We start from the raw sequence: 57671 nt of genomic DNA, 5'->3' as shown, positions 1-57671 counted from the left end.
ACAATTGACGAAATGTACAATGTACAATTAAAAAGCTTTAAATTTTCTTGCTTTTAAGGGCTTGAACTTTAATTGTAAATTGTAAATTGTAAATTGTAAATTGTACACTGATTTTATAAGGAGGAGAAGGAATGGGTAAATTAAGTATAACTAAAGAATTTACGTGGGATATGGCCCATATGTTGGCAAGCCATCAAGGGTTATGTAAGAATTTACATGGTCATACTTATAAATTACAAGTTGAAGTAACTAGAAATTCTGAACAATTAATTACTGAGTCTGAAGCGGCTGCAGGGATGGTTTTGGATTTTAAAGATTTAAAAAAGTTGGTCAAGCAGGAGATAATTGGCCCGTTTGATCATGCTTTTGTTTATTGGACAGGCTCTTCTGATGCTGTGGAGCATCAGATAGCTGAATTGTTACAAAAAGAAGGTAGAAAGGTTGTTGAAGTCGATTTTAGACCGACTGCTGAAGAGATGGCTGTTTATTTTTTGGAAGTCTTAAATGTTAAGCTTGAAGAGGAAGGAGTCAGGGTATCTAGAGTCAAGGTCTGGGAGACACCGACCAGTTTTGCCGAGATCAGAGAGGATGAATAAGATGAAGACTGAGGAATTTAGAGAGACTAAAATACCGGTAGTTGAAATCTTTAATAGTATTTCTGGAGAAGGGATTTCTGCAGGAGAGGTAGTTACGTTTGTTAGAGTAGCTGGCTGTAATTTGAGGTGTAGTTATTGTGATACTCAATATAGTTATGAGCGAAGTGGAGCAGGGGTCAGTTGGATGTTACCAGAGAAGATAGTTGAGCAGGTGACTGAATTTGGATCACAGCAGGTTATCTGTACTGGTGGTGAACCTTTAGAAGTTGATTATCCTAAGAGGTATCTACCACTTTATCTGGCTGTTAAAGGATTTGCAGTTAGAATTGAGACTAATGGAAGTTGCCCTCTCTACGATAATCAAGAGTTCAGAAGTTTTTTGACTGATAGTACGTTGGCCCAGGTCGATTATACAGTCGATGTCAAGTGCCCTAGTTCTGGAATGGTTGAACATGATCGCTTAGGGGAAAATTTACAAAAATTAGATTCTAAAGATGAATTGAAGTTTGTAGTTGGAAGTCAAGAAGATATTGAGTATGCTGAAGAGGTTATTAGTAATTATAGAGAAGTTTTAGCATCGAATGGTGTAATTATTAATTTTTCTCCAGTAACTGGAGAGATTGAGCCAGCTTATCTGGTCGATTTCTTAACTACTAAAGAAGAATATTTTAATAATAGTGGCTTAAAGGTAAGATTGAGTCTTCAAATTCATAAAATTATTTGGTCAGAAGAGACACGAGGTGTTTAAGATGGAAAATGAAGAAATTAATCAACTAAAAGATATTCAAAACCAAGAAGGAGACTACGGATTTGCGATTAATAAGGTAGGAGTAGATAATCTAACTTATCCAGTTAAGATCAAAGCTCGGAGTGGTGAAGTAATCTCAACAGTTGGGAAGTTTGCTCTGGCTGTTGATTTAGAGAGAAATTTAAAGGGGATTAATATGAGTCGCTTACCAATCTTATTATCGGAGTTAAGAGAGGAGAATTGGATCATTGAGCGATTGAAACCTGATCTAAAAGAGGTACTGAAAATTATGCAGCAGAAAATGGAAGTCAAAGATGCTTATTTAGATTTAGAGTTTGATTATTTTATGGATAAAGAAGCTCCAGTCTCTGATTTTACAGGGTTAGTACCTTATAAATGTGGGTTGGAGACTTCATTACAGGAAGATGATTATGATCTTGTTTTGCAGGTAGAGGTTGCAGTTACTACGTTATGTCCTTGTTCCAAAGAGATCAGTGCTTACTCAGCTCACAATCAACGTGGTTATGTTCAGGTTGCTGTTAGATATACAGGTTCAATTTGGATTGAGGAGTTGATTGAATTGGTAGAAGAAGTAGCCAGTTGTGAGGTTTATTCGATTTTGAAACGGGAAGATGAAAAGTATATCACAGAAAAAGCTTATCGTAATCCACGCTTTGTTGAGGATATAGTCCGTCTAGTAGCAGAAAAATTGGATCAAAAAGAAGAGGTTACTTGGTTTCGAGTCAGCAGTAAGCATCAAGAATCAATCCATCCTCATGATGCCTATGCTGTTTTAGAAAAGTGGAAGAAATAGACTGAGTTTAAGGCTGAGGTTGAGGTTAAGTTAACTATTGAGAAGATAGGGATTTAGTTCTTGCATGGTGTTTTGGATTTTGAATTGTAAATTATTCAATATTAATTATTAAATGTTTTTTTGGGGGGGATTGGAAAATGAAATTAAAGTATGGAAGGGAAAAACTTGAGTTTGATGATGAGCGTTTGCCGTCAGTTAAAATATTAGAGCCTAATGAACGACAAGGATTGGTCAAGCCATTAGATGCAGTTAGGGAGAGGTTGAAGAATCCATTAGGGGCCAAACCACTAACAGAACTAGTTAAGCAGAAAGCTCCTGAGCAGGTTGTAATAGTGGTTAATGATGTTAGTCGTCCGACACCTTATCAACACTTATTGCCACCATTGCTAGCAGAATTGGAGGAGGCAGGAGTGACAAAAGAAGAGATAATTTTTGTGATTGCTACTGGGATCCATGATCCTAATACTGCCGAGGAAAATGAAGAAATTTTTGGTGAGTGGTTAGCAGAAGGATATCAGTTTGTATCTCATAGTCCTGATCAAGATTTGGTTGATCTAGGTCAACTGAGCTCAGGTAATCAATTACAGGTTAATCGAAGAGCTGTGGAAGCTGATCTTTTAATTACAATTGGGGTGATTGCTCCGCACTATTTTGCAGGATTTTCTGGAGGGAGAAAGTCGATCCTACCAGGGATTGCAGGGCGAGAGAGTATTCAATTTAACCATTCACAAATGGTTGAGCTACTTGGGGATTTACCACCGGTAGTAGAGAATCCAGTTAATTTAGAAATGATTGAGGCAGCTAGGAAGGCTGAGGTCGATTTTATCTTGAATGTAGTGACTAATAGTAAAAAGGAGATTGTTGAGGTAGTCGCTGGGGATTTAGAAGAGGCTTGGTATGCTGGAGTTGAGACTTCAGCTCAGATGTATCATGTACCAATTGATAAGCAAGCTGACCTTGCTTTGGTCAGTGCGGGAGGTTATCCAAAAGATATAAATATCTATCAAGCTCAAAAGGCGTTAGATAATGCTAATGCTGGGGTTAAACCTGGAGGAACTATTATCTTGTTAGCAGAGTGTAGCTCCGGTTTAGGGGAGGATGTCTTTGTTGAATGGGTCAATACTTCCCAACAACCGGAGGATAATATAGAAAGGATTAAAGAAAAATTTGTACTTGGTGGACATAAAGCCTTTGCAATCAGTAAAGTGGTGATGGATAAAGAGTTTATACTGATCTCTGGACTTGATGAAGAGCTATCTGAAGCTTTATTTGCTAAGAAGGTGGATTCAATTGATGAGGCGTTAGCTTATGTTGAAGAAAAGCATGGTGCAGATTATCAGACGATTATTATGCCCCAAGGTGGTTTGACCGTTCCTGTAAATAGATAAGCTTAGAAGAAGTTTTGACTTAAATGACAAGCTTTTTCTAAGATAGCAGGTTTTTCTTTAATTGCTCCTGGTTTATCAACTGGATTATGGAGTAATTCAGTATCATATTATTTGTAATTTAAGATAAGAATAGTCTAAAAAGGAATTAACATAATTATCTATAAATAAAATTTATTAAGGAGTTAAATTTTAAACTATAAAAATAACTTTTGTCAACTTCTCGGCACTAGAAGTACCGAGCTTGTTAAATAATAAACCATGCTCAGCATAGTCTATTAACAAGATTCGCACCTTCTTAAACCTACAAGTGGGTGATTCGGGATTAAGAAAGTTACAGGGCAGTTGACTAAAAAATCCTATCCCTACTGTAAAGACAATAGGGGCTACAGATTACTCTATATGCTACATTTGAGTAGCTACACGATACCTTGAATATTTTACACTTTGAAGGTATTAGTCAAAGCAACTCCATATATTCACTTGTGTTTTTATTATATCTTAAAAAACAAACTTTTCAACAGAAAGGAGTTGAAAAAGCCGTTTTCCTCCCTGCGCTAGAAGTGATAGGGTTTCCAATGGCTAAATTCTATGATTAAATAAATTGGAGGGATTGAATTGACAAAGGTTAGAGTAGGAGTTCTTTTTGGAGGTAAGTCTGCTGAACATGAGGTTTCTCTTCAATCGGCTAAAAATGTGATTGAAGCTATGGATCAAGAAAAATATGAGATTGTCTTAATTGGAATGGATAAACAAGGACGGTGGTATCTTAAAGAAGATTTAGAATTTCTGTTAAATACTACCGAATCTACACAGATTAAGTTAAGTAAATCAAATGATGAAGTTGCCTTGATTTTAGGAGAAGGAACAGAACAGTTAGTTACTATTAATGACTTTAAAGTTTTAGAAGAGCTAGATGTAGTCTTTCCAATTCTGCATGGCCCTTATGGAGAAGATGGTACAGTACAAGGATTATTTAAACTGGTAGATCTTCCTTTTGTTGGGGCTGACGTTTTGGGGTCAGCTGTAGGGATGGATAAGGATGTAATGAAAAGATTACTGCGAGATGCAGGAATTTCAATTGCAGATTTTTTAATGTATCATCGCATTGAGCAAGAAAAGATTGATTTTACAGAAGTAAAAGATAGGTTAGGAATGCCAGTCTTTATTAAGCCTGCTAATCTTGGTTCTTCAGTAGGGATTAGTAAGGCTGCTGATCAAGCTGAGTTTGAGCAAGCAGTAAAGATAGCATTTGAATTTGACAATAAAATTATTATTGAAGAAGCGATTGAAGGAAGAGAGATTGAATGTTCTGTTCTTGGTAATCAAGAACCGATTGCTTCAGTACCTGGAGAGATACTTCCTAAAGAAGGGTTTTATTCTTATGAAGCTAAGTATATAGATGAAAGTGGAGCGGCTTTAGAGATGCCAGCAAAACTTACTGATGAAATGATAGAGCAGGTACAAGAGTGTGCAGTTGAATCATTTAAAGTACTTTGTTGTCAGGGAATGGCAAGGGTTGATGTCTTTATCCAAGAAGATAATGAAATAATTGTTAATGAAATTAATACCATTCCTGGCTTTACTAAAATCAGTATGTATCCTAAGTTGTGGGAGATAAGTGGGATCTCTTATTCAGAGTTAATCGATAAATTGATTGAGTTAGCTATTGAGCGGTATAAGAATGAAAAGAAATTAAAGACGTCTTTTGATTTTGAGGAATAAGTTAAAGATTGGTTTATAAATCATATTCGTTTGAATATAATTCAAGGTGATAATAACTGTGTTTTTGATTGTGGAGCAGGATATTATTAAAGTTTATTATAAAAACTCTAATCCATTTATAAATGGATTAGAGTTTTTGGTTTTTAGAGAAAAATGTTACTTTTATTAATAATTTAACTTGACTATTAGTATATTATTATATAGCTTACTTACCTAATGAATACTTTTAATTAATTCTCAATTGTTTTAAAAGGGGGGGGATAATCTCAAAGTTTGTTGTAGTTTTTGGCTTGGTTTTATTGTTTAGGTTCTATTTAAGAAGTTAAAGCTTTTAAAACAGATTTCCACTAAAATTTGATTGAGCAAAGGAGGAGAAAGAATGGTTCAAACAAGACTAGGAGATGGCTCTACAATAGAAATGACAGAAGAAGAAATTAGAGCTGATATAGAAAGAGGAGTTGAAGATGCTACTGATCGAGCTAATATAGACTCTCTTTCTGAGGATGAAATTGATAGGTTAGCTGATATATATACAAGACCTAATAAATTTGTAAGTGTTGAGACTGGTAACGAATTGGTATTAACCTTTGATGAAGGTTCTGTAAAGTTAAAAAGATTAGCTGTTTCAATCGGTAGAATTCCTGATTTACAGCTATATGAAAGGGCATTCTGTTCCGATACTGCAGAAATGGCTCATATTGATTACAGTTATAAGCCAATAAAGCCTATAATAGCTGAGGAACAAATAGAAATGGAACAAGCTTTATTGACTACAGTATTACCAGTTTTTTATGGAGCAATGCCTAATCTATCATTGTATAGTCAACCAGATGGGTCGTTTCCAAACCCAGCCGAATTGTTGCCAAAAGGGAAAATTAAGGAAGCACAAGAAGCTTATGAAGGAATGGTAGAGCACGCTATAAGTGATATGGTCTTTGTTGCAAGTAAGATGTATGAGGCAGGAGCAGATGGAATCAACTTTGATACGACTGGCTCTGCCGGGGAACCAGATTTCTTAGCTACATTAAGAGCTACAGAGATCTTAAAGGAAAAGTATCCTGATATCAGTATTGAGATGGGAATGTCAGGAGAGTTTGTTTTAGGAATGCATGGAGAGATAGAATATGATGGTGTTAACTTAGCAGGATTATATCCACATGAGCAGGTGAAATTAGCTGAAAAAGCTGGAGCTGACATCTTTGGTGGAGTAGTTAATATCAACAGTAGTGAGACAATTCCTTGGAATATAGGAAGAACTGTTACTATGATGAAGGCGTGTGCTGAAGTAGCTAATATTCCTGTACACGCTAATGTAGGTATGGGTGTAGGAGGTGTACCTATCGTTGAAACTCCTCCAGTTGACTCTTTAAGTAGAGCTTCTGCTGCACTAGCTGAGGTTGGTAAGTTAGATGGGTTGTAGGTAGGTGTAGGTGACCCTAACGGTATGGTCATCAGTCACGCATTGGCTTCGGGCATGGGTGGAGTACGTACTGCCGGAGATCTGGTAGCACGCATGCAAATGACCGAGAATATGCGTTTAGATGAAGCAAAAGAGTATGTTGCTGGCAAATTAGGAGTAGATGTAAAAGAACTTACTGATCCAGTAATTATGGATGAGGTAAGAAAAGAATTAAATATTGGTCGAGTTCAACCTGGTGCTGGTAATGCTAAAGGAATGGAAGCTAAGTTTAATGTTGCCAAGTTGCTTGATATTAAGATTAATTCTGTAGAGAAGTTTAAAAGTAAGACTTCTTAATTAAGAACAGATGACTGATAGAAGAAATTAGCTAATCAGAAGGATATAAAGATTATTCAGTTGGCTTAAGGTATAAATACTTAGATTTAAGAATAAATGTCAGGAGGGATTTTTGTGAGTAATGAACTTTTTAAAAAGGCGGCTGATGCAATTTGTGATGCTAATGTAGATAAAGCAGAAGAGCTTGCTCAAACTGCACTTGATGAGGGAATTGATCCTTTAGAAATGATTGAAAAAGGATTTACTGCTGGAATTAATGAGGTTGGTAGATTGTTTGATAGAGGTGAATTATTTTTACCTCAGTTGATGGGTTGTGCTGAGGCAATGAAACAAGGTACTGCTGTTTTACAGGAGGTAGCTGCTGAACAAGGTGGAGATGAAGCAGAGGCTATTAAGATTGTATTAGGAACAGTACAAGGTGATGTTCATGATATAGGAAAAGGAATCGTTGCTTCTATATTAGAAGCAAATGGAATTCAAGTCTTTGATTTAGGAACAGATGTTCCTATTGAAGATTTTATTGCTAAGGCTAAAGAAGTTGATGCTGATATTATCGGAACTAGTGCACTATTGACTACTACTATGGGAGAAAATGAAGAATTATTGAGTACTTTAGAGGAAGAAAACTTACGTGATGAATTCAAGGTAATGGTTGGTGGTGGACCAGTTACAAAACGCTTTGCAGAAAAGATTGGAGCAGATGGTTATGCAGAAAATGCTAATGAAGCAGTAACTATAATTAGAGAGATAGTAGGTTAATATTTAATATATTAAACAATAGATCATGTCTTTATTGACTGCTAGTGATACTTTATTAGGCAATGATAAGCATTGTGCTAATTATATTAAGGTAGTTCAAGGTTGAACTTTAGAAAATTAAAAAAATTAAATGGGCAGCCTTTTTAGTGTCTGCCCATTTGATTTTTTATAGAGTCTTCTCAGCTAAAAGAAAATATTGGAAGGTGAAATATTTAATCGTAGGATGCTTTGTAAATATTGATGGTCTAAGGGTTTGTGGTTTTATGAATTTCAATTATCAATTATCAATTGTCAATTGTACATTGTACACTAAGACGGGGGTGCAGAGAAATTTAGTTATCTGTGAAGTACCGTAGTGATAGGCTTAAATTTAGCAAATGATTTTTATTACGGAAAGTCTAATAAGACTTGTAGGGAGAGTACTGTTTATAAAAGCAGGAGGTTATATATTATGAAAAGAAAATCGGTTTCTACTTTAGTGGGTATATTATTAATAATATTTCTTTTTAGTTCTATAGCTGTTGCCTCTGTAGAGCAAAGCCAAGCTGAGTTATTTCAGTATCACCGAGGTCAAGATGTCTTCTTTATGTTTATGCTAGTAGCATTTTTAATGTTATTTATTAAAAGGTTTGAGTGGGGAGTTTGTTTAGTAACTTTACTTACTTTATCGGTTGCCTTTCCAATTTATATACTTATACAAAAGAATTTATTTGGTTTTAATTGGAGTATTGAGTTGATTATTGCTGGAGTTTTTAGTGCGATTACTTTAATAATTGCAGCAGGAGTAATATTTGGACATGTTAAAATATCGCATTTCATACCGCTGAGTATTTTCTTTGTCCCGGCCTATATCCTTAATGAATGGTTTCTTTTTACTTATTTAGAAGGTGTTGCAGATAGTGGCGGCTCAATTTTAGTTCATATGTTTGCTGCTTACTGGGGTTGGGGAGTAATCATGGCTTTACAGAGAAAAGAAGTTAATGAAGCTTCCATGGACGCTACTACCCATAGTATTTCCTTTGTTTGGTTAGCAAGTATGTTACTTTGGGTATTATGGCCATCCTTTACTACAGCTTTATTACCTCCAGAGTTAATCATTTCAGGTATGACAACTACTTATTTAGCTTTAATGGCATCTACTTTAGTTTCATTTTTGGTGATTAAGATACTTAAAGGTGAGGTTGATCCATTAGTTTATACATATGCTTTATTATCTGGTGGTGTAGCTATTGGTTCTACGGTTGATCTTGTTGGCCCTGGAACTGCTTGGTTAATTGGAGCAGCGGCAGGGGTTATTTCTAGTTTATGTTTCCTTTATTTTGATGGGTGGCTTAGAGAAAAGACTAATCTTACTGATACAATGGGAGTCAATAACTTACACGGTATACCAGGAGTTTTTGGAGGTTTAATGGCCATTCCTATTGTAGGAACAGTTCAAATTCATGCTATAATTGGTGGCTTTATAATTCCGTTAGTTACTGGATTAATTGCTGGAATTATTATTAAAACTTTAGGAAAACCACAGATACTGCTTGATGATGCTGAAATTTTTGATCTAGATATTGATTTAGAGCGGACACAACAAAGGTAAAGAAGGTTTAATCTAAGATAAATTTATAAATCAAAATTTAGTTTAATTTCTGAAACCCCATATATAAATTTTTTTATAATACATATAGTTAGCACAAAAAAGAGTAGAATTATGAAGTTGAATTGATTAATTTCGACAGAAAATTATTTTTAATATTATTAAACTTAACTAAACAATTTTGAATGAGAATAACAGAAGTTAATTATAGAATTTATCTGTGTAAGCTGAAGGTGAATTCAATTGGTTCTAATTACTATATATAGATTGATTTGAAATTATAGTAGTAATAATATTAAATTGGGATAAAAATAATTGATTTAAAGTTAATAAATTTTTTTATCAATTTTAGAAGGGAATTTATCAACTAAGCTAAAATATTAAATTAAAGAAGGAGGGTATTAATTAAATGGATGGAGAGATAGAAAAAAGAGATCTATATGATTTAATAGAAAATTATAGCTTAGTTACTAATGTTGGTTGTAAAGTTTTTGATAATAAAGGTAATATGATTACTGAAATTTCAATGGGAAATGAATCTTCTTTTTGTGAACTAGTTTATAGTTGTGAACAGGGAAAAAAGGACTGTAAACAGTCATATTTTGATGGAGGTTTACAAGCAGAAAAGTTAGGGGAAGCTTATATTTATTCTTGCCCTTATGGATTGGTTAATTGGGCCGTTCCAATCTTGGAGAATAAGAAGTTGAAATATTTTTTAACGGGAGGTCCAATCTTAATCTATCAAATAAATGATCTATTGTTGAAGAATATAGTTAAACAAAACCCAGTATTAGAAGGTAAGGTTGATCAAATTAAGGCTAGCTTAAATAAATTGACTAAAGTAGATACTGTAAGAGTTCGGCATTTAGCTGAAATGTTGATGCGCTTGGCTAAAGGGTTAATGGTTGATAATATTGATGAGTTAAAAAAGAGAAGAGAGCTTAATGAAATTAATGCTAGAATTGCTGAAACTGTTCATAGTTTAAAGAAAGATAATGAAGGGAATGAAATCCTATATCCTTTTGAAAAAGAAAATGAACTGATCTCTAAAGTTAAATTGGGTGATAAAGAAGGAGCTAAAGAGATTTTAAATGAAATTTTAGGGTTTATTTATTTTCAAACCGGTAGTAAATTTGAAATGGTAAAGTCAAAAACAATAGAGTTAATGGTTATTTTAGCTAGAGCATCGATTGAGATTGGAGCCGATCTAGAAGTGATTTTTGGATTAGAGTATATTTATTTAGAAGAGATAAATAAAGTTGGAGATATTAATGAACTCTCTGGATCTTTAGCTAAAGTTTTAGATAGATTTATAGAAGCAACTTTTGTGTTAAAGAATGTTAAAAATAAAGATATTATTCGTCGAGCGATGAAGTATATTAGAGAAAATTATGATGAAAACATTAATTTGGATCAAGTAGCTTCAGAAGTTGGTCTCAGTGCTGCTTATTTTAGTAAGTTATTTAAAGAAGAATTAGATATTACTTATACAGATTATTTAAATAGAGTTAGAATTGAAGAAGCAAAGAAATTATTAGAAAAAGAATATTCCTTGGCTGATATTGCTCAGATGAGCGGATTTAATGATCAGAGTTATTTTTCTAAAGTATTTAAGAAGTTTGAGGGAGTTTCACCTGGTAGATGGAGATGTGGGAGTAGTGAAGGAAGAATTAAAGCACAAGAAAGATAAAATTGACGCTCCACGGAGCAAGCTCACGTGGATTCCTCATTCCTAGAAACGAGCCTATTTCTGCTTAACATCAAGTGTTAAGTAAGAAATTAGGTCTTACAGTTTCTCCAGAGGCTTAGAATCCCGTACGCCCTACGGTACTGACGATTAAGGAATTCTGATACCTTGAATATTTTACCTACGTGTCTTAACAGACACTTCGTAATAAATTCGCAATAGAGGAGCTTGGTTATCGCTTCAATTCCTATTGCAACTTCATATATTCAGTTTTTAGATTTACCTTAACTTATTAGTAGTATATCATATTTTTAAAATAATATCGAATTATTTTAAAAATAGCACTTACATCCCGAGGGCAAGCCCATCGGGTTTTACGTGCAAATTCTATAACGTAATATTAATAAGGATTATTAAGGGAGTAAGGATGTCTTTTATCATCTTTACTCCCCTGGTTTTATAATTTAGAGAAGGTATTGTAATCAGTAAACTTTAATCTTGAGTCTCCTCAACTAAAAGGAAATATTGGAAGACTGATTATTTAGTCTCAGGATGTTTTCCAACTATTGATGGTCTAAGGGTTTGTGGTTTTATGATTTTGAATTATCAATTATCAACTGTCAATTAGACGGGGGGGCAGAGAAATTTATTTATCTGTGAAGCATGTATTGACATTCCTCGGGGCAAGCCCACGAGGATTCCTTATTCATAGAGAATTGCCTACTTAAAGCATACCAAATGGTAGATTAAGCAGGTCTTACGCTCTCTCCAAAGGCGTAAATTCCTGTCAGCCCGACAGTATATAGGCTATCTTATACCTAATTCTAATTTACCTTGTTTTAAAAGGTTTAAACTAGCATTTTCATCCCTATTCCATGTTGCTCCACAACTACAAGTCCAAGTGTGAACTGATAGGTCTTTTACTTTAGGATTTTTAGCACCACATTTAGAACAAGTTTGACTACTAGCAAAAAATCTATCTACTTTGTGCAATGTACAATCATACCACTTACTTTTATATTCAAGCATTGTGATAGAGATAGGTAAGCCTTCAATAGTAATATTACCTATTTCCAGCCTTTCCCCCTCTTCACACCTAGCGTGAGATTTTCAAACTCACTAGGCGTTCCATCATAGTCTAAGTTAGTTCGATACAATCATTTCCTGCCTTAGCTCGAAGTTTGTTGAGTTTACTCAGGGCATCTTCATCAAGAATCCCTTTCACCTTATCATAGTAGAGTTTAATTGTTTCTTCTTTAGTAGCGTGGATTAACTTGTGTATATCTTTCTTAACTAGACACAAGTTTCTATAAGTGTCCTTACCACCTAATTTTCGTGGTTTCTTGTGATGACACTCTATATCTCCAATAAACAAAGGAAATCCAGTAATAAAACAACAACCATTTTGACCAGAGTATCTGGCAATACGGTTATCATTGTATTTAGTAGTTTCACCTCTTACTGGATTCTCTACTAAGTATTTTTGTACTACTGGTGATACACTTTTAAGTTTCTTGTGTATCTTTTCCCTTCTTTCTTTGGTGTAATCACATATTCTCTGTGAAAAGTGCATAGGAATATTAAAGGTTACACCTGTAATTGGAAATATTCTGATTCCTGCTACATAATAAGGTTTATAGTTATACTTTCCATAAAACTTTTTGAAAGCTCTTGATTCAATACCTTTTTCACTTAAATCCGAGCTAAGTCGGTTCTCGATATTTTTATTAACTAAGAAGGCTATATCTCTAAAATCATGTGAAACCATTGTAGCCATAGAATAATAGTTCTGCATTCCAAGTATCATTGAATTTAGTTTTGATACTTGTTTAACAGTAGTTTCTTCATTAATTCTTTTAATTTGGTGTTTCAGCTTATCAGCTATCTTCTTTTTAACACCATTGGCTACTCTAGATTTACATACATATTCATTACTTTTCTTCCTAACTTTGAGTTTAATACCCAAGAATTCAGTATAAGTCCTTTTAAGGTTAGTAATTTTAGTTTTCTTTTTACTAACTTCAAGGTTAAGTCTTTCCTTTAGCCACTTGATTGTGGCTACTTTAATCTTACTGGCTGTTTCATAATCTCTACACATAATCTTGAAGTCATCAGCATATCTGACTATATATATTTCTTTAAGGTTTGATTTCCTTAATGCCCTGTATTTACTTTTGCTTTTACTGTATTTGTAGTCTGATTTAAAGGTTTCCCATTGATTAGATAACCACCAATCTAATTCATTTAAAACTATATTTGATAGTAAAGGTGAGATAATTCCACCTTGAGGTGTACCTTTATTTGGGATTCCTTCACCTTCAATTTCTGCTTTAAGCATCGCACCAAGTATTGATATTAATTTTTTATCTTTAATTCCCATTGACCATAATTGTTTCTTTAACTTACTGTGGTCAACATTATCAAAGAAAGATTTAATATCAATATCAACTGAGTAATGAAGTTTACTCCTATTCATTAAAGTTGATATTCTTGCTATTGCATGTTTGGTGCTACGATTAGGTCTAAAACCGTATGAGTGCTTATGAAACTTAGCTTCACAAATAGGCTCTAAGACCTGTTTCATACATTGTTGGATAAGTCTATCTTCCATTGTAGGAATACCTAAAGGTCTTTTTCTACCATCAGGTTTAGGAATGTAAACTCTTCTAACAGGTTGAGGTTTATAATATTCTAATTTGTTTCTTACATAGTCAACCAATTTTTGAGTAGTCCATTGTTCCAAGTCCTCTATAGTAGTATTGTTAGTTCCTCTAGTCTTACTACCTGTATTCCTTTTAATATTACGATAAGCAAGTAAAATATTTTTCCTTGAAGTTATGTGTTGCATTAAGTTCTTAAAATCGTAACCTTTTTGACTATACTTATACAGTTTATCCTGTATCGTTTGGGTATCATAATACTCATTATTCCTTAGTTTTTGTTTCTTAGGATACTCAACATAATTCTCTGCTAATGCAGTCATAAGTCGGCTAAAACCTCCTTTTGAAAAGAGACTTCGCCTTTCTTAGTCTCACGAAGAACCTTATGCTAAAAATGATATATCTTATAACTTAGAATATTGACTATTGGCTATCCCTAACTCTACATTACTAGAGTATTATCGGTTAATGCCAACACTATCACTAACATTAAGGTATGTTATTAAAATCTTCCATACCACCATTTCATCGGTATTAAGACCTCCATGTTGTTAGCTTCCTTTGTTCCAAAAGACCTTACCTGTACATATACCCTTAGATTTCTCCTCTGAGCCTGTATGTTCCACTTTGGTATGGATATACACCCTGTAAGTGTATAAGGATTTTCATAGTTTACAATCTTACTAACCCCACATACCTCAAACTATTGTTGATATAATCATTTCTGATTATTAATATTTTAGACCCGTACTTCCAGAGATTCGTCAGTACCTTGTGGTACATACTAATCATAGGTATTTTATAGACGACCAAGTTATCTTAACCTTACCTATCTCTAGGTACATTTCCTCTTAGCAAAGCTAAGTTAGGGGTTAATCTCACTTGACTTCACCGAGCTTATTACATTTCATTACTTAATTAACCAAATGCAATTCGGAGTATTATCGACAGCCCTTCAAGGCGTTACCCTCTCATTTGACTATTTAGGTCTCTTAGTTCTAATTATCTTCCGATAACTAGGCTAAACTTTTAATTTAGCAACAAGTCGCACGTAAACATATTCCAAGCACAATCAGAGATATGTTTTGCTAGTTTAGAATTTTTTAGCATACCCTTCACATTTAAATTCTCTATGACTAGCAGTTGATTCTCCTTAACTAATCTAGTGGATAGTTTGTGAAGGAAGTCTTTACGAACATTCTTAATTTTAGTATGAACTTTAGCAATTTTCTTTTTAAGTTTATGCCAATTATTGCTACCTTCTTCTTTACGAGCTAATCTTTTTTGAAGTTTAGCTAATTTATCTTCGTATTTAGATAGATGTCTAGGATTTGAGATATGTTCTCCATTAGAGGTAGTTAAGAAATCTTTAATTCCTAAATCTAATCCTAGTTCACCTTGATTATTGTTAACAACTGTTTTTAGAATTTGTCTAACATTAATTGAGATATAATATTTACCTGTCCTAGATTTAGAAACTGTTACATTATTAATTTTACCCTTAACTTCTTTAGATTTAGCAAACTTAACCCAAGATAGTTTAGGTAATTTGATGTAGTTTTCTTTGATTTCAATATTTGTACTACCACTAGGTCTGATAAATTTTTGAGTTCTGTATGATAGTCTGGCACTTTTTTTAGATTTGAATTTAGGATAATTATATTTACCACTAAAGAAATTCTTAAAAGCTCTATCTAGGTCTTTAAGGCTTTGCTGTAATGCTATACTATCAACTTCTTTAAGCCACTCATATTCTTTTTTTAGTTGAGGCAGTTGTCTGGAATATTTAGTATATGATTGATAATTTTCTTCTTTAGCTTTTGCTAAAAATTCGTTGTAAATGAATCTAGAACAACCTATCGTTTTATCTATTAACTCTTGCTGTTCTTGATTAGGATAAATTCTAAACTTATATGCTTTGTTAATTGGTTTGAATTTCTTAATCATTATATTCACCTCCTTTATACTATATAGTTTAATTATATATTATTTTTTTAAATTATCAAGTATATATTTAAATTAATTTGACAATCTTTAAACTTATAAGTATAATTATTTATAGGAGGTGTCTATTTTGACTATTAAACAGGAAATTAAATCTTATCTTGCTAGAACAGGTTGGAGCATGACTGATTTAGTTAAGGCTTTAAATGAAAAGCATAATCGTGATGATAGTGTTCAAAATTTAAGTAATAAACTATCAAGAGGTACTATCAAATACAAAGAAGTCAAAGAGATAGCTGATATTATAGGTGCTAAGATTAATTGGGATTTCTAATACAATATTGAATTGCATTAGAAATATTAAAATTCATCCCGAGGGCAAGCCCATCGGGTTTTCTTTTAATAAAATCTATAACAGGCTTTAATTTAGCAAATGACTTTTATTACGGAAAGTCTGATAAGACTTGTAGGGAGAATTATGAAAGGCTATGCCTTGAACTGAGAGCACTAATCTTTATTAAAAGGGGGATTGTTCAATGGATCATCAGGTTGTTGTTTGGCAAAATAATGAAAGAAAAGATTTAATAGTGGAGCAGGGCCAAAATCTCTTAGAAGTATTACATCACAATGATGTTTCTCTAGATACTCCTTGTGGAGGTCAAGGGCATTGTGGTAAGTGTAAGGTGAAAGTTTTATCTGCTCTTCCTCCAGTAAGTTCTAAAGAAGAAGAGCTGTTATCAGATAAAGAAGTAGAAAATGGTATTAGACTAGCTTGCTTAACCAAAGTAACAGTAGATATGGAAGTGGAGATAGATAAGGAAGTAGAACTAGATATTTTGACTGAAGGAATAAATCAAGAGGTTGATTTGGATTCACAAATAAAAAAGTTTGTTTTTGAAATTGAGCAACCGGATTTAGATGATCAACGTGGTTTTTTGACCAGAGTACAAGAAAAAACTAATACAGAAGAAATAACTTTAAAAGCATTGCAGCAATTAGATCAAGTTGATAAAGAGGATTTTTTAACTGCTATAATCAATACTGATAGTCAAGAACTGATTGGAATTGAAGCAGGTAAGAAAGAAGAATTATATGGCATTGCTGTTGATATAGGAACTACTACTGTAGTTTTATATTTAATTGATTTAAATACAGGAGCAGAAGTGGATACTTACTCATTCCATAATCCGCAAAAGGTATTTGGAGCAGATGTGATTTCGAGAGTTAATTATACTTTAGATGATCGGACAAAGGTTGAAGAGATGCAAAATGTATTGATTAAGAAATTTAATGAAGGTGTATTAAGTTTGACTGATCAAAATGAAATTGAAACTGATGATATTTTAACAGTGACTTTTGTAGGTAACACAATCATGTTACATACTTTAGTAGGATTAAGTGGTGAATCGATTGCCAAAGCACCATATACTCCTATCTTTACTGGAGGAGTTGAGCTAGATCCAACTCAGCTGGGAGTTAATATTAATTCGGAGGGAGTAGTTAAGCTGTTACCTTCGATTTCTGGTTATGTAGGTTCGGATATAGTAGGAGATATGTTGGCAGTTGATTTTAATTCTTTTGCTGATAGTTGGAACTTGATCATAGATATTGGAACCAATGGAGAGATGGTTTTAGGCAAGCAAGATAATATTTATGCTTGTTCAACTGCTGCTGGGCCTGCTTTTGAAGGGGCCAAGATTATGTTTGGTGTAGCTGGAATACCTGGAGCAATCTCGAAGTATAAAATTACAGCTGAAGGTGAAATTGAGTATCAGACCATTGCTGAGCAACCTGCTAAGGGTATTTGTGGCTCAGGTTTATTGGATATTGTAGCAGAATTACTTATTACAGGCTTTTTGAATAGTAAAGGAGCTTTTTGTAAAGATGAAGAGTTAGAATCTTGGCAGCAAGAGAGAATGACAGAATATAAAGGCTTTAAATCTTATATAGTCTTAACAGCAGATGAAGCAGGAATTGAAGAGGATATTTTAGTAACGCAGAAGGATATTAGAGAGATTCAATTGGCTAAAGGATCAATAGCAGCAGGGATAGAAGTATTATTAAAGGAAGCAAATATAGACTATGGAATGCTTGACAATCTATATTTAGCTGGAGGATTTGGAAATTATTTAGATCCACATAATGCCTGTGTAATTAATTTATTACCAGAAGAAGTGGAAGATAAGATTATTCAGATTGGTAATGGAGCTGGAATAGGTGCCAAGATGTATCTGATGGATCAAAAGATAACATCCTATGCTGATCAATTGCGGGAGCAGGTTAACTATATAGAATTGTCTTCTAGTCCAGAGTTTCAAACAGAGTTTATGAATTCAATGGAGTTTTAGAAAAAAGGAGGAGGGAAGAAGATGAAGAAGGCAGTTATTTCATGTAGTGTATTTTATAAAGAACTATTAGATCTAATTGGTGATGAGCAGGAGGTAAGGATTGAATTTTTACCACAAGGTTTACATGATATTCCTGACTGTTCACAGATGAAGGGTAAGATCCAAGCTAAGATTGATCAGATTGAGGCTGAAGAAGATTATGATTATATTATCTTAGCTTATGGTTTTTGTAGTGGAGGGGTTGAAGATTTACAGGCGGAGAAAGCAAATTTAGTGGTACCAATGGTCCATGACTGTATTCCATTATTATTAGGGGAGCAAGATATTAAAGGCAATTCAGAGAGTAGTAGAACCTTTTATCTGAGTCGAGGTTGGATTGATTGTAGCGGAGATACTTATAAAAGTTATTTAGCGATGACAGATCAAATGGAGCAATGGGTAGATAAGTTTGAGCAGTATCAACAAGAAGATGAAGATACAATGGTAGAATGGCCTGATTTAGCTCAATATAATACAACAAGGATTTATGATCAAGATATGGCAGAGTATATCAGTTATCAATGCTTGAAGAGCTATCAAATGATCACTTTGATTGATAATAACAATTTGGCCCCGATTCATTATCAATATGCACAAGAGATGTATAGTTTTATAGATCAAATTTTAGAAAAAAATGATGGTCAGGGATTAGGCTATAAGGAAGTTGAAGGCAGCTTAGAATTCTTGAAAAAATTAATCTATTTTGATAAATTAGATGAGACTGAAAGAGAAGAATTATTCTTAATTACTCCGCCTCAAGAACCATTACGACTAGAAAGGCATGTTATTTAAAATGATTTAAATAATAAATAATTAATTTCATATACTATGATTTAAATAAGGAATAAGGAAAATCAAGTTATTAAAAATATTTGATTTGCTGATATTTATTCATGGATTCCTATCCTATGGTTTAATTATTGACAAATTAGTTTTAATGTAGTAAGATAAAACTGGGTTAAGTTAGACGTCTGACGATTATTTTTTGTTAGTATAGAAGAAAGTTAATTTTAATTACATATTAAGGAGGAGATTTAAAGGTGCCAATTCATATTGAAGCAGAGCAAGGAGAGGTAGCTGATATTGTTTTATTACCAGGGAACCCACAACGGGCCAAGTATATGGCGGAAAAGTTTTTAGATGATCCAAAGCTATATACTGATTACAGAGAGATGTATGGTTATACAGGAACTTTTAATGGTGTGGAGGTCTCAATTCAAACAACAGGAATGGGAGTTCCTTCAGCAGGAATCATGCTTGAAGAGTTAAAGATGCTAGGTGCTAAAACATTAATTAGGGTAGGAACTTGTGGAGCTTTAACTGAAGAGTTAGAGCAAGCAGATGTGATTATTGCTCAATCTTCTGCTACAATTGGTACTACAGTTAATCAGATGCAGCAGAATATTACGTTGGCCCCGCCAGCTGATTTTGAATTGATTAAGTACCTATATGATAGTGCAGTTGAATTGGAGATGCCTGTTCATGTAGGACAAATTGCTACTTCTGATTATTTTTATGGGACTCCAGAAGAGCATGTTAAGGAATTAGCTGATTATGGTGTCTTAGCAGTAGAGATGGAGACAGCGATGTTATATCATACTGCAGCTAAGTATGGATTAAGAGCAGCTACTGTCTTAACTGTTTCTGATCATGTCTTTAGTCAGGTTAGAGCTGACAAAGAAAAGATTCAACAGGGTGTTGACCGGATGACAGAGATGGTTCTAGATACGACAACTAAGATTTATGGATAATTGGAAGCAAATGAACTGAATAAAAAAGTTTAAAAAATTAGGTCTATTAATTAGGCCTAATTTTTATATTTTTAGATTAAATTTGAAATATCACTTGCTATTGAGTTAATTTTATTATTTAATAATAAATAGGTCATTATAAAAGTGCTAATAACTAATTATAAGTTACTAGTCACTAATTACTAAAATAAGGAGTGATAAGATGAAGTTTTTTATTGATACTGCTAATTTAGAAGAGATTAAAGAAGCAGCCAGTTTAGGAGTGATTGATGGGGTTACTACTAATCCTAGCTTGGTAGCTAAAGAGGGAGATGTTGACTTTCATACGAGAATTAAAGAGATCTGTGAGCTTGTAGATGGCCCAGTCAGTGCTGAGGTAATCAGTTTAGAGGCAGAAGGGATGATTGAAGAAGCTAGAGAATTAGCAGAGTTGGCTCAGAATGTAGTAATTAAGATTCCAATGACAGTTGAGGGATTAAAAGCGGTTAAGACTTTGAGTGAAGAAGGAATTAAGACTAATGTAACTTTAGTCTTTTCAGCTAATCAAGCTTTATTAGCCGCTAAAGCAGGTGCTACATATATCAGTCCATTTGTAGGGAGATTAGATGATATAGCCCATGAAGGGTTACAATTAATTGAAGATATTGCAATTATCTTAGATAATTACGGTTTAGAAAGCGAGATTATTACTGCTAGTATTAGACATCCTCAGCATGTTAAGCAAGCTGCTTTAATTGGAGCAGATATTGCTACTATTCCTTTCGATGTAATTGGAAAGCTATCTAGCCATCCGTTGACTGATATTGGAATTGAAAAATTCTTGAATGATTGGGAGCAAGGAAAATAGTAAATATTTAGTTGGAAAGATCCTCTTAATTAGGGGATCTTTTTTTGCAATTAAAAATGTTCTAGGAGGTCAGATAGAAATGGTGAAAGATAATAAACTAATTAAACCTTTTGTAAAGTGGGCAGGTGGCAAAAGGCAGCTATTACCTGAATTAAGAAAAAGAATTCCTAAACAGATGTCTACTTACTACGAACCATTTGTAGGTGCTGGGGCTGTTCTTTTTGATCTACAACCTGAAAAAGCAATTATTAATGATGCCAATCACGAATTGATCAATGCTTATAAAGTAATTAGAGATAAAGTTGAGCAATTAATTGCAGATCTAAAGACTCATCAGAATGAGAAGGATTACTATTATGAAACAAGAGCATTAGATAGAACTACCGAATATGAAGAGCTATCGGATGTGAAAAGAGCCTCGAGAATCCTGTATTTAAATAAGACTTGCTTTAATGGTCTCTTTCGGGTCAATCAAAAGGGCCAATTCAATGTACCGTTTGGTAAATATAAGAACCCGAATATTGTTAATGAAGAGGTTTTAAGGGCTGTCAGTGGTTATCTAAATAATAATGAGGTTAAAATTTTGAGTACTGACTTTGAAGAAGCAATCAAATATATGAGAAAAGAGGCCTTTGTTTACTTTGATCCACCTTATCATCCACTATCTGATACTTCTTCCTTTACTAGCTATACTAGGGATGGCTTTGATGAAGCAGATCAGAAGAGATTAAAGAAGTTATGTGATAATTTAACTAAAAGAGGGTGTAGATTTTTACTATCTAATTCAAGTGCTGATTTAATATTAGAGCTTTATAAAGATTATACAATAGAATATATTGATGCTACTAGAGCTATTAACTCTAAAGCTGATCAAAGAGGAGAGATTAAAGAAGTCTTAGTTAGAAATTATGAAGTGAATGATCTAAATGGCTAAAAATCGTAATAGGAAAGTTGATAAAAAGTGGGCTGAAATCTTTGCAGACTATCCTATTGTTGAACAGGTTGAGGAGCAGGGTTATTTTACCATTACATCAAGTGAAATCAATAAGTATAGGGAAGCACGATTGATGACTAAATTCGATCATGAAAGTAATTTACCATATCTTTTTTCTGAACACAATCTGACCATTTTGCCAATTACTAGAGGTGAGTATATAATTGGTAAATTTGATGTTTATGAAAAGCTCAATCTTAACTATGAGGAGATTACTCCGATAGAAGTTGATTTTCCAGACTGGATTGAAAGTGTAAACCCTAAAGATTTATATTCAGAGGCAGCAGTATTAAAATCTGCTCTTATCTCTGGAATAATAAATGATCTAATTGAAAGTGAAGAGTTAATTTCTACTGTGAGTGGAAGGATGTCTACTAATAATTTCAAATTCAGTATTAGAAATAAGGAAAAAGAGCTATATCATCAGATCAGAGTAGAAAATAGTCAATGTGAAATAGATGGTGGCTATGAAACTACAGATAAATTGATCTTAATCGAAGCTAAAAATTCCTTTTCAGAGGATTTTTTGATTCGACAGTTATATTATCCTTATAGGTTATGGAATAAAAAGATTGCTAAAGAGGTTGTTCCAGTCTTCATGTTCTATTCTAATGATATATTCAGTTTCTTTGTTTATCAATTTAAAGAGCATAATAACTATAATTCACTGGAGTTGCTTGTTCAGAAAAATTATGTAATCAAAGATAAATCTATTACTTCACGAGATCTCGAACAGCTTTTTAGAGATGTCACAATAAAACCAGAGCCTGAAATTCCTTTTCCCCAGGCAGATTCATTTAATAGGGTCTTAGATTTAGTGAAATCCTTATATGAGAAACCTTTGAGCATAGAAGAGATAAGTACCAGATATGATTTTGATAAGAGACAAGCTCAGTATTATTCAAGAGCAGGTATGTATTTAGACTTAATTAAGTCAGAAGATAGTAGATTGAAATTGTCAAAGCTAGGACGTAAGATTATTACAATGAGAAGAAAAAAGAAGAATTTAAGGATAGTTGAATCTATCTTAGAACATGAAATCTTCTATAAGGTATTTAAATTATGTTTGAAGAGATCAACTCTAATTTCTAAGAAAGATGTAGTTGATATAATGTTGGCGAACAAGGAGAAATTATATAATATCTCAAGTGAGAGTACTATTAGAAGAAGAGCCCAAACAGTCTTAAAATGGATTGAATGGATTTTAGATTTGAAGGGGTGATAAATTTTCCCTCAAGGAGATAGAGCAGTTAAATTTGATATTTTATAAGTTAGAAGTTGATAACTAAGCTGTTTAATGTTATCATTGAAGGGAGAAAAAAGACGAAGATTTAATAAGGAGGAATAAAATTGTTGAAAGAAGTAGCAAATGTAGTTAGAGGTTTATCGGCTGATGCTATAGAAGAAGCTAATTCAGGTCATCCTGGGTTACCTTTAGGATGTGCAGAGTTAGGTTCAGTATTATATGGTGAGGTGATGAAGCATAATCCAGCTGATCCAGATTGGTTAAATCGAGATCGATTCGTCTTATCAGCAGGACATGGTTCAGCACTGTTGTATTCTTTGCTCCATTTAACAGGATATGATTTATCCATAGAAGATTTAAAGGAATTTAGACAATTGGGTTCTAAGACTCCAGGTCATCCTGAGTATATGGATACTCCAGGTGTTGAGACTACGACTGGCCCGTTAGGCCAAGGATTTGCTAATGCAGTAGGAATGGCTATTGCTGAGCAGATGTTAGCAGAAAAGTATAATACAGATGAGTTTGAAATAATCGATCACAATACATATACATTACTTGGAGATGGCTGTATGATGGAGGGAATTACTGCTGAAGCCGCTTCTTTAGCAGGTCATTTAGGTTTGGGTAAGTTGATTGCAATTTATGATGACAACCAAATCTCAATTGCTGGAGATACAGATTTAACATTTACTGAATCAGTAGGTGACAGATTTAAGGCCTATGATTGGCATGTAATTGAAGAAGTAGATGGACATGATTTAGAGCAGATTAGAGCAGCTATTGAAGCAGCTAAAGAGATCCAAGATAAGCCAGTATTGATTATAGCTAAGACAGATATCGGTTATGGAGCACCGACTAAGCAAGGTAGTAGTGCGGCACATGGTGCACCATTAGGGGCAGAAGAGATCAAAGGAATGAAAGAAGAGTTCGGTCTGCCAGTTGATGAGAAGTTTTATGTTTCAGAAGAGGTAACAGAGTTTTTGGGTCAACGAAAAGAAGAATTGGCTGAAGAATATCAAGTTTGGCAGGAAAAATTTGCAGCATGGGCCAATGTTAATCCAGAGTTAAAAGAGGAGTTAGAGCGAGCTCTTAACTTAGAATTGCCTGAAGAGTTACGAGAGGTTATTACTGAGCTTGAGATAGATACTCCAATTGCAACGAGAAAGGCTTCGGGAGCTGCTTTGAAAGAGATAGCTGATCAGGTTCCTTACTTAGTAGGTGGTTCTGCTGATTTGGCCCCATCAAATAAGACTTATTTGGACAAGTATGACGAAGTTCAAGCAGATAATTTTGCTGGACGTAATTTCCGTTTTGGAGTTAGAGAGCATGCGATGGGAGCCATTGTTAATGGTATCTCCTTAGAGGGAGGGCTAAGGCCATTTTGTTCTACATTCCTTGTCTTTTCTGATTACATGCGTCATGCTATTAGGATGGCTGCTTTAATGAAACAACCAGTAGTTTATGTCTTCACTCATGATTCAATCTATATTGGAGAAGACGGGCCAACTCATCAGCCAGTTGAGCATGTAGAATCATTACGCATGATTCCTAACTTGACGGTATTAAGACCTGCTGATGAAGAAGAGACTAAAGAAGCTTGGTTGCAAGCAATGGAGAGAGCTGATGGGCCAACAGCTCTGATCTTGACTAGACAGAATCTTCCTCATTTAGATAAAGCTAATGGATTAGCTGATATTGATCGAGGAGGATATGTAGTAACTGAAGAAGCTGGAGAACTTGATTTAGTCTTGATGGCCAGTGGTAGTGAGGTTTCTTTAGCTGTAGAAGTCGCTCAGTTATTAAAAGAAGAAGGAAAGAATGCTCGAGTTGTCTCAGTACCGGATAAAGAGTTATTTGCTGAGCAAGGAGAGGACTATTTAGCAGAAGTACTTGGGGATAATGATACCTTCAGAGTAGCAATTGAAGCAGGAATTGGAACTGCCTGGTATCGATTCCTAGGAGCTAATCATCATTTAGTCAGTATGGATCGATTCGGTGCCAGTGGTCCAGGTCAAGAAGTGGCTCGTAAATTTGGGTTTGAGGCTGACAAGATTGCTGAGGATATCTTAGAGAAACTATAATTATTAATAGAGGTAGCTAATTGACAAGGATGAATCAATTGAAGTTGATTCATCCTTGATTTATTTTTATTACAAAATAGCTCAAGTTTAAGGTTGAGGAAATGGTTTTTATTACGAAAGGTTTTTATAAACCTGAAGGTAAGGCTAAGTCAATCGTTAAAAACATAAGGGGTTTTAGTTCTTACTTAAACTTAGACTTGGACTTAAACTTAAGCTGTTGTGTTATGTTAATTAAGTTAACGCATGTCAATTAATAATTGTACTGAAATCTTTCGATAAAGGAGTTGGAATAATGGAGTTTAGTATTGGATTATGGATTAGTGCTATGGTACCTATTGTTTTACTTTTATTTACGATCTCTTACTTAAAAATAAAATCAACAATAGCTGCTTTGCTCAGTTTAATAACTGCCTTAATAATAGCAGTTATTAACTATAAGCTTACTTTTGGACAGCTTGGAATAGCGGTTGCTAAGGGAGCTAGTCTAAGTTTATATGTAATCTTGATAATTATGGGAGCAATATTCCTGTATAATGTAGTAAAAATAGTCGGTGCTTTTGAAGTGATTAAGGATTTTATGTTGGGGTTGAGTGGAGATAAATTACTACAGATTTTAGCCTTAGCTTGGGCTTTTTCTTCTTTTATCCAAGGGATATCAGGTTTTGGAGTACCGGTGGCTGTGATTGGTTCATTAATGGTAGGAATGGGCTTTGATCCGTTGGTTGCTCTGAGTGCAGTTTTGATCGGTCATTCGTGGTCGATTGGATTTGGTTCTATGGGTTCTTCTTTTTATGCACTCAGTTTAGTAACAGGATTGGAACCGATTCGATTAGGATTAGTATCGACATTACTATTTTATTTACCAATCATTATAACTGGATTATCAGTTGCTCATCTTCAAGGAGGAGTAAAGGCGATTAAAAGCTCACTGAAATATATTCTTCCGATTGGACTGGTGATGGGAACAGTACAATTAGGAGTTGTTAAATTGGGGTTTCCCCATTTAGCTTCATTACTAGGAGGGTTGAGTGGTAGTCTATTGTTTTTAATCTTATTAAATGGGAATAATAAAGAAAAAAAGAGAAAAAATAAGAATAATGAAGGAATGTCAATAAAATTAGCGCTGTTGCCTTATTTTATTTTGATTGGAACAGCTTTGATTTCTCAGGTTCCTCTACTCGAAAATTTATTACCAGAGTGGTCGGTTGGATTTTCTTATCCAGGTTTTACTACTATGTTGGGTTATCAAGTTCAACCAGAAGAAGGTTATGCTGTTATTGATTTCTTGTCTCATCCAGTTACGTTCTTATTATTAGCAGGAGTATTAGGAATCATAATTTACTTATTAAAAGGCTTTTTAGTTTCTAGACAGATTAAAGAAATTTTGAAAACTAGCTATCAACAAGGGATTTCTTCTAGCCTGACTGTCTTATTATTGATGATGATGGCATTAGTAATGAATGATTCAGGTATGCTTTATATGTTTGCTCAGGGAATGATTGAAGTAAGTAGTAATTACTTTCCGATCATTTCTCCTTTCATTGGAATTTTAGGGGCATTTTTAACAGGCAGTACTACAAGTTCTAATGTCTTATTCGGAGGTGTACAGATAGGAGTAGCAGAATTGCTAGAACTGCCTCCTTATCTGATTGCTGCTAGTCAAGCAGTTGGTGCTTCTTTAGGTTCAGCAGTAGCTCCAGCTAAGATATTACTTGGTGTCTCTACTATAGGAGCATTAGGATTGGAAGGGAACATATTGAAGATAACTCTTGGTTATACATTGTTAAGTAGTTTAGTTGTAGGTGTTGCTCTTTATTTAATAATCTAAATTGTAAAAATAAATAGTTGTTAGATTGACAAAAAGAGAATAATATAGTAAAATCATATCGTAAGACGTCAGACGTATTTAAGTATTGAAAATTTAAAAAACTTAAACTATGATTAGAGGTTATTTAATTCTTATTTATGCTTATTTTGAAAAGATAAAGGGGTTATGGGTGTCTTTGGTATTTATCTAGGATTTATTATCATGAATAGTTTTGTGTAAACTTATTATATAGCCAACTGGAGGGATATGATGGACGTCAATGAGATAGCAAGTATAATTGATCATACTATATTGAGTGCTGAGGCAACTAAACAAGAGGTTATAATTAAATGTCAAGAGGCAAAAGAGTATAATTTTGCCTCTGTCTGTATTAATCCAGTTTTTGTATCCTTGATAAATAAAGAATTAGAAGATAGTTCAGTAAAGGTTTGTACAGTGATTGGATTTCCACTAGGGGCCAACACAGCAGAGAGTAAAGCCTTTGAAGCAAATAAGGCAATTAAAGAGGGTGCCGATGAGATTGATATGGTGATTAATATTGGGGCTTTAAAATCAGGAGAATGGGAGATTGTTAGGGATGATATTAAAACGGTTGTTGATGTTGCTCAAAATAAGGCTTTAATTAAGGTAATCATTGAAACCTGTTATTTGACAGAAGAAGAAAAGAAGAAGGCTTGTCAAGTTGCTAAAGAGGTAGGAGTAGATTTTGTTAAGACATCTACTGGGTTTGGAACAGGTGGAGCAACTGTTGAAGATATCAGATTAATGAGAGAAGTTGTTGGGGAAGAATTAGGAGTTAAGGCTTCTGGTGGTGTTAGGAGTTTAGAAGATGCCGAAGAGATGATTGAAGCAGGTGCCACAAGAATTGGAGCTAGCTCTGGAGTCAAAATTGTAGCTGGAGAAGAGCTTACAGGAGACTATTAAAAACAGTATTAGTTGGGAAATACTATAATTGAGTTGACAGTTTACGGTTTACAGTTTACAGTTAAGAGCAAAATATTAAGATCTTAAAACCCATGAAAAGACTTAAAATTATAGGTTTAGAGTGGTTTTAATTTTAAGGTTTTCCTTCGGGTTCTTTGAACCCTTCGTGATGAAAAAAATCCGCTCTTAGATTTTTTCTATCTACTGTCAACCGTCCCTACAGGTCTTTTTCAAGACCTTTCGTGAAACTCCTACAGGGTTTATCAACCCTTTCGTGAAAATCACAAAAACCGTATCCATAGAAACCATATCAACTGTAAACTATATATCAATAAAACGTTAGGTATTCAAGAAGATAATAGCTATTGTAGTTAATAGTAAACTTAATAAGAGGATACCTAATAATTAATAGCTGTTAATAACCCTCAGATTAATTATATTAAATAAGGGGGATTATTAATATGTCAAGGCTAATTGGAGTTATAGGATTATTAGTATTTATAGGAATCGCTTATGCATTATCTGAGGATAGGAAGGCAGTTAATCATCGGACTGTTATTGCTGGACTTGTCCTACAGTTAGTCTTTGCTTTTCTAATTTTAGCGTTTCCACCAGGAAGAGCTGTTTTTCAATGGTTGAGTGAGTTTGCAGCGATCGTTTTAGACTTTGCTCTTGATGGTGCTCAATTTGTATTTGGGGAACACTTGATGGCTGATTTTAGTTTTGCTTTAATGGTATTACCTACAATCATTTTCTTCTCAGCTTTAATGTCTGTGATGTATTATCTTGGAGTTGTTCAAAAAGTTGTTGAATTTATGGCAGGTATTATGATGAAGGTAATGAGGTTGAGTGGTGCTGAATCATTGGCTGCTGCTGCCAATGTCTTTATCGGTCAGACTGAGGCACCTTTGGTTGTTAAAAGATATATACCTAAGATGACTCGTTCTGAGGTTATGGCAATGATGACTGGAGGATTTGCTACAGTAGCCGGTGGAGTATTAGCTGGATTTATTGGGTTAGGAATTGATCCTGGTTACTTATTAGCAGCAAGTGTAATGTCTGCTCCAGCTGCGTTGGTGATGGCTAAAATTATCATTCCGGAGACTGAAGAATCTGGAACTGCTGGACAAGTAGATATTGATGTTGAAATTGAAAATGAAAATATTCTAGGAGCTGCTGCAGAAGGGGCAAGTGAAGGATTAACTCTTGCTTTAAATGTAGCTGCAATGCTAATTGCATTTTTAGGATTAATTGCTTTAATCAATTACCCATTAGAAATGTTAGGGACAAGCTTAGAACAAATTTTAGGATATATCTTCTCTCCATTTGCTTTCTTGATGGGAGTTCCTGCAGAAGAGATTAGAGAAGTTGGAAGCTTATTGGGCCAGAAGATGGCTATTAATGAATTTGTAGCTTATTTGAGTTTAGCTGAATTGATTGGAGAAGAGGCAGTAGAAGCTGGAAGGGCTTTAAGTGCTAAATCTGAAATGATTGCTACTTTTGCTTTATGTGGATTTGCTAACTTTGCTTCAATTGCGATTCAGATTGGTGGTATTGGCCCGTTAGATCCAGAAAGAAAAGGTTTAATTGCTAGCTTAGGTGTTAAGGCATTAATTGCTGGAACATTAGCAACTTATACTACAGCTACTATTGCTGGACTTTTCATGTAATATAGTCAGACATAAAACCTAGATTTGAAAATCTAGGTTTTATGTATTTACTTGTTGTTAGAATTTTAAGTTTAATTTTTCAAAAGAGTAAGTTTTTCTAAATTTAATTAATAATAGAAATTAATAAGTTTGAATACTTTAGTTTTGATGGCTTGAATTTAATTGTAAATTGTGCATTGTCAATTAAATTGGGAGGTGATTAGATGGAGCAGAAAACAAAAGAGAAATTGATTGCAGAAGCTAAGCAAGCCCGAGAAAAAGCTCATGTTCCTTATTCAAACTTTAAGGTTGGTGCTGCTTTGTTAACTACAGATGGGGAGATCTATACAGGATGTAATGTTGAAAATTCTTCCTATGGATTGACTAATTGTGCTGAAAGAACAGCTATTTACAAAGCTGTTTCTGAAGGAGATAAAGAGTTTGAAGCAATTGCTATTATAGCAGATACAGAAGGAGCTTGTAGCCCTTGTGGTGCTTGCCGACAGGTCATCTTAGAGTTTGGTTCAGAGATTGATGTGATTATGACCAATTTAAATGGAGAGACGATCACCAAAAAAGCTAGCGAACTGTTATGGGGAGCATTTTCCCAAAAAGATTTATCTTAACTTTTAATTAATTTCATTGATATGTGGTTTGACAACCTGATTAATATGTGTTAACATAATTAAAAATAAAATAATAGTCTTATCAAGAGTGGTGGAGGGATTGGCCCAATGAAACCCGGCAACCTCTTTTTAATTAAGGAAGGTGCTAAATCCAACAATACCTAATTAGGTATTGGAAGATAAGAAGAGTTAATGTAAATCTCTTCTTAAAAAGAAGAGATTTTTTAGTTTATGGTTATTCTCAGCTAAAATGAAATATTGGAAGATTGAGTATTTAGTCTCAGAATGCTTTGCAACTATTGATGGTTTAAGTGTTTATGATTTTGAATTCAATTGTAAATTGTACACTAAGACGGGGGTGCAGAGAAATTTAATTATTTGCGAAGCATTGTAATAACAGGCTTTAATTTAGCAAGTGGTTTTTATTACGGAAGATCTGATAAGACCTGTAGAGAAAGCACTATTTATCTAAAGAGGAGTGAGTAGTGATGCCAATCAATATTCCGGATAATTTACCAGCAACTAAGGTTTTAGAAGAAGAGAATATTTTTGTGATGAAGGAATCAAGAGCTTATAGTCAGGATATTAGAGCTCTTAAAATATTAATTTTAAATTTAATGCCGCTAAAGGAGATTACAGAAACACAATTACTTCGCTTGTTAGGAAACACACCGTTGCAAGTAGATATAGTTTTTTTGCAGTCAGCAACCCATGATTCTCAAAATACTTCCCAACAGCATTTGAGTACATTTTATAAAACATTTGATCAGATTAAAGACCAAATGTTTGATGGGATGATTATTACAGGAGCCCCAATTGAACATCTTGATTTTGAAGAGGTCGATTACTGGGAAGAATTGCAGCAAATAATGGATTGGAAATTAAATAATGTTACTTCAACTTTGCATATCTGCTGGGGAGCTCAAGCAGGTCTATATCATCATTTTGGAGTTCCTAAGTATCCTTTAGAGCAAAAGATGTTCGGTGTCTTTAACCATCAGATTAAGCAGGATAAGGTCAAACTTTTGCGTGGGTTTGATGAGCAATTTAAGGCACCTCATTCTCGCCATACTGAAGTGAGAAGAGAGGATATTGAACAGATATCTGCTCTCCAAATTTTAGCTGAATCAAAAAAGGCAGGAGCCTATATTGTGGCTACTAAGGATGGAAGGCAGATCTTTGTAACAGGCCATTCTGAATATGATCGATTTACTTTAAAAAGGGAGTATCAACGAGATTTAGCTAAAGGGGTCGATATTCAGATGCCTGAAAACTATTTTCCTGATGATGATCCAAATCAAGAGCCGATTGTAGAGTGGCGCTCACATGCTAATTTGTTATTTTCTAATTGGCTTAACTATTATGTCTATCAGCGTACCCCTTATGTTCTCAACCAAATTAAATAATAATTTCCACTGTATTTTAGAAAAACTAGTGTTATAATGATAAATGAGAGGTTAAGTTTAAGGTTAAGGTTGAGTAAGAGTTAATCTTGAATCTGGGGTTATATTACAATATAACTTTACAATGAACAAAATTGACAAAATGTACAATGAACAATTAAAAAATATTTAGGTGTTTTAAGAGTTTGCTCTTTAATTGTAAATTCTAAATTGTACATTGTAAATTACTTAATGCAGAAGGGAAGAGTCTGATGAAATTAAAAGTAGCAATTTTATTAGCAGTATTGATGCTAGTACTTGTTGGTTGTAATCAGCGTTTGCTTGAAGCAGGAGATCTAATTTATGAAGCACCTGAAGAGTTAACAGGTGAATGGCAGCGGGCTGAATATCCTGAAGGTAGTCAGTTTTTATTGATCGATGAGCAAGAAGTTGAATTGTGGGCCAATAAAGTTAGAGGTCTTGAAGATTTTGAGTTTGACTACGGGTCAGCAGTTTATGTAGGTTTAGGAGAACGCCCAACTGGAGGCTACGGTATTCAGATTAATCAGATTAGACGGGAAGATGATATTTTAATTGTGGTAGTTAAGGCAAGAGGGCCAGCTCCTACAGATATGGTAACGCAAGCAATTACTTATCCGCATGATCTTGTGCAATTAGAAGAGGAAGAAGTAGCTGGAGTAAAGCAGGTAATCTTTATTGACCAAGAAGGAGAGAAGATTAAGCTTCAGAAGTTATAGAATTTTATTTAGTTGATAAAAAGATCTCTGCTAAGCAGAGATCTTTTTGAGTTGAGGTTTAATTACAATAAAACTTCAGCTTATAGTTGATAATTGATAATTGAGAGTTGAAGATTAAGCCCATAAATTCAAAGGTTTTGAAGGTTTTTAACTATCAATTAGGTAGTGAATAGAGGAATATAAAGCTAGGTCTTGAATAATAATATTGATAAACATGGTTTGTTTTTGGAAAAGTTTGGTTAATAATAGGTGGGATAATAATGAAGAAGTACGTTAAGGTGGCAGTTGATTTACCGGTTAAGCAGGTTAATAAACCGTTTACTTATCATTTGCCAGAAGAGTTAGAAGGTGAGGTAGAGGCTGGTCATAAAGTAAAGATTCCATTTGGGAATCGACGAATAGAAGGTTATGTATTAGGAAAAACTAACGAAGTTGATTTTGAAACAAAACCGATTTTAGAGCTAGCTAGTCCTTATAGATTATTTAATCAGGAATTATTAAGAGTGGCTCGTTGGATGGCTAAGTATTATCAATGTTATTTGATTACTGCGTTGAAAGCAATTGTTCCTAGTGGTGAACAAAAGATTAAGACCAAGCGGGTTGTAAGGTTGGCCCAATCATTAGAGAAGACAGGGCAGATAATCGAACAGATTCAAAGTAGAGCTCCTAAGCAAGCAGCGATTTTGTCTTATTTACTTGAGCATCCTGATGCTAATTTAATTATGACTGAATTGGCAGGAGCGGTTGATACGACTTCTGGGACTGTGAGGAGATTAAAAGAAAAAGGATTTATTTCTTATCAGTGGCTGGAGGTAAAACGGAATCCTTATCAAACTACTGACTTTGTTCAGACAGAGCCGTTAGAGCCGACTGCTGAACAGAGCTTAGCAATTGAAGAGATTTCTACTGCATTAGCTGAAGCTAATGCTAAAACTTTTTTATTGAAAGGTATTACGGGGAGTGGTAAGACAGAAGTTTATTTGCAGGTGATTGCTCAGGCTTTAACAAAGGGTCAAGAAGCAATCGTCTTAGTTCCTGAGATCTCCTTGACTCCTCAAACAATTGCTCGATTTAAAGGGAGATTTGGAGAGCAAGTAGCAGTTTTACATAGCCAATTATCGACTGGAGAGAGATTCGATGAATGGAGAAAGATTAAGGCTGGAGAGGTTAAGATAGCAGTAGGAGCTCGCTCAGCTGTTTTTGCTCCTTTTGAAGATTTAGGGATAATTATTATTGATGAAGAGCATGAGACAAGCTATAAACAGGGAGAACATCCTAAATATCATGCTCGAGAGGTAGCAGTCAAGAGAGCAGAGTTGAATGGAGCAGTAACGATCTTAGGAACTGCTACTCCTTCTTTAGAAGCATATTATAGAACTCAAGCTGGTGATTATCAACTGTTGGGTTTATCAACAAGAATAGATGATCGACCTCTGCCACCAGTAGAAGTAGTAGATATGAGAGAAGAGCTAAAAGATGATAATAGAAGTATGTTCAGTAGGCTGTTGCAAGAGAAGTTGGCCCAAATGTTAGAGCAAAATGAGCAGAGTATTATCTTTCTTAACCGACGGGGATTTTCTACCTTTGTGCAGTGTAGAGAATGTGGATATGTCATGGAATGTGAAGCCTGTGATGTATCCTTGACTTATCATGCTCAATCTAATCTATTACAGTGCCATTATTGTGATCATAAAGAGAGGAATCCGGATATTTGTCCTGAGTGTGAAAGTAGATATATCAAGTATTTTGGTTTAGGAACAGAAAAGGTAGAAGAACAATTACAAGAATTACTTCCTGAAGCCAATATCTTACGGATGGATGTTGATACGACTCGGCGTAAGGGCTCTTATCAGAGGATCTTATCAGACTTTAAAACAGGAAAAGCTGATATTTTATTAGGAACCCAGATGGTAGCTAAAGGTCATGACTTTTCGAATGTGACTTTAGTAGGTGTCATCACCGCTGATACTTCTTTGAACTTCCCTGATTTTAGAGCTGGTGAGAGAACCTTTCAGTTATTGACTCAGGTTGCAGGAAGAACAGGTCGCGGGGATAAAGCAGGAGAGGTGGTAGTGCAAAGTTATACTCCCGAGCATTATAGTATTCAGTTGGCTAAGGAGCATGATTATGAAAGCTTTTATAATTATGAAATAGAACAGAGAAAGGCCTGTCTATATCCACCTTATAGTCATCTGGTTAATATTATTGTAGCTAGCGAAGAAGAAGAGCGGGTAATTAAGATTGCTAATCAATTAGGGGTAATTATTAATTCATATTTGCATAACCTAGATAGTGAGGAGGTAATGCTATTAGGGCCAGTTCCAGCACCATTATCTAAGTTAAAAGGTGAATTTAGGTGGCAGTTGATTTTGAAGGGAACTGAATTAGAAGATTTACGGCAGGTTAATGAAGAGAGTTTAGAACAGTTAAAAGAGGAAGAAAGTGTGGAAACTGTAAGGGTAAGTGTTGATGTTGACCCAATAGGGATGTTATAATATAAGTTAGGGCTACGATATTGTGTCACTTTCGTGCCACAATATAGTTGACAGTTTATAGTGTACAGTTTACAGTTGAGTTCAAAGTCAAAAATAAGAGTAAGTTGTTTTTAAGGTGTTAACTGTCAACTGTCAACTGTAAATTGTAAACTATTTATATACCGAGGGGGATGAGAATGGCAATTTTAAATATTAGAGAGTTAGGAGATCCAGTTTTACGAACTGAAGCTAAGAAAGTAGAAGAGATTACAGCTAAAACAGCTAAATTACTTGATGATATGGTTGAAACAATGTATGATGCACAAGGGGTAGGTTTAGCTGCTCCACAAATAGGCATTTCTAAGCAGATTATTGTAATAGATATCGGTCAAGGAGTGATTGAATTAATTAATCCTGAAATTGTGGAAAGCTCGGATAGGACTTATATCGATCAAGAGGGTTGTTTGAGTATTCCAGAGCAGAGTGGCGATGTAGAACGGGCTTATCAGGTTAAGGTTGAGGCTTTAAATCGTGATGGGGAAGAGATAGAGCTTGAGGGTAAGGGCTTGTTGGCCCGAGTTTTACAGCATGAAATTGATCATTTAGCTGGAAAGTTATTTATTGACTATTAATTATAGTTTTTGTAAGTTTTCTCAGCCAAAAGGAGATATTGGAAGATTTAGTATTTAGTCTCAGGATACCCTGCAACTATTGATGGTTTAAGTGTTTGTGGTTTTATGATTTTGAATTTAATTGTCAATTGTACGCTAAGACGGGGTGCAGAGAACTTTAGTTATCTGCGAAGCATTCTAATAATAGGATTTAATTTAGAAATGGTTTTTATTACGGAAAGTCTGATAAGACTTGTAGGGAGAGCACTATTTGTTAATTCGGAGGGGATATAATGGACATTGTATTTATGGGAACACCTGATTTCGCTGTTCCAGCACTGGAGGCACTAGTGAAAGCAGAAGCTATCGAAGTGCAAGGGGTAATCAGTCAGCCGGATAGAAGAAGAGGACGAGGTCAGAAGTTACAGCCGACATCTGTTAAAGAGAAGGCTTTAGAATATGATTTAGAGGTCTTTCAACCAGAAGATATTGCAGATGGAGTGGTGAAATTGAAAGAATGGGCTCCAGAGGTAATTGCTGTTGTTGCTTATGGACAGCTTTTGCCTGAAGAGGTTTTAAACTTACCGCAGTATGGCTGTATTAACTTACATTCGTCTTTATTGCCTAAGTATCGAGGGGCTGCTCCAATTCATCGAGCAATTTTGAATGGAGATCAAATCACAGGTGTGACGACAATGAAGCTGGAGCAAGGAATGGATACAGGAGATATGATCTTACAACACGAGGTAGAGATTACTGCTGAAGATACTGTTGGTAGCTTACATGATAGATTAGCTTTAGTTGGAGGAGAGTTACTGGTTGAAACATTAGTAGCAATTGCAGATGGTTCAGTCTCTTATCAGGAACAAGATGATGCAGCAGCAACTTATGCTGCTAAGGTAGATAAGAAAGAGGGAGAGGTTGACTGGGGCCAAAGTGCAGAAGAGATTTGGAATTTGATTAGAGGGTTCAACCCTTGGCCGGGAGCCTATACTTATTATCAGGGCCAATTATTAAAGCTATGGGCATCTCAAGTAGTTGATCAAGAAAAAGTAAATCAGGAAGTAGAAGCAGGAACTGTTATTGAATTGGATCATGATTTAGGAATTGTTGTTCAAACCGGTCAGGGTCAACTAGTACTGACAGAGCTACAACCAGCCAGTAAACAGAGAATGTCAGCGACAGATTATCTACTAGGATATGATATTGAAATAGGAAGTAAGTTAGGGGATTAGTAATGACAGAATCTAAAGGGCTATTTATTGGATTATTATTACTATCATTGGTTGTAGTAGGAGTCTTAGTAAGTGGGATCTGGTATTTGAACTTCTTTGGCTTTAATTTATTAAGTTATGGGGTATTATTGGTGATAAGTCTTGTCTTATCAGGAATTTCTTTGATCTTAATCTTAGGGATTATAGGTATTTTAGCCACGATCAAATTGCAACGACCGATAAAATGCTTATTTATACCGATTAAGCTGGTAATTGCTTACTTTTTACCGGTTGTTATTCAGCTAGGTGCTTTCTTAGGATTTGATAAGGAAGAGATTCAGTCTTCTTTTATTAAGATGAGCAATCAATTGATCAATCCTGACGAGATTGAAGTTAATGCTTGGGAGATATTGATTTTATTACCCCATTGTATTCAATTAGCAGATTGTAATTTTAGAGTAACTAGTGACCTTGATAATTGCCAAAGGTGTGGTCGTTGCCAAGTAGATGATTTGATTGGATTACAGGAGAAGTATGGAGTCAATTTAGCAATTGCTACAGGAGGAACTTTGGCCCGTAAGATTATCAAGGAAACAAGACCGCAAACTATTATAGCTGTTGCCTGTGAGCGGGATTTAAGTACAGGGATTCAAGATGTTTATCCGATGCCAGTAATGGGTGTAGTCAATTTAAGGCCGAATGGCCCCTGTATTAATACAGGCGTAGAGATAGACAAGATAGAAGAAGCGATTGAGAATTTGATCTATAAAGAGCCGATTGGGGAAAAAGCAATGAATAGTTAATAATTAATATTGAATAATTTAATATTGAATAATGAGAAAACCTAAAATCAAATGATAGAAAAAATCTAAGAGCCGATTTTTCATTACGAAGGGTTCGAAAAATCTGGAAGTAGAAGCAAGAAATAAATGTACAGTTAAGAATTATTGAATGTTTTTCGTTTTTTCGTAGGGGCAGGTCTCTGTGCCTGCTCATGTTAAATCACGGGCGACCACGGAGAGTCGCCCCTACTACAACAACACATTCTTTCACGAATGAAAAGTGAAGCTTTATATCAATTATTAAGTGTTTTTGATTTTAATGGTGTTAATTTATGAATTATTAAATATTCAATATAAAATGTTAAATAGCTAAGAGGGGTGATTTAAATGCCATTTTTCTTTTTTGATCCGACGATGATTATTGTGCTTCCTGCTATTTTAATCGCAATGTATGCTCAATTTAAGGTCAAATCTACCTTTAATAAATATTTAAATGTTAGAGCCAAGACCAATAAGACCGGCGGAGATGTTGCTCGGGAAATATTACAACGGGAAGGTATTCATGGTGTCAGCGTCCAGAAAACTCAAGGGAAGTTATCTGATCATTATGATCCTCGTTCCAAGACTGTTAGATTATCGCCTGATGTCTATAATGGAAATTCATTGGCATCTTTAGGGGTAGCAGCTCATGAAGTAGGCCATGCAATTCAGCATGCTGTTAATTATGCACCTTTAAATATTAGACATTCTTTATTTCCAGCAGCTAATTTTGGTTCACGAGTTGGGCCAATGTTAGCAGTTTTTGGATTTATATTCTTCAGATCGGAGTTTATAGTTACATTGGGGATTATCTTTTTTGCAGCAGCAGTCTTATTTCAGATTGTAACATTACCTGTTGAATTTAATGCCAGTAGTCGAGCTATGAAGCTGTTACAGCGGAATCAATATTTAGGTCGGGAAGAGGTTAGAGGGACTAAGAAGGTTTTAAATGCAGCAGCTCTAACTTATGTAGCAGCTACACTGGTTTCAATAGGTCATTTAATTAGATTATTAGTGATGCGTGGTATGTTAAATAATGATTAATATGTTCGATTAAAGGACTGATTAAAGATGTTTTATTATCTATTGCTTTTTTTATTATTTCCTATTCTTTCTTTTATCTTTTTAGCGGTTATTATCATTCCCTATAAATTTACCATTGATTCAGTTATTACATTATTATTAGTACCTAAGCAGATTATTAAGATAGCTACTAATTCAAGACTGAGACAGAATCATTCCTTAGAGCATGCTACGATTAATGTCTTAGAAGAGAAGTATGGTTGTCGAGCTTTATCAGGTTGGGCTAAGGAAGGTGGATTCTATATTAATGGGGTGGTCAATCCTCTCTTGATAAAACAGGCAGCTCAGGAGGGGTTGGCCCGTCTACAACAAGGAGAAACTGAGTTGGTCGTCCATAGAAGATGTGGAACCAGTATGGCGGTGGCTAATATTTTAGCATCGATTATTTTTTTGTTTTTATTAGTGCAGACAGGACATTTTAATATATTATATGTTCTGTTAGCGATAGTTGTAGCTAATCTGGTTGGCCCAGGATTAGGTGTGTTTGTACAAAGAAGATTGACTACATCTACACAGGTGGAGCAAATAGTAATAGATGGTATTCAACTGGTAAATCATTACAATAACTCATTTTTTGGATTTAATTTGTTCAGAAAACAAAAATTATTTGTAAGGACTAAAGAATTAAAAATCTATCACGATTATTAATGGAGGCTAAAGATGAATAATGCACGCCAGTTAGCTTTAAAAGCAATTTATCGTATTAATGAAAAAGAAGGTTACTCTAACTTGGTTGTCAATAATTTATTAAATCAATCTCAGTTGGATAAGCGAGATCGAAGCTTGGCTACTCAGTTAATCTATGGTACGATTAGAATGAGAAATAGCCTTGATTGGGTTATTAATCAAGTTGCTAATCGAAAAGTTAAAGAGATGACCCCTTGGGTGCGGAATGCTTTACGATTAGGAGTCTATCAGATTAAATTTCTAGATCGGATTCCTGCTCCAGCTGCTTGTAATGAAACGGTTGAAGTGGCGAAAGGTCATTGTAATCGAGGAGCAGTTAAGTTTATTAACGGTGTCTTACGCAATATTATTCGTAAATTAGATCAGATAGATTATCCTGACCAGCAAGAACAACCGGTGCAACATATTAGATATAAGTACTCTCAACCACAGTGGTTAGTTGAACGATGGGTTAAAAGGTTTGGCAAGGAAAAGACAATTGAGATCTGTAAAAGTTTAAATCAAGTTCCACCAACGGTAGTCAGAACCAATACACTACGATTAACAAGAGAAGAGTTGTTAGCTGATTTGGCAGCAGAAGAGGCTCAGGCAGAAGAGATTAAGCTGTTGCCAGAAGCAGTTGAATTGATTGATTATCCAGCAATGGAAAGGCTAACTACTTTTCAGGAAGGTAAATTTCAGGTGCAAGGATTTAGTTCAATGTTAGTAGGACATATTCTAGCACCTGCTGCAGATAATCTAGTGGTCGATCTCTGTGGAGCACCAGGGGGGAAGGCGACACACTTGGCCCAGTTGATGAATAATCGTGGTAAAATTTATGCCATCGATATTCACCAACATAAATTAGAATTAATTAAAGAAAATTGTGAACGGTTAGGTATTGAAAATATAGAAACTATCCGTCAAGATGGTCGGGAAGTCAGTTTTGAGGAAGAAGTAGATCAGGTATTGATTGATGCTCCTTGTTCAGGGTTAGGAATTATAAGCAAAAAGCCAGAGATTAGATGGCAGAAGAAGCCACAGGACTTAAAAACTCTACAACAATTACAGTTAGAATTATTAGCTAATACAGCTGAGTTTCTGAAATCTGGAGGAGAGTTGGTTTATAGTACATGCACCTTTACTAAGCAAGAAAATCAAGAAGTAATTGCTAAGTTTTTGGAAGAGTTCACCTCTTTTTCAATAATTGATTTAACAGAGCAAGCAGTTGAATTAGGATTAGAAGGATATTTAAGTGATGGGTGTTTACAATTGTTGCCTGATCAAGAATTATTAGAAGGATTTTTTATAGCTAAATTAGTTAAAAATTAATTTTATCTATTGAAGAGAATTAATATTAAATGAGAGGGAGTAAGTAATGACAGATAGGATAGCACTAGTTGGAAAGACAATAGCAGAATTAGAGGAATTGATGACAGATTTAGATCAACCCAGTTTTAGAGTTAAACAGCTCTTTAATTGGATTTATAATCAAAAAGTAGCTCAAGTTACTGAGATGAAGAATTTACCTAAAGAGTTGAGAAACAAGTTGCAGCAGGTTGCTAAAATAGAAGAATTTACAGTACTTAATCGACAAGTATCTGAGGATGGGACTGAGAAGTATCTTTTTAAATTAGCAGATGGAGAGAAGATTGAGACGGTTTATCTTCCTAACCAAGATGGAAGAAAGAGCCTTTGTATTTCTAGTCAGGTTGGTTGTGCGATGGGATGTAATTTCTGTGCTACAGGTTTACAAGGCTTAAGCCGTAATTTAACCGCAGGAGAGATTGTTAACCAGATTCTGATGCTAGAGAGATTGAAAGAAGAGCGGATTAGCAATGTAGTTTTGATGGGAATGGGGGAACCGTTAGCCAATTATGCTCAGGTCTTAAAAGCTATTAGGTTAATTAATCATGAAGCAGGACTGAATATTGGTAGTAGAAAGATTACGCTGTCTACTTGTGGTTTAGCTCCTGAGATTAAACAGCTAGCAGATGAAGAACTTCAACTGACATTAGCTATTTCATTACATGCACCTACTGATCAATTACGTAGTCAGATGATGCCGATCAATCAACGTTATCCTTTAAAGGATTTATTAGCAGCATGTGATTATTATATTAAACAGACTGGGCGACGGGTCAGTTTTGAGTATGCTTTAGTAGAGGGAGTTAATGATTCTCAAGATTTAGCTCGCAAGTTAGCCACTTTATTATCAGGTGTATTGGCCCATGTTAATTTAATTCCAATCAATCCGGTACAAGAATTTGAGTATAATAAGCCTCATAGAAAGGCAATTAAAATGTTTAAAGAGCAATTAGAAATGAAGAATATTCCTGTAACAGTAAGGGTAGAGCGTGGAGCTGATATTGATGCTGCTTGTGGACAACTGAAGGCTAAGGAGGATTAAATGAAGATGGGTTTGCGAACTAAACTGAGTAAAAAGATTAAAGCAGTTTTTTCTGATCAAGGAGTAAAAGAGGAAACTAGTACTAGTATTCAAGATACTAAAGATGATGGAACAAAAGTATTTAGTTCTAGTGAAGAGTTTAAAGTTGATACTTGTCAGGAAGTAAATTCTACTCGTAAAATAATTCCGGTTTCTCGCAAGCAATGTTGCCTTAAATTACTTAAGGGAGAGCATCAACAAGAAGAATTTATTCTTGGTTCGATAGAAACGAATATTGGTCGACAAAAAACCAATGAAATTGTGTTACCTGATCTTAGTGTTTCTAGGGTACATGCTCAAATAGTTACTAAAAAACACTATTATTTGATTAAAGATTTAAATAGTACGAATGGGTTACGGGTTAATGGTGAATTGGTTAAAGAGAAAAAACTTTTTGATCAAGATATAATCAGTTTAGGAGATATTGATCTGAAGTTTTCTTTGAATTTGGAGTAAAGAGGTGAGGAGTTTGAACTATGGAGTAATTTCAGACTGCGGTAAAGTTAGGACTGAAAATGAAGATAATCATTTGGCATTAGTTAAAGATGAGCTGACTTTGCTGGTTGTAGCAGATGGAATGGGAGGTCATAATTCTGGTGCTTTGGCCAGTACATTAGCTATTGAAGCAATTAAGGATTATCAATTCAGTATTGATAACCCAGTACAAGATATAAAAGATTTAATTTGGCATGCTAATCAATGTATTTATCAGAAAAGTAAAGAAAAAGAAGAATATCATGGAATGGGAACTACCTTGACTTTAGGGGTTATCAAGGATAGAATATTAACGATTGGTCATATTGGTGATACTAGAGCTTATTTGTTTAGAGATGGTGATTTATGTCAGGTTACCCAGGATCATTCTATGGTTGAGGAGTTAATTAGGAAGGATATTATTACTCCAGAAGAGGCTAAAAATCATCCACAAAAAAATATATTGACTAATGCTTTAGGGGTAGAAAAAGATGTAAAGAAGGATTTAATTGAAGTAGAATTAGAGGAGCAAGATCTAATCTTGTTCTGTTCTGATGGATTGACCAACATGGTCTCTGATAAAAAATTAGCAGAGATATTAGCTAAACCGATTAATTTACAACAGAAAGCTGAAACATTAGTTGAATTGGCTAATCAACGAGGTGGTCGCGATAATATTACCGTAATTATTTATGCAGTATAATTAAGTTAAAGGTTTTGAGGTGACATTATGATTGGGAAAGTGCTTAATGATAGATATGAATTAATTGAGAAGATTGGCACAGGTGGAATGGCTATTGTTTATTTGGCCCATGATAAATTATTAGGTAGAGAAGTAGCGGTTAAAGTTTTACAGCCTCAATTTGCTGATGATGTAGCTGCTGTAAAACGATTTAGGCATGAAGCTCAAGCGGTTGCTAGCTTTTCCCATGAGAATATTGTTAATATTTATGATATAGCTAAAGATGGTGATTTTCAGTATATAATCATGGAACATGTAGAAGGAAAAAATTTAAAAGAAAAGCTTAAAACAGCTGGTAAATTAGAGGTTGAAGAAGCGGTTGAAATAGTACAGGAAGTCTGTCAAGCTTTGATTACGGCACATCGGAATAATATTGTTCATTGTGATATTAAACCACACAATATTTTATTGACTTCTGCTGGCAAAGTTAAAGTAACTGATTTTGGAATTGCTCAAGCAATAACTGCAGCAACGATGGTTCAGACTGAATCAATTGTAGGATCAGCTCATTATCTTTCTCCAGAGCAAGCTAAAGGCAGTAAGATTACTATGAGATCTGATATTTATTCGTTAGGAATTGTTCTGTATGAATTAGTTACAGGGGAACTTCCTTTTAAGGGGGATACTTCTGTATCTGTAGCATTGAAACATATTGAGCAGGAAGTTACTCCTCCTCAAAAACTTAATCCTGATTTGCCTCAGCAGCTAGCTAATATTATTTTAAAAGCTATTGCTAAAGAGCCAGCTGAAAGATATAATTCAGCTGTTGAAATGTTAAAGGATCTACGGGAGGTTAGTCGTCAGCTTGATCTGCAACAGGAGACTGCTGATCAAAAGACAATGGTTATTTCTAAGCAAGAACAACAGCAAACCAAGGTTATTTCTAGAGCTGAACAGGAGCTTAATGAAGAAGAAGTAACCAAAATAGATTCTGGAGGATTGAAAGGTATGAGTGCAGAAAAAGATAAAGAATCTAATAACCAACCGAGAAAATCTAGTAGAAAGAAGCTAGTTGTTGGAGTAGGGGTTATATTATTAGTGTTTTTAACCGTAATGGGTTTAGGTTATTATTTCTTAGAGCAGTATATGGCTGTTGATGATGTTGAAGTACCAAATTTGAGGGGAGAACATGTAGATATAGCTCGAGAGCAGTTAGAGGAGCTAGGTTTAAATTTAGAAGTTTATTACAAAAGTCATAGCAATGAAATTGCTGAAGAGCATATTATTTCACAAAGTCCTGAGCCTAATAGAATAGTTAAGGAAAATCGGGTAATTAGTGTGGTAACAAGTAAAGGGGCACAGATGGTTGAAGTTCCAGAGCTAGTTGGGGGTACTTTACGAGAAGCTAGAGTGGAATTAAACAGGAGTAATTTAGAGGTAGGAGAACTGGATTATGAGTATAGCGATCAAGTTCTTGAAGATGAGATTATTTCTCAAGAACCTGGGATTGCAGAAGAGGTAAAGATGAATACGGAGGTTGATTTGGTAATCAGTCAAGGTCGAGAACCTGAGCAGGTAGTTGTGCCTGAAGTAGTAGGGTTACGCCAAGAAGAAGCAGAACAGAGATTACAAGATCGAAATCTGATTATTGGACGGACGATTGAAAGGGAGAGTCTTAATTATCGTCAAGATCGGATTATAGCTCAAGATCCAGAATCTGGAGAGGAACTAACAGAAGGTGCAACGGTAGATTTGATTGTAAGTTCAGGAATTAGAAATGTAGAAGGAGCTGAAATAAAGACTTCACAAGTTAGAACATTTATCCCACCTGGTCCTGAGAGAGAAGTCAAAATTACGGTTGAAGATAATAATGGAAAACGGGTTGTTTATGAAGAGGTTCATCAAGCTAACGCTCGAATTGGTGAGGAAGTAATTACGGTTGGTTCAGCTGTGATTAAAATTTATTTTGATGGTCAATTGAATTATGAAAAGAGATTGTAACTTCAATTGATAATTGATAGTTTAAAATTGATAGTTAAAACCCAAAATCTACCCTTTTTAAAATCTTTATAATTAAGGAGTAATGTGTTTTTTATGTTTTATGGTTTTTAACTATTCTTACGGGTCTTTATTAAGACCCTCCATGAAACCCACAAAAATCGTATCCACTATCAATTATCAATTATAAACTGCAAATAATAAAGGGAGAGTGGTTATGAGAGAAGGAAGAGTTTTAAAAGCATTTGGTGGTTATTTCTTTGTTTATGATTTTGAAAGCAAAGAAGTATATCGCTGTAAGATTAGAGGGAAATTAAAAAATGAGGGTTCTGATGTAATTACCGGTGACTTAGTCAAGTTTGATTTATTGGATGATGGGAGTGGCGTTGTAGAAGAAAGGTTGGAGAGGAAGAATTCTTTATTTCGTCCTGTGATTGCTAATATTGATCAGGTGATTATTACTTTTGCTATTGTAGAGCCAGATTTAGATTTTAAACTATTAGATCGGTTATTGGTATTAGCAGAGATAGCTGATTTAGAAGTAACTATTTGTATTAATAAAGTTGAATTATCATCTTTGGAAGTGGCTAGAGAGCAACTTCTTCCTTATCAAAAAATTGGCTATCGAGTAATTTATACTAGTGCTAAGGAAGGAATAGGCTTAGATGATTTAGTAGAAGCTTTAAAAGATAATGTATCTGTCTTTGCTGGTCCTTCTGGAGTGGGTAAATCAAGCCTGTTAAATGCTATTCAAGCGGGTTTAGAATTAAAAGTTGGAGAAATAAGTCAACGAATAAAGAGAGGTAAACATACAACTAGGCATGTAGAGTTGTTGAGTTTAGATACTGGAGGCTGGGTAGCCGATACTCCAGGTTTCAGTTCGCTTGATTTGAGTTTTATTACTGCTGAAGGGTTACAGTATTTCTTTCCTGAACTAATTGATTATTTAAGTCAATGTAAGTTCAACCCTTGTTCACATAGCCATGAACCACAGTGTGCAGTTAAAGAGGCAGTAGAAAAGGAAGAGATTACAGCAGAGCGTTATCAAAATTATCTAAAATTTTTAGCAGAAATTGAAAATAAAAAGAAGAGTTGGTGATTTAAAAATGATTAAAGTAGCACCATCAATATTATCAGCAGATTTCAGTAGATTAGAAGAAGAAATAAAGACTGTACAAGAAGCAGAGTATTTACATATTGATGTAATGGATGGACATTTTGTGCCTAATATTACGATTGGCCCGTTGGTTTTAGATGCAATTCAAGATAAGACAGAACAAGTATTGGATGTTCACTTAATGATTGAAAGTCCAGATTGTTATATCTCTGAGTTTGTTAAAGCAGGAGCAGAGATCATTACTGTTCATGCTGAAGCTTGTCCACATTTACATCGGACTATTCAAAATATAAAACAAGAAGGAGTTAAGGCAGCAGTTGCTTTAAATCCAGCTACACCATTAAGTACTATAGAATATGTACTTGATGAATTAGATATGGTATTATTAATGACAGTTAATCCTGGTTTTGGTGGGCAGTCCTTTATTTCTGAAGTATTACCTAAAATTGAGCGGTTAAGAAATCAGATTGAAGAGCGAGAGTTAGAAGTTGATATTCAAGTAGATGGGGGAATTAAGCCTAATACAACAGCAGTAGATGCTGTTAAAGCTGGGGCCAACATTTTGGTAGCAGGTTCAGCAGTTTTTGGAGTTGAGGATAGAGGACAAGCAATTACTGAACTTAAAATCAGTGCTGAATAAATAATAAGTAATTTCTCATTTATAGCTGAGGATTAACAATCAGGTATATTTTTGATAAATTATTTTCATTTAGCCAAATTTTTATTTGATTTATTTTTTAGTTCGTAGTATAATAAGAAACAGAAAATAAAATAGCTTCTTCGGGAACAGGTGAAATTCCTAACCGGCGGTGATAGTCCGCGAGCTTAGATAAGCTGATTTGGTGAAATTCCAAAGCCGACAGTTATAGTCTGGATGAGAGGGGAAGGATTAGAAATTAGTATCCTGCTAGTGGGTATTTAAAGTTCTCGGAGTTTACTTCTGGGGACTTTTTTGTTATTAATAATTGATGAAAGTTAATTAAAAGCTGTTAACTGATTGTAAATTAGAATGGAAGGTGAAAGTAGTGAGCAAAAGAGATTATATGAGTTTAGCGTTAGATTTAGCAAAAAGAGCATTAGGGAGAACTAGTCCTAATCCTCTAGTTGGAGCGGTGATTGTTAAAGAGGGAGAAGTAATAGGAACAGGGTTTCATCATTATGCAGGTGGTTTTCATGCTGAGGTTAATGTATTAAAGGATGTTGGTGAAGAGGCTAAAGGAGCTACAATGTATGTTACATTGGAACCATGTTCTCATTATGGTAAAACCCCACCGTGTGCTAAATTTATTATTGAATCTGGAATAAAAAAGGTAATTATAGCTATGAAAGATCCAAATCCTAAAGTAGCAGGTAAGGGCATTGAGATGTTAGAAACTGCTGGGGTAGAGACTGAAGTGGGTTTGTTAAAAGAAGAAGCAGCTAAATTAAATGAAGATTATATTAAATATATGAAGACTAACACCCCTTTTGTTATTTTGAAGAATGCTATGACCTTAGATGGGAAGATTGCTACTAAAAAAGGAGATTCTAAATGGATTACAGGGGAAGAATCTAGAGCATTTGTTCATCAGTTGAGAGATCAAGTTGATGGAATTTTAGTAGGAATAGGTACAGCTTTAGCAGATAACCCTCGATTAACGACTAGATTACCTGAAGGTGGAGAAGATGCTATTAGAATTGTATTAGATGGTAAATTAAGAATTCCATTAGATGCCAATTTAGTTATTCAAAAATCTTCTGCACCTACAATAATTGCAACTACTGAACAAGCTGATCAAGTCAAAAAAATAAAGCTGAAAGAGGCTGGAGTAGAGATAATTGAAGCAGGAACCGACAATAGAGTTGATTTAGAAAAATTATTAGACGAATTAGGAAAAAGAGAATTAATAAGCTTACTAGTCGAAGGAGGAAGCCAGGTGAATTCTTCTTTCTTAGAAGCTAAACTTGTTGATAAATTATATTATTTTATTGCTCCCAAAATCATTGGAGGAAAAGAAGCGATACCTGTAGTAGCTGGTACAGGAGTAGATAAAATTGAAGCAGGGATTGGAATTGATCAGTTACAGCATAAAAGAGTTGGTGATGATATTTTAATAATAGGCTATCCTAAATATGAGTGAGTAACTAGCTATTAAGAGGAGGTCAAAGATGTTTACTGGAATTGTTGAGGAAATTGGAAAGGTTAAAAAAATTGAGCGAGGAAGTAATTCAATTGCTTTAACTATTCAAGCTAACAAGGTATTAGAGGATGTAAAATTAGGAGATAGTATTGCTACAAATGGTGTTTGTTTGACTGTAACAGATTTCAAGGAAACTGAATTTACAGTTGATGTAATGCCTGAAACTTTAAGAAAGTCGAGTCTGGTAGATTTGAAAATAGGTCAGGAAGTTAATTTAGAGCGTGCATTGCGAGTTGGAGACCGCTTAGGTGGACATTTGGTCTCAGGTCATATAGATGGAGTAGGGATTATTAAGGCTAAAAAGAGGGAAGATAATGCAGTAGTAGTAACTATAACACCTCCGTCAAAAATTTTGAAATATATTATCTCTAAAGGTTCTATTACTATAGATGGAGTCAGTTTGACTGTAGCTAAATTGGAAACTAACAGCTTTAATATTTCTTTAATTCCACATACAGCTCAAATTACAATTTTAGATAAGAAGGGCATAGGTGATAAGGTTAATTTAGAAGTCGATTTAATAGGTAAGTATGTGGAAAGAATGATGGAATTTGCTGAGGAAGATTCAGAAGGATCGGATTCTAATATAAATATGAAGATGTTGAAAGATAAAGGGTTTTTATTTGCATAGCTGCAGTTGATTATTAAACACTAAATATTAAATAAATTGAGGAGTGATTAAAATGGATTTTCATTCAATTGAAGCAGCGATTGAAGATATTAAACAGGGAAAGATGATAATAGTTGTTGATGATGAAGCTCGAGAAAATGAAGGTGATTTATTGATGGCTGCTGAAAAAGTAACACCAGAAAGTATTAATTTTATGGCAACTCATGGTAAGGGGCTGATCTGTCTACCCCTTACAGGAAAGCGTGTTAAAGAGTTAGAGCTTGAACAAATGGTTCAAGAGAATACTGATAGCCACGAAACTGCTTTTACAGTTTCTATTGATCATAAAGATACTACAACAGGAATTTCTGCCTTTGAAAGGGCCAAAACGGTTGCAGAGGTTGTTAATCCTGAAGTGAAAGCAACTGATTTTGCTCGTCCTGGTCATATTTTCCCTTTAAAAGCTAAAGAAGGTGGGGTTTTGAGAAGGGCTGGACATACAGAGGCAGCAGTAGACTTGGCTAAATTGGCTGGTTTATATCCTGCAGGTGTTATCTGTGAGATTATGTCTGATGATGGGACGATGGCTCGGGTGCCGGAATTAAAGGAGTTTGCTAAAGAGCATGATCTTAAAATGATTACCATTAAAGATTTAATTGAATATAAGGTCAAAAAAGATAATCTAGTTCACCGTGTAGCAGAGATTGAATTACCGTCTAAGTTTGGTGAGTTTAAAGCAGTAGGGTATGAGACTGATGTTGATGATAAATGCCATGTAGCTATTATTAAGGGAGATATTGAAGAAGCAGAAAATGTTTTAGTTAGAGTCCATTCAGAATGCTTAACAGGAGATGTATTAGGTTCTTTGCGGTGTGATTGTCGTGATCAATTAGGAGTAGCTTTAGAAAGGATTGAAGAAGAAGGAGTAGGAGTTGTCCTCTATATGAGACAAGAAGGTAGAGGGATTGGCTTGGCTAACAAGTTAAAGGCATACCAATTACAAGATGAAGGCAAGGATACAGTTGAAGCAAATCGAGAACTTGGATTTGATGATGATATGAGGGATTATGGAGTTGGAGCACAAATCTTATCAGATTTAGGGTTAAATAAGATTCAATTAATGACAAATAACCCACGTAAAATAGTAGGTTTAGAGGGGTATGGTTTAGAAGTAACTGAGAGAGTAGCACATCAAATAGAACCAAATGTAGTGAATAAGTATTATCTAGAGACTAAGAAAGAAAAGTTAGGACATATGCTAGAAAATAATTTTTAAAGTTAGGTTTATAAACTAGAGGAGGTTATACAATAATGCAAACATTAGGAAAAGTTTATGAAGGTAAATTATTAGGTGAAGGATTAAAGTTTGGAATTGTATTAGGGAGATTTAATGAATTTATCTCTACTAAGTTATTGAGTGGGGCTTTAGATGCACTGAAACGACATGGTGTTAAAGAGAATGATATTGAAGTAGCATGGGTACCAGGAGCTTTTGAAATTCCATTAGTTGCCAAAAAGATGGCTAAAAGTGATAAGTACGATGCAGTTATCTGTTTAGGTGCTGTAATTAGAGGAGCTACACCTCATTTTGATTATGTCTGTTCTGAAGTTTCTAAAGGGATTGCTAAGGTCAGTTTAGAAGATGAGCTACCGGTTATGTTTGGAGTAATTACCACTGATACTATTGAACAAGCTATTGAGCGAGCAGGTACTAAAGCAGGAAATAAAGGTTGGGAAGCTGCTGTTGGAGCTTTAGAGATGGCTAATTTAGTTGAAGGGTTTTAATGAAATACAACTTATATAGCTAAAAAGAAGGTTATCCTAGGATAACCTTCTTTTTAGCTGTGAAAGGAGATGAATATGAAACAATTAAAGACTACTGCAGAAGCTTGTAAAATAATAAAGATACTAGAAGAAAATTATCCGGAACCTGAAACTGAATTAAATTATACTAATCCTGTTGAATTATTAATTGCAGTTATTTTATCTGCTCAATCGACGGACAAACAAGTTAATAAGGTTACAGAAAAATTATTTAAAAAATATAAGGGGCCAGATGACTTTGCTAACTTAACGGTAGAAGAATTAGCAACCGAAATTAGAGGAGTTGGACTTTATCGTAATAAGAGCAAGTATATTATTAAAACCTGTCAGATGCTACTTGATAACTATGAAGGGCAGGTACCCCAGACTAGAGAAGAGTTAATGAAATTAGCAGGCGTAGGGCGTAAGACGGCCAATGTAGTGGTCAGTTCAATATTTGGGGTAGATGCAATTGCAGTTGATACTCATGTCTTTAGGGTCTCCAACCGAATTGGTTTGGCTGCTAGTGATAAAATAGATCAAGTAGAGCAGGATTTAATGGAGGTTATTCCTAAAAATTTATGGTCTGCTGCTCATCAGTGGCTTATATTTCATGGACGTAATCTATGTAAAGCTAGAAGACCTAACTGTTCAGAGTGTCCAATAATCGAACATTGTGATTATGCTAAATCCTCTAAATCATAGATGAAACTGAGTATTTCAGCAACTACTTGGTATAGTTCTTCAGGAATCTCTTCTCCTAAGTTTAGTTGCAACAAGATCTTAACGAGATCTTGATCTTCTGTAATTGGAATATCAGATTCTTGAGCCTGTTTAATTATCTGCTGGGCCAATTCCTTTTTGCCTTTAGCAATTACAGTTGGAGCTGAATCTTGCTGTGGATTATACTTTAATGCTACTGCTTCTTTTTTCTCTGAACTGCTTTTTTTATTGGAATTCAATTTATTCACACCCCTAAATTGTTAAATTAATGGTTGTTAACTTTGGTTGTTGGGTTGGATTTGAGTTAGCAGTGGTAAAGTTAGAAGTCAAGGATCTTACTTGGTAGCTATTATTTTCTAATTGAACTTTGAATTTATCCAAGCGTTTATTAATCAACTCTACAGTTTCAGGTTGATCACTTTTAAATTGGCCCCAGATTTTTTTATCTTCAATTTTAATAGATGCCTTAATTAAACCTAATTTTTCAGTTTCAAGGTGGATAGAGAAAGTTAAAGGATTATTAGTATTGTTGGAATTTTGTTGATGCTCTTTTGTATTTTCTTTATTGATCTTAATCTGAGCTAAAGTTAGATTATTTTGAAGTAATATTGGTAAAAAAATTGAAACATTATCATTTAAGTGATTAATAGCTTGTAAACTGGTCAGTTGTTTAAGTAGTCTTCCTCCTTCATTTATCGTTTCAGAAGAAGATTGAGTAAATTTAAATAAAGATTTTAATAAGTTAGCTGTGTGATCATTATTTAAGTGCAGATTAGTAATAGAATTTGATATGCTTTTAGAGCTTAGATTATCAGCGGAAATAATAGTTTCTTCTAATAGGTTTTTGGTTTTTTTGGCTAGAATATCAATTTTTATTGTTTGATTGTTTTTTTCTGAATTATTATGCTCCTTTTCTAAAAAATTAAAATCTGAGTCAGTTTGATTAAGTTGTTTTAATAATTTTATAAAGCTGTTTTTTAAATTGTTTGTTAAGTTGATTTGATCCTTGAATAAATTATAAAACTTATCATTGAGAGGAAATTTGAGTTCTTTTAATAAGAGAGCAGTTTTAATTTTATCGGTCAAATTTTGATTTTTTGTTTCTGTAAATTGAGTTAAAAATTGATTCAGTCTTATAATTGATTCTTTCTTTAGGGGGGAATTTAATCTTAATAATTCTTGAATAATAACTTTATTTAACTTATTATTTTCTAAAGATAAATGAGTTATTATTTCTGATGTTGTTAAATTTTTTAGCGTAATTTTTTTGGTTTTTTTGTCAATTAAATTTGACTTTTTGCTGTAATTTGGGTTATACTGTTTTAGTGTTGATGTTTCTTTGATTTTAGTCATAGAACTCACTCCATTCTTTAAACTATTTAATTAATAGGTTTCTTTTTTCATAAAGATAAACCTGCTTACTTTTCAAAACAATTAAGATCTTGCAGGTGCTGGGAATATCATTTTTAAATTTTTAGTAAGGTGTATTAGTTCAAGGTGTTTCATAGTCAATAGTTATTTTTGTATTAAAAGCGTAGATAATGACTACTAATGAAAATTTATTCCATGGAATCCTTGAGTTTTAATAAAGGAGTTGATTTAATGTCTGTAGTAGGTAGATACAAGGAATTTAAAATCAGTGATTGTGATATAAAGAATTTATTTTTGACACTAGGATGTATAGTAATTAGAAACTATTCAAAAATGATCTTAAAATACGATGATCAATTAACTCCTGAGATAAAAAAAACTTTGACACTAGTAATTAATAACTTACAAATCTGTACTCAATTACAGAATAGAATCTTTGCTTTAAGAGAAAGAATTAATGAAGTAAATTCGAAATTAGATGAATTGTCTCAATGTCAAGCTGACTTGAAGACAGAATTACAGGGGCAACAAAAAAGATTTAATAAATCATTGAGTAAAAAGGAAGAAAAATTATCTCAATTAAATCGGGAGAATATTAATTCATTATTGAAAATGGGGAAGTTATTTTATCAGTATAAAGTATTGAATGAAAAGGAAGAATTTGTTCAATTATATAATAGGCTTGATTTTTTATTAGATGGTGAAGATGCAATAGTTGAAGGAGGTGGATTATTAGGTGATAATTTAGATAAGAAGCAGGCTAAACTTTATAATCTATTACAACCTTATCCTAGTTTCTTGGCTTAATTGATTGTTCTATGTTAGGTAAAATATTCATGGTATCAGAAAACCTTAATCGTACAGTCTACGAGTCTTAAAAAACAAGACTCTTCGTGAAATATATATAAACTATATCTACCGTAGGGTGTACAGGATTTCAATCAGAATTATCTTAATTTTATCAATATTAATCAAAATACAATTGAGCGACATAAACAAAAGTGAATCTGAAGTAGAACTTGATTAGCTTCAAATTTAAAGAATTAACCTAAAGTTGCCAAATGGCAGCTCTTTTTTTTTGTATTTTAAACTTGATTTTGGGATAGATTAATACTAGTAAGGGGGAAGATTAATGGGAGAAGATTCTTCTAAGAATTTAATCCAAAAAATTAAAGATGAAGAAGAAGTAAATGAGAGAACCATTGATAAACTAGAAAGATTGATTGGGAAGTTTATTGTGAATGCCGAGAAGATGCAGATGGCTGAATATATAGAGTTATTTAATTCACCTAGGCGATTAATTTATATTAATTTTGTAGCTGGATTGGCTCGGGGATTTGGAATTGCAATTGGATTGACTTTATTAGGAGCAATCTTTCTTTCAATTTTGTATAGACTGGCAGAGTTGAATCTTCCCTTGATTGGAGAGTATATAGCACAGTTGGTCAGAATAGTACAACAACATTTGTAAAGGAGGCTTAAGATGGCTAAAGATGTGATTCAAACAATTAAGGATCGAGCAAGTATTAGAGCTTATCAAGCACAAGAAGTTCCCGATGAAACCTTAGAAAAGATATTAGAAGCAGCTCATCTAGCACCGAGTGCAGGAAATATTCAACCGTGGGAGTTTTATGTGATCAAAAATCAGGCCAAGATCGAAAAGTTAGCCGAAATTGCTTATGGGCAGGAATGGATGACTCAAGCACCGATAGTAGTTGTGGTCTGTACTAATCCAGATTTATCAGCAGCTAAATATGGTCAGCGCGGAGAAGAGTTATATGCTCTTCAAGATACTTCAGCTGCTATTGAGAATATGTTATTAGCAGCTGAAGCTTATGATTTAGGAAGTTGTTGGATTGGAGCTTTTGATGAACAACAAGTAAAAGAAGTATTAGAGTTACCAGCAGAGTTAATTCCACTTGCTTTTGTAACGATTGGTTATCCACAAGGTGATCAAGAAGAGGTTAGACCGCAAAAAGAATTAGATAAAGTTACTACCATTATTAATTAAGGCGGGAAAGATATGAAAAATTTAAAGTATTATAAGCAGAAATTAATTGAAGAAAAGAAAGATTTATTAGACGAAGTAGCTGATTTTGATAATAGAGGTTATGAAGGGCTAGATCATAATGTGCGAGAGTCGACAGGGGAGTTATCAAATTATGATAACCACCCTGCTGATGGAGGAACTGATACCTTTGATCGTAGTAAGGATTTGGGATTGAAGGATAATGATCGAATAATACTCAAGATGATTGATGATGCTTTGGAAAAGGTTGAATCAGGTGGATATGGTTTATGTGATGCTTGTCAACAAGAGATTGATCCTGAACGTTTGGAGGTTATGCCCTATAGTACTTTTTGTTATAAATGCAAAACAAAGGTTGAAGAAGTGGTACCTGACGATGTAGAGCGACCGATGGAAGAGGACTTATTAGGAGAGTTGCATGGTAGGATGCAGATGAATTTAGATTATGAAGATAGTGTAATCTATGATGGTGAGGATACTTGGCAGGAGTTGGCCCAATATGGAACGTCAAATACTCCATCAGATGTGCTTGGAGCACATAATAATGATGATAGCTACCTTAATGCTGATGAAGAAGTAGGTCTGGTAGGCTGGGGTGAAGATATTATTGATCAAGAAGCAAGTAATTTTACTGAACAGTTTGAGGATGAAGAGTCTCACTTGACAGGGCAAAGAAGGAGAGATGATAGAGAGTAGGCATTTGCTTACTCTCTTGTTTTTTTATATTATATATGCTAAAATATAATAGGTTAAATTAAGAAGTAATAATTTTAAGGGCTGGAGTGAATGGAATGGAAGTATTGATTAGCTTATTATTAACAGTAATTTTGGATCAAGGAACAAAGTATTTAGTTATGGAAAATTTAGATTTATATCAATCAATTCCAATAATTGAGGATATATTTCATTTGACGTATATTCGTAATCAAGGAGCTGCTTTTGGAATTTTACAAGGAAGAGTAACTTTTTTAATTATAGTTACTGTGTTAGCTATAATTTTATTGATTGTTTTTTATAATGAGTTACCTGTAGATAATAGATTTAATCGTCTTATTTTAGGATTAGGAATTGGTGGTGCATTAGGAAATTTAATTGATCGAGTTAGATTAGGTTATGTAGTTGATTTTTTCGATTTTAGGGTCTGGCCTGTTTTTAATATTGCAGATGTAGCAATTGTTATAACAGTCTCTATTTTCAGTTATTGGGTTGTAGTAATTGAAGGTAAATAATATTTAACTAGATGGAGTGGTATTATGTCTAAGAAAAAAAAGTTTAATGTGACAGTTAATCAAGCAGATTTACGAATTGATAAGTTTTTGGCCACTAGAAATGAAGAGTTATCAAGAAGTTACATTCAAGATTTGATAGCGGATGATCAGATTACTGTTAATGGTAAAGAGGTTAAAAAGAGTTATCAAGTACAGCCAGAAGATGAGATAGAACTATCTTTTCCTCAAGCTAAAGAAGTTGAATTAAAGGCTGAAAATATTTCGCTAGAAGTTATTTATGAAGATCAAGATTTAATCGTTATTAATAAGCAACCGGATTTGGTAGTTCATCCTACACCTCATTATAAAACTGGTACTTTAGTACATGCTTTATTATACCATTGTGATAATTTATCTGGAATCAATGGGGAGATCAGACCTGGAATTGTTCATCGATTAGATAAAGATACTTCAGGTGCAATTGTAGCTGCTAAGAATGATACTGCCCATGTTAATTTAGTACAACAATTTGAGAAGAGGGAGACTAAAAAAATATATCAAGTCTTGGTAGAAGGTCAGGTTAAGCATAATCAAGGCAAGATAGATGCAGCAATTGGACGTGATCCTAAAGATAGAAAGAAGATGGCTGTGACTAGTAAAAATAGTAAGAAGGCAGTTTCAAAGTTTAAGGTGTTGACTAGATATCAAGATTATACCTTGGTAGAAGTAGAGATTAAGACTGGTCGAACTCATCAAATTAGGTTACATATGGATTATATGGGTTATCCAGTAGTTGGCGATCAATTATATGGGTCTGAGCAAAATGAGTTAGGGGCCAAGCGTCAATTGCTACATTCAACTAGATTAGGGTTTTATCACCCTCGTACGAAAGATTGGAGAGAATTTGCAGCACCTATTTGGAAAGATATGAAAAAAATATTAGATGAACTAGAAGAATAAGATTAATTGTTAAAATTCATTGACAAATTAAGTTTTATCTGATAAAATTCCAATGAAAAGTGAATATAAGCACCTTTAAATTAGTTCAGCGAGACTAGTAAGGGGAATTTAGTCACTAGGTAGGGATTAATCTACGTAGTGGTTCTTGAATAAATTTAGTCAAACTCCTTGCTGGAAAAGGAGTTTTTTTGTTTTATTATTAAAATTTGTTGATTAACTGTTTGAAATAATTTGGTTGAGGGAGGAATGGTAGTGGAGTTAAGGGTGAAAAAGGAATTAATTGATCAGGATGGAATTAGGCGGGCTTTGATGAGAATTTCCCATGAGATTATTGAAAAGAATGAAGGGCTTGATGATATAGTAGTGATTGGGATTCGGACTCGAGGAGTATCACTAGCTGATAGAATTGCTGCTAAATTGAAAGAGATTGAAGGACAAGAGGTACAGACTGGTATTTTAGATATTACACTTTATCGAGATGACTTGACTACTATAGCCAATCAACCAATTGTTCATCAGACTGAAATTCCTTTTGATATTACAGATAAGAAGATTATTTTAGTAGATGATGTGTTATATACTGGTCGAACAGTTCGTTCTGCTTTAGATGCTTTGATGGACTTAGGACGTCCTAAGAATATTCAGTTGGCTATCTTAGTTGACCGGGGGCATCGTGAACTACCCATTAGAGCTGATTATGTTGGTAAGAACCTACCAACTTCTAACCAAGAGGTTATCGATGTTGATTTAGAGGAAGTGGATGGAAGAGACCTTGTTATTTTAAAAGAGTATGTCTAATAGAAAATTAAATAATAAAGTCCCTTTTAAGTTAGTCCCGTGAGGCTAATAAGGGGAGTTGATGGAGTTACATAGATAATTTTTCTATGGATTTATTGACCTCCTTTATGCCGGTTTGGGCTAAGGAGGTTTTTGTTATTTATAAATTATCCGCGTTTATTTTGATATTATAGGGATTCGAAGTGAAGTTTTATTACAATTATGGTGTGATCTGTTGCGATATGAAAAGTATCGCCTAGTATTGTGAAGACAATCTACAATAACT

At 34.3% G+C, this 57671-nt stretch carries 52 protein-coding genes, 1 pseudogene and 2 riboswitches; of the genes and pseudogenes, 48 read left to right on the top strand and 5 right to left on the bottom strand.

Annotated features, from left to right (window positions below; all coding sequences use genetic code 11):
• Nucleotides 1-131 precede the first annotated feature (131 nt).
• The 9 genes and pseudogenes from MWH25_RS04140 to MWH25_RS04100 all read left to right on the top strand — a co-directional run bounded on the left by MWH25_RS04140 (nt 132) and on the right by MWH25_RS04100 (nt 11061).
• Nucleotides 132-596 carry a 6-pyruvoyl trahydropterin synthase family protein gene (locus MWH25_RS04140; protein WP_248626169.1) on the top strand — a complete coding sequence of 155 codons (465 nt, stop codon included), beginning with the start codon at nt 132-134 and terminating at the stop codon, nt 594-596.
• Between the two features lies 1 nt (nt 597).
• Nucleotides 598-1344: a radical SAM protein gene (locus tag MWH25_RS04135; RefSeq protein ID WP_248626167.1), complete on the top strand. Its 747-nt coding sequence runs from the start codon at nt 598-600 to the stop codon at nt 1342-1344.
• 1 nt (nt 1345) lies between these two features.
• Nucleotides 1346-2158: a GTP cyclohydrolase FolE2 gene (folE2, locus tag MWH25_RS04130; RefSeq protein WP_248626165.1), complete on the top strand. Its 813-nt coding sequence runs from the start codon at nt 1346-1348 to the stop codon at nt 2156-2158.
• Between the two features lie 137 nt (nt 2159-2295).
• On the top strand, nt 2296-3546 hold the full coding sequence (gene larAH6, locus MWH25_RS04125) for a nickel-dependent malate racemase, LarAH6 family (protein ID WP_248626163.1): 1251 nt from the start codon (nt 2296-2298) through the stop codon (nt 3544-3546).
• Nucleotides 3547-4161: 615 nt separating this feature from the next.
• Nucleotides 4162-5268: a D-alanine--D-alanine ligase gene (gene ddlA, locus MWH25_RS04120; RefSeq protein ID WP_248626161.1), complete on the top strand. Its 1107-nt coding sequence runs from the start codon at nt 4162-4164 to the stop codon at nt 5266-5268.
• A gap of 379 nt (nt 5269-5647) precedes the next feature.
• Nucleotides 5648-7024: pseudogene (mtbB, locus tag MWH25_RS04115) on the top strand ([dimethylamine--corrinoid protein] Co-methyltransferase).
• Nucleotides 7025-7138: 114 nt separating this feature from the next.
• Nucleotides 7139-7783, top strand: coding sequence for a methyltransferase cognate corrinoid protein (locus tag MWH25_RS04110; RefSeq protein WP_248626159.1), 645 nt, complete (start codon nt 7139-7141; stop codon nt 7781-7783).
• Between the two features lie 451 nt (nt 7784-8234).
• Nucleotides 8235-9374, top strand: a complete 1140-nt coding sequence (locus MWH25_RS04105) for an ammonium transporter (protein WP_248626157.1) — start codon at nt 8235-8237, stop codon at nt 9372-9374.
• A 406-nt stretch (nt 9375-9780) separates the two neighbouring features.
• Nucleotides 9781-11061 carry a PocR ligand-binding domain-containing protein gene (locus MWH25_RS04100; RefSeq protein ID WP_248626155.1) on the top strand — a complete coding sequence of 427 codons (1281 nt, stop codon included), beginning with the start codon at nt 9781-9783 and terminating at the stop codon, nt 11059-11061.
• 804 nt (nt 11062-11865) lie between these two features.
• Here MWH25_RS04100 and MWH25_RS04095 read toward each other — a convergent pair.
• The 3 genes from MWH25_RS04095 to MWH25_RS04085 form a co-directional block, all read right to left on the bottom strand.
• Nucleotides 11866-12087: a zinc ribbon domain-containing protein gene (locus MWH25_RS04095; protein WP_248626153.1), complete on the bottom strand. Its 222-nt coding sequence runs from the start codon at nt 12085-12087 to the stop codon at nt 11866-11868.
• 109 nt (nt 12088-12196) lie between these two features.
• On the bottom strand, nt 12197-14041 hold the full coding sequence (ltrA, locus tag MWH25_RS04090) for a group II intron reverse transcriptase/maturase (protein ID WP_248626151.1): 1845 nt from the start codon (nt 14039-14041) through the stop codon (nt 12197-12199).
• A 706-nt stretch (nt 14042-14747) separates the two neighbouring features.
• The gene (locus MWH25_RS04085; protein ID WP_248626149.1) at nt 14748-15665 is read right to left on the bottom strand and encodes a transposase; all 918 of its coding nucleotides are present in this window, start codon (nt 15663-15665) and stop codon (nt 14748-14750) included.
• 127 nt (nt 15666-15792) lie between these two features.
• On the opposite strand from MWH25_RS04085, the gene MWH25_RS04080 reads away from it, so the two are divergent.
• The 32 genes from MWH25_RS04080 to nth all read left to right on the top strand — a co-directional run bounded on the left by MWH25_RS04080 (nt 15793) and on the right by nth (nt 51022).
• A complete protein-coding gene (locus MWH25_RS04080; RefSeq protein WP_282706877.1) occupies nt 15793-15996 on the top strand; it encodes a DUF6471 domain-containing protein in 204 nt (67 codons plus the stop codon).
• A gap of 202 nt (nt 15997-16198) precedes the next feature.
• Nucleotides 16199-18010 carry an ASKHA domain-containing protein gene (locus MWH25_RS04075; protein WP_248626145.1) on the top strand — a complete coding sequence of 604 codons (1812 nt, stop codon included), beginning with the start codon at nt 16199-16201 and terminating at the stop codon, nt 18008-18010.
• Nucleotides 18011-18031: 21 nt separating this feature from the next.
• Entirely contained in the window at nt 18032-18841 is an 810-nt protein-coding gene (locus MWH25_RS04070) for a DUF1638 domain-containing protein (protein WP_248626143.1), read from the top strand.
• Nucleotides 18842-19089: 248 nt separating this feature from the next.
• Complete coding sequence (locus MWH25_RS04065; protein ID WP_248626141.1) at nt 19090-19800, top strand: DeoD-type purine-nucleoside phosphorylase; 711 nt, start codon at nt 19090-19092, stop codon at nt 19798-19800.
• A 202-nt stretch (nt 19801-20002) separates the two neighbouring features.
• Complete coding sequence (fsa, locus tag MWH25_RS04060) at nt 20003-20647, top strand: fructose-6-phosphate aldolase (RefSeq protein WP_248626137.1); 645 nt, start codon at nt 20003-20005, stop codon at nt 20645-20647.
• 79 nt (nt 20648-20726) lie between these two features.
• Nucleotides 20727-21581 (top strand): DNA adenine methylase, encoded by an 855-nt coding sequence (locus tag MWH25_RS04055; RefSeq protein ID WP_248626135.1) that lies wholly within the window; start codon nt 20727-20729, stop codon nt 21579-21581.
• A complete protein-coding gene (locus MWH25_RS04050) occupies nt 21574-22863 on the top strand; it encodes a type II restriction enzyme (RefSeq protein WP_248626133.1) in 1290 nt (429 codons plus the stop codon). Before MWH25_RS04055 ends, MWH25_RS04050 begins: the two co-directional genes overlap by 8 nt.
• A 128-nt stretch (nt 22864-22991) precedes the next feature.
• Nucleotides 22992-24968: a transketolase gene (tkt, locus tag MWH25_RS04045; RefSeq protein WP_248626131.1), complete on the top strand. Its 1977-nt coding sequence runs from the start codon at nt 22992-22994 to the stop codon at nt 24966-24968.
• A 292-nt stretch (nt 24969-25260) separates the two neighbouring features.
• On the top strand, nt 25261-26796 hold the full coding sequence (locus tag MWH25_RS04040) for an L-lactate permease (RefSeq protein ID WP_248626129.1): 1536 nt from the start codon (nt 25261-25263) through the stop codon (nt 26794-26796).
• Nucleotides 26797-27045: 249 nt separating this feature from the next.
• A complete protein-coding gene (gene deoC / locus MWH25_RS04035) occupies nt 27046-27720 on the top strand; it encodes a deoxyribose-phosphate aldolase (RefSeq protein WP_248626127.1) in 675 nt (224 codons plus the stop codon).
• Between the two features lie 461 nt (nt 27721-28181).
• Complete coding sequence (locus MWH25_RS04030; protein WP_248626125.1) at nt 28182-29390, top strand: NupC/NupG family nucleoside CNT transporter; 1209 nt, start codon at nt 28182-28184, stop codon at nt 29388-29390.
• A gap of 203 nt (nt 29391-29593) precedes the next feature.
• A complete protein-coding gene (locus tag MWH25_RS04025; protein ID WP_248626123.1) occupies nt 29594-29995 on the top strand; it encodes a cytidine deaminase in 402 nt (133 codons plus the stop codon).
• A gap of 76 nt (nt 29996-30071) precedes the next feature.
• Nucleotides 30072-30181, top strand: a riboswitch (SAM riboswitch).
• 302 nt (nt 30182-30483) lie between these two features.
• Nucleotides 30484-31401, top strand: coding sequence for a homoserine O-acetyltransferase MetA (metA, locus tag MWH25_RS04020; RefSeq protein WP_248626121.1), 918 nt, complete (start codon nt 30484-30486; stop codon nt 31399-31401).
• Between the two features lie 248 nt (nt 31402-31649).
• A complete protein-coding gene (locus tag MWH25_RS04015) occupies nt 31650-32135 on the top strand; it encodes a protease complex subunit PrcB family protein (RefSeq protein ID WP_248626119.1) in 486 nt (161 codons plus the stop codon).
• Between the two features lie 260 nt (nt 32136-32395).
• Nucleotides 32396-34630, top strand: coding sequence for a primosomal protein N' (priA, locus tag MWH25_RS04010; RefSeq protein WP_248626117.1), 2235 nt, complete (start codon nt 32396-32398; stop codon nt 34628-34630).
• A gap of 176 nt (nt 34631-34806) precedes the next feature.
• On the top strand, nt 34807-35241 hold the full coding sequence (gene def, locus MWH25_RS04005) for a peptide deformylase (protein ID WP_248626115.1): 435 nt from the start codon (nt 34807-34809) through the stop codon (nt 35239-35241).
• A gap of 272 nt (nt 35242-35513) precedes the next feature.
• On the top strand, nt 35514-36455 hold the full coding sequence (gene fmt / locus MWH25_RS04000) for a methionyl-tRNA formyltransferase (protein ID WP_248626113.1): 942 nt from the start codon (nt 35514-35516) through the stop codon (nt 36453-36455).
• 2 nt (nt 36456-36457) lie between these two features.
• Nucleotides 36458-37237, top strand: coding sequence for a DUF116 domain-containing protein (locus MWH25_RS03995; RefSeq protein WP_248626111.1), 780 nt, complete (start codon nt 36458-36460; stop codon nt 37235-37237).
• 366 nt (nt 37238-37603) lie between these two features.
• Nucleotides 37604-38299, top strand: coding sequence for a zinc metallopeptidase (locus tag MWH25_RS03990; protein WP_248626109.1), 696 nt, complete (start codon nt 37604-37606; stop codon nt 38297-38299).
• 27 nt (nt 38300-38326) lie between these two features.
• Entirely contained in the window at nt 38327-38986 is a 660-nt protein-coding gene (locus tag MWH25_RS03985; RefSeq protein WP_248626107.1) for a DUF6391 domain-containing protein, read from the top strand.
• Nucleotides 38987-38998: 12 nt separating this feature from the next.
• Entirely contained in the window at nt 38999-40336 is a 1338-nt protein-coding gene (rsmB, locus tag MWH25_RS03980; protein ID WP_248626104.1) for a 16S rRNA (cytosine(967)-C(5))-methyltransferase RsmB, read from the top strand.
• 46 nt (nt 40337-40382) lie between these two features.
• Nucleotides 40383-41414, top strand: a complete 1032-nt coding sequence (rlmN, locus tag MWH25_RS03975) for a dual-specificity RNA methyltransferase RlmN (RefSeq protein ID WP_248626102.1) — start codon at nt 40383-40385, stop codon at nt 41412-41414.
• Nucleotides 41415-41909 (top strand): FHA domain-containing protein, encoded by a 495-nt coding sequence (locus tag MWH25_RS03970; protein ID WP_248626100.1) that lies wholly within the window; start codon nt 41415-41417, stop codon nt 41907-41909.
• Nucleotides 41910-41913: 4 nt separating this feature from the next.
• Nucleotides 41914-42630 (top strand): Stp1/IreP family PP2C-type Ser/Thr phosphatase, encoded by a 717-nt coding sequence (locus MWH25_RS03965; protein ID WP_248626098.1) that lies wholly within the window; start codon nt 41914-41916, stop codon nt 42628-42630.
• 27 nt (nt 42631-42657) lie between these two features.
• Nucleotides 42658-44610: a Stk1 family PASTA domain-containing Ser/Thr kinase gene (gene pknB, locus MWH25_RS03960; RefSeq protein WP_248626096.1), complete on the top strand. Its 1953-nt coding sequence runs from the start codon at nt 42658-42660 to the stop codon at nt 44608-44610.
• 214 nt (nt 44611-44824) lie between these two features.
• Nucleotides 44825-45706, top strand: coding sequence for a ribosome small subunit-dependent GTPase A (rsgA, locus tag MWH25_RS03955; protein ID WP_248626094.1), 882 nt, complete (start codon nt 44825-44827; stop codon nt 45704-45706).
• A gap of 7 nt (nt 45707-45713) precedes the next feature.
• Complete coding sequence (rpe, locus tag MWH25_RS03950; protein WP_248626092.1) at nt 45714-46364, top strand: ribulose-phosphate 3-epimerase; 651 nt, start codon at nt 45714-45716, stop codon at nt 46362-46364.
• 132 nt (nt 46365-46496) lie between these two features.
• A riboswitch (FMN riboswitch) is annotated at nt 46497-46614 on the top strand.
• 135 nt (nt 46615-46749) lie between these two features.
• Nucleotides 46750-47844: a bifunctional diaminohydroxyphosphoribosylaminopyrimidine deaminase/5-amino-6-(5-phosphoribosylamino)uracil reductase RibD gene (ribD, locus tag MWH25_RS03945; protein ID WP_248626090.1), complete on the top strand. Its 1095-nt coding sequence runs from the start codon at nt 46750-46752 to the stop codon at nt 47842-47844.
• A gap of 28 nt (nt 47845-47872) precedes the next feature.
• Entirely contained in the window at nt 47873-48535 is a 663-nt protein-coding gene (locus MWH25_RS03940; protein WP_248626088.1) for a riboflavin synthase, read from the top strand.
• Nucleotides 48536-48587: 52 nt separating this feature from the next.
• Nucleotides 48588-49790 (top strand): bifunctional 3,4-dihydroxy-2-butanone-4-phosphate synthase/GTP cyclohydrolase II, encoded by a 1203-nt coding sequence (locus tag MWH25_RS03935; protein WP_248626086.1) that lies wholly within the window; start codon nt 48588-48590, stop codon nt 49788-49790.
• Between the two features lie 35 nt (nt 49791-49825).
• Entirely contained in the window at nt 49826-50299 is a 474-nt protein-coding gene (gene ribH / locus MWH25_RS03930) for a 6,7-dimethyl-8-ribityllumazine synthase (RefSeq protein WP_248626083.1), read from the top strand.
• Nucleotides 50300-50374: 75 nt separating this feature from the next.
• The gene (nth, locus tag MWH25_RS03925; protein WP_248626079.1) at nt 50375-51022 is read left to right on the top strand and encodes an endonuclease III; all 648 of its coding nucleotides are present in this window, start codon (nt 50375-50377) and stop codon (nt 51020-51022) included.
• On the opposite strand, the gene MWH25_RS03920 is transcribed toward nth, so the two are convergent.
• Both MWH25_RS03920 and fliK read right to left on the bottom strand, forming a co-directional pair.
• Nucleotides 50998-51288 carry an EscU/YscU/HrcU family type III secretion system export apparatus switch protein gene (locus MWH25_RS03920; RefSeq protein WP_428832792.1) on the bottom strand — a complete coding sequence of 97 codons (291 nt, stop codon included), beginning with the start codon at nt 51286-51288 and terminating at the stop codon, nt 50998-51000. The two genes, nth and MWH25_RS03920, sit on opposite strands and share 25 nt — an antisense overlap.
• Before the next feature lie 4 nt (nt 51289-51292).
• Nucleotides 51293-52393, bottom strand: coding sequence for a flagellar hook-length control protein FliK (gene fliK, locus MWH25_RS03915; RefSeq protein ID WP_248626073.1), 1101 nt, complete (start codon nt 52391-52393; stop codon nt 51293-51295).
• A gap of 249 nt (nt 52394-52642) precedes the next feature.
• Between fliK and MWH25_RS03910 the strand changes: the two genes are divergently transcribed.
• The 7 genes from MWH25_RS03910 to pyrR all read left to right on the top strand — a co-directional run bounded on the left by MWH25_RS03910 (nt 52643) and on the right by pyrR (nt 57406).
• The gene (locus MWH25_RS03910; protein WP_248626071.1) at nt 52643-53218 is read left to right on the top strand and encodes a coiled-coil domain-containing protein; all 576 of its coding nucleotides are present in this window, start codon (nt 52643-52645) and stop codon (nt 53216-53218) included.
• Nucleotides 53219-53543: 325 nt separating this feature from the next.
• The gene (locus MWH25_RS03905; protein WP_248626069.1) at nt 53544-53882 is read left to right on the top strand and encodes a DUF5665 domain-containing protein; all 339 of its coding nucleotides are present in this window, start codon (nt 53544-53546) and stop codon (nt 53880-53882) included.
• Between the two features lie 12 nt (nt 53883-53894).
• On the top strand, nt 53895-54422 hold the full coding sequence (locus tag MWH25_RS03900) for a nitroreductase family protein (RefSeq protein WP_248626066.1): 528 nt from the start codon (nt 53895-53897) through the stop codon (nt 54420-54422).
• 12 nt (nt 54423-54434) lie between these two features.
• Nucleotides 54435-55136, top strand: coding sequence for a TraR/DksA C4-type zinc finger protein (locus MWH25_RS03895; RefSeq protein WP_248626064.1), 702 nt, complete (start codon nt 54435-54437; stop codon nt 55134-55136).
• A gap of 95 nt (nt 55137-55231) precedes the next feature.
• Complete coding sequence (gene lspA, locus MWH25_RS03890) at nt 55232-55669, top strand: signal peptidase II (RefSeq protein ID WP_248626059.1); 438 nt, start codon at nt 55232-55234, stop codon at nt 55667-55669.
• Nucleotides 55670-55693: 24 nt separating this feature from the next.
• Nucleotides 55694-56608, top strand: coding sequence for an RluA family pseudouridine synthase (locus MWH25_RS03885; protein WP_248626057.1), 915 nt, complete (start codon nt 55694-55696; stop codon nt 56606-56608).
• Nucleotides 56609-56854: 246 nt separating this feature from the next.
• The gene (gene pyrR, locus MWH25_RS03880) at nt 56855-57406 is read left to right on the top strand and encodes a bifunctional pyr operon transcriptional regulator/uracil phosphoribosyltransferase PyrR (protein WP_248626055.1); all 552 of its coding nucleotides are present in this window, start codon (nt 56855-56857) and stop codon (nt 57404-57406) included.
• Nucleotides 57407-57671: the final 265 nt, after the last annotated feature.

The organism is Natroniella acetigena, from assembly GCF_023227745.1.
Classification (GTDB): domain Bacteria; phylum Bacillota; class Halanaerobiia; order Halobacteroidales; family Halobacteroidaceae; genus Natroniella; species Natroniella acetigena.
This window is presented reverse-complemented; position numbering and strand designations above follow the sequence as displayed.

Bases quoted from the DNA above. Each gene is read 5' to 3' on its own strand.
- MWH25_RS04085 (WP_248626149.1), bottom strand. From the start codon at position 15,665: ATGATTAAGAAATTCAAACCAATTAACAAAGCATATAAGTTTAGAATT.
- MWH25_RS04055 (WP_248626135.1), top strand. From the start codon at position 20,727: ATGGTGAAAGATAATAAACTAATTAAACCTTTTGTAAAGTGGGCAGGT.
- MWH25_RS04070 (WP_248626143.1), top strand. From the start codon at position 18,032: ATGAAGAAGGCAGTTATTTCATGTAGTGTATTTTATAAAGAACTATTA.
- pknB (WP_248626096.1), top strand. From the start codon at position 42,658: ATGATTGGGAAAGTGCTTAATGATAGATATGAATTAATTGAGAAGATT.
- MWH25_RS03905 (WP_248626069.1), top strand. From the start codon at position 53,544: ATGGGAGAAGATTCTTCTAAGAATTTAATCCAAAAAATTAAAGATGAA.
- MWH25_RS03885 (WP_248626057.1), top strand. From the start codon at position 55,694: ATGTCTAAGAAAAAAAAGTTTAATGTGACAGTTAATCAAGCAGATTTA.
- fsa (WP_248626137.1), top strand. From the start codon at position 20,003: ATGAAGTTTTTTATTGATACTGCTAATTTAGAAGAGATTAAAGAAGCA.
- MWH25_RS03910 (WP_248626071.1), top strand. From the start codon at position 52,643: ATGTCTGTAGTAGGTAGATACAAGGAATTTAAAATCAGTGATTGTGAT.
- MWH25_RS04015 (WP_248626119.1), top strand. From the start codon at position 31,650: ATGAAATTAAAAGTAGCAATTTTATTAGCAGTATTGATGCTAGTACTT.
- rsmB (WP_248626104.1), top strand. From the start codon at position 38,999: ATGAATAATGCACGCCAGTTAGCTTTAAAAGCAATTTATCGTATTAAT.
- MWH25_RS04050 (WP_248626133.1), top strand. From the start codon at position 21,574: ATGGCTAAAAATCGTAATAGGAAAGTTGATAAAAAGTGGGCTGAAATC.
- deoC (WP_248626127.1), top strand. From the start codon at position 27,046: ATGGACGTCAATGAGATAGCAAGTATAATTGATCATACTATATTGAGT.
- MWH25_RS04105 (WP_248626157.1), top strand. From the start codon at position 8,235: ATGAAAAGAAAATCGGTTTCTACTTTAGTGGGTATATTATTAATAATA.
- MWH25_RS03895 (WP_248626064.1), top strand. From the start codon at position 54,435: ATGAAAAATTTAAAGTATTATAAGCAGAAATTAATTGAAGAAAAGAAA.
- MWH25_RS04025 (WP_248626123.1), top strand. From the start codon at position 29,594: ATGGAGCAGAAAACAAAAGAGAAATTGATTGCAGAAGCTAAGCAAGCC.
- MWH25_RS04135 (WP_248626167.1), top strand. From the start codon at position 598: ATGAAGACTGAGGAATTTAGAGAGACTAAAATACCGGTAGTTGAAATC.
- nth (WP_248626079.1), top strand. From the start codon at position 50,375: ATGAAACAATTAAAGACTACTGCAGAAGCTTGTAAAATAATAAAGATA.
- MWH25_RS04030 (WP_248626125.1), top strand. From the start codon at position 28,182: ATGTCAAGGCTAATTGGAGTTATAGGATTATTAGTATTTATAGGAATC.
- larAH6 (WP_248626163.1), top strand. From the start codon at position 2,296: ATGAAATTAAAGTATGGAAGGGAAAAACTTGAGTTTGATGATGAGCGT.
- MWH25_RS03935 (WP_248626086.1), top strand. From the start codon at position 48,588: ATGGATTTTCATTCAATTGAAGCAGCGATTGAAGATATTAAACAGGGA.
- MWH25_RS03995 (WP_248626111.1), top strand. From the start codon at position 36,458: ATGACAGAATCTAAAGGGCTATTTATTGGATTATTATTACTATCATTG.
- ltrA (WP_248626151.1), bottom strand. From the start codon at position 14,041: ATGACTGCATTAGCAGAGAATTATGTTGAGTATCCTAAGAAACAAAAA.
- MWH25_RS04095 (WP_248626153.1), bottom strand. From the start codon at position 12,087: ATGCTTGAATATAAAAGTAAGTGGTATGATTGTACATTGCACAAAGTA.
- fmt (WP_248626113.1), top strand. From the start codon at position 35,514: ATGGACATTGTATTTATGGGAACACCTGATTTCGCTGTTCCAGCACTG.
- MWH25_RS03985 (WP_248626107.1), top strand. From the start codon at position 38,327: ATGTTTTATTATCTATTGCTTTTTTTATTATTTCCTATTCTTTCTTTT.
- lspA (WP_248626059.1), top strand. From the start codon at position 55,232: ATGGAAGTATTGATTAGCTTATTATTAACAGTAATTTTGGATCAAGGA.
- MWH25_RS04100 (WP_248626155.1), top strand. From the start codon at position 9,781: ATGGATGGAGAGATAGAAAAAAGAGATCTATATGATTTAATAGAAAAT.
- metA (WP_248626121.1), top strand. From the start codon at position 30,484: ATGCCAATCAATATTCCGGATAATTTACCAGCAACTAAGGTTTTAGAA.
- MWH25_RS04040 (WP_248626129.1), top strand. From the start codon at position 25,261: ATGGAGTTTAGTATTGGATTATGGATTAGTGCTATGGTACCTATTGTT.
- folE2 (WP_248626165.1), top strand. From the start codon at position 1,346: ATGGAAAATGAAGAAATTAATCAACTAAAAGATATTCAAAACCAAGAA.
- priA (WP_248626117.1), top strand. From the start codon at position 32,396: ATGAAGAAGTACGTTAAGGTGGCAGTTGATTTACCGGTTAAGCAGGTT.
- MWH25_RS03900 (WP_248626066.1), top strand. From the start codon at position 53,895: ATGGCTAAAGATGTGATTCAAACAATTAAGGATCGAGCAAGTATTAGA.
- MWH25_RS03970 (WP_248626100.1), top strand. From the start codon at position 41,415: ATGAAGATGGGTTTGCGAACTAAACTGAGTAAAAAGATTAAAGCAGTT.
- fliK (WP_248626073.1), bottom strand. From the start codon at position 52,393: ATGACTAAAATCAAAGAAACATCAACACTAAAACAGTATAACCCAAAT.
- MWH25_RS03990 (WP_248626109.1), top strand. From the start codon at position 37,604: ATGCCATTTTTCTTTTTTGATCCGACGATGATTATTGTGCTTCCTGCT.
- MWH25_RS04075 (WP_248626145.1), top strand. From the start codon at position 16,199: ATGGATCATCAGGTTGTTGTTTGGCAAAATAATGAAAGAAAAGATTTA.
- MWH25_RS04140 (WP_248626169.1), top strand. From the start codon at position 132: ATGGGTAAATTAAGTATAACTAAAGAATTTACGTGGGATATGGCCCAT.
- ribH (WP_248626083.1), top strand. From the start codon at position 49,826: ATGCAAACATTAGGAAAAGTTTATGAAGGTAAATTATTAGGTGAAGGA.
- rsgA (WP_248626094.1), top strand. From the start codon at position 44,825: ATGAGAGAAGGAAGAGTTTTAAAAGCATTTGGTGGTTATTTCTTTGTT.
- rlmN (WP_248626102.1), top strand. From the start codon at position 40,383: ATGACAGATAGGATAGCACTAGTTGGAAAGACAATAGCAGAATTAGAG.
- MWH25_RS03940 (WP_248626088.1), top strand. From the start codon at position 47,873: ATGTTTACTGGAATTGTTGAGGAAATTGGAAAGGTTAAAAAAATTGAG.
- pyrR (WP_248626055.1), top strand. From the start codon at position 56,855: ATGGTAGTGGAGTTAAGGGTGAAAAAGGAATTAATTGATCAGGATGGA.
- rpe (WP_248626092.1), top strand. From the start codon at position 45,714: ATGATTAAAGTAGCACCATCAATATTATCAGCAGATTTCAGTAGATTA.
- def (WP_248626115.1), top strand. From the start codon at position 34,807: ATGGCAATTTTAAATATTAGAGAGTTAGGAGATCCAGTTTTACGAACT.